Annotated in this window: 48 protein-coding genes, 1 other RNA gene and 1 pseudogene (2 of these 50 only partly in view); 29 read left to right on the top strand and 21 right to left on the bottom strand. The window is 26.9% G+C overall.

The window, feature by feature from the left end:
* From nrdE to smpB, 6 genes are all read right to left on the bottom strand, one after another.
* A protein-coding gene (gene nrdE / locus CRV09_RS01590; RefSeq protein ID WP_136132378.1) for a class 1b ribonucleoside-diphosphate reductase subunit alpha crosses the window boundary here: on the bottom strand, nucleotides 1-2,137 show its 5' portion. The gene continues 2 nt to the left of window position 1, outside the view; 2,137 of the gene's 2,139 nt are visible here — the first part of the coding sequence; the start codon lies at nucleotides 2,135-2,137; only part of the stop codon is in view: it crosses the left edge, with 1 base visible at nucleotide 1.
* Complete coding sequence (gene nrdI / locus CRV09_RS01585) at nucleotides 2,131-2,520, bottom strand: class Ib ribonucleoside-diphosphate reductase assembly flavoprotein NrdI (RefSeq protein WP_136132377.1); 390 nt, start codon at nucleotides 2,518-2,520, stop codon at nucleotides 2,131-2,133. The genes nrdE and nrdI overlap by 7 nt, the downstream gene beginning before the upstream one ends.
* A gap of 25 nt (nucleotides 2,521-2,545) precedes the next feature.
* Nucleotides 2,546-2,767 carry a glutaredoxin-like protein NrdH gene (gene nrdH / locus CRV09_RS01580; protein ID WP_136132376.1) on the bottom strand — a complete coding sequence of 74 codons (222 nt, stop codon included), beginning with the start codon at nucleotides 2,765-2,767 and terminating at the stop codon, nucleotides 2,546-2,548.
* Nucleotides 2,768-3,062: 295 nt separating this feature from the next.
* On the bottom strand, nucleotides 3,063-3,377 hold the full coding sequence (locus CRV09_RS01575) for a DUF883 domain-containing protein (RefSeq protein ID WP_136132375.1): 315 nt from the start codon (nucleotides 3,375-3,377) through the stop codon (nucleotides 3,063-3,065).
* A gap of 309 nt (nucleotides 3,378-3,686) precedes the next feature.
* Nucleotides 3,687-4,054, bottom strand: a transfer-messenger RNA (tmRNA) gene (gene ssrA / locus CRV09_RS01570).
* Nucleotides 4,055-4,105: 51 nt separating this feature from the next.
* On the bottom strand, nucleotides 4,106-4,600 hold the full coding sequence (gene smpB, locus CRV09_RS01565; protein ID WP_422386574.1) for an SsrA-binding protein SmpB: 495 nt from the start codon (nucleotides 4,598-4,600) through the stop codon (nucleotides 4,106-4,108).
* 182 nt (nucleotides 4,601-4,782) lie between these two features.
* Between smpB and CRV09_RS01560 the strand changes: the two genes are divergently transcribed.
* Complete coding sequence (locus CRV09_RS01560) at nucleotides 4,783-5,082, top strand: RnfH family protein (protein WP_136132373.1); 300 nt, start codon at nucleotides 4,783-4,785, stop codon at nucleotides 5,080-5,082.
* A 10-nt stretch (nucleotides 5,083-5,092) separates the two neighbouring features.
* On the opposite strand, the gene bamE is transcribed toward CRV09_RS01560, so the two are convergent.
* Both bamE and nadK read right to left on the bottom strand, forming a co-directional pair.
* A complete protein-coding gene (bamE, locus tag CRV09_RS01555) occupies nucleotides 5,093-5,476 on the bottom strand; it encodes an outer membrane protein assembly factor BamE (RefSeq protein ID WP_136132372.1) in 384 nt (127 codons plus the stop codon).
* Nucleotides 5,477-5,794: 318 nt separating this feature from the next.
* Nucleotides 5,795-6,676: an NAD(+) kinase gene (gene nadK, locus CRV09_RS01550; protein WP_136132371.1), complete on the bottom strand. Its 882-nt coding sequence runs from the start codon at nucleotides 6,674-6,676 to the stop codon at nucleotides 5,795-5,797.
* 123 nt (nucleotides 6,677-6,799) lie between these two features.
* Here nadK and grpE point away from each other — a divergent pair, with 123 nt between their 5' ends.
* Nucleotides 6,800-7,426 carry a nucleotide exchange factor GrpE gene (gene grpE / locus CRV09_RS01545; RefSeq protein ID WP_136132370.1) on the top strand — a complete coding sequence of 209 codons (627 nt, stop codon included), beginning with the start codon at nucleotides 6,800-6,802 and terminating at the stop codon, nucleotides 7,424-7,426.
* Nucleotides 7,427-7,488: 62 nt separating this feature from the next.
* On the opposite strand, the gene ung is transcribed toward grpE, so the two are convergent.
* Nucleotides 7,489-8,163, bottom strand: a complete 675-nt coding sequence (ung, locus tag CRV09_RS01540; RefSeq protein ID WP_136132369.1) for a uracil-DNA glycosylase — start codon at nucleotides 8,161-8,163, stop codon at nucleotides 7,489-7,491.
* Between the two features lie 143 nt (nucleotides 8,164-8,306).
* On the bottom strand, nucleotides 8,307-9,947 hold the full coding sequence (gene nadB, locus CRV09_RS01535) for an L-aspartate oxidase (RefSeq protein WP_136132368.1): 1,641 nt from the start codon (nucleotides 9,945-9,947) through the stop codon (nucleotides 8,307-8,309).
* Between the two features lie 474 nt (nucleotides 9,948-10,421).
* Here nadB and lepA point away from each other — a divergent pair, with 474 nt between their 5' ends.
* The 11 genes from lepA (at nucleotide 10,422) to CRV09_RS01480 (ending at nucleotide 24,340) form a co-directional block, all read left to right on the top strand.
* On the top strand, nucleotides 10,422-12,233 hold the full coding sequence (lepA, locus tag CRV09_RS01530; protein ID WP_136132367.1) for a translation elongation factor 4: 1,812 nt from the start codon (nucleotides 10,422-10,424) through the stop codon (nucleotides 12,231-12,233).
* Between the two features lies 1 nt (nucleotide 12,234).
* On the top strand, nucleotides 12,235-13,152 hold the full coding sequence (gene lepB, locus CRV09_RS01525) for a signal peptidase I (protein WP_136132366.1): 918 nt from the start codon (nucleotides 12,235-12,237) through the stop codon (nucleotides 13,150-13,152).
* A 123-nt stretch (nucleotides 13,153-13,275) separates the two neighbouring features.
* On the top strand, nucleotides 13,276-13,956 hold the full coding sequence (rnc, locus tag CRV09_RS01520) for a ribonuclease III (protein WP_136132365.1): 681 nt from the start codon (nucleotides 13,276-13,278) through the stop codon (nucleotides 13,954-13,956).
* Nucleotides 13,953-14,798 carry a GTPase Era gene (gene era, locus CRV09_RS01515; protein WP_136132364.1) on the top strand — a complete coding sequence of 282 codons (846 nt, stop codon included), beginning with the start codon at nucleotides 13,953-13,955 and terminating at the stop codon, nucleotides 14,796-14,798. Before rnc ends, era begins: the two co-directional genes overlap by 4 nt.
* 122 nt (nucleotides 14,799-14,920) lie before the next feature.
* On the top strand, nucleotides 14,921-15,652 hold the full coding sequence (gene pdxJ / locus CRV09_RS01510) for a pyridoxine 5'-phosphate synthase (protein ID WP_136132363.1): 732 nt from the start codon (nucleotides 14,921-14,923) through the stop codon (nucleotides 15,650-15,652).
* A complete protein-coding gene (gene acpS / locus CRV09_RS01505; protein WP_136132362.1) occupies nucleotides 15,652-16,032 on the top strand; it encodes a holo-ACP synthase in 381 nt (126 codons plus the stop codon). Before pdxJ ends, acpS begins: the two co-directional genes overlap by 1 nt.
* Before the next feature lie 105 nt (nucleotides 16,033-16,137).
* Complete coding sequence (yfhb, locus tag CRV09_RS01500; protein WP_136132361.1) at nucleotides 16,138-16,791, top strand: phosphatidylglycerophosphatase C; 654 nt, start codon at nucleotides 16,138-16,140, stop codon at nucleotides 16,789-16,791.
* Between the two features lie 29 nt (nucleotides 16,792-16,820).
* Entirely contained in the window at nucleotides 16,821-17,285 is a 465-nt protein-coding gene (tadA, locus tag CRV09_RS01495; protein WP_136132360.1) for a tRNA adenosine(34) deaminase TadA, read from the top strand.
* A 193-nt stretch (nucleotides 17,286-17,478) separates the two neighbouring features.
* Nucleotides 17,479-21,360 (top strand): phosphoribosylformylglycinamidine synthase, encoded by a 3,882-nt coding sequence (gene purL / locus CRV09_RS01490; protein WP_136132359.1) that lies wholly within the window; start codon nucleotides 17,479-17,481, stop codon nucleotides 21,358-21,360.
* 182 nt (nucleotides 21,361-21,542) lie between these two features.
* Nucleotides 21,543-22,793: a serine hydroxymethyltransferase gene (gene glyA / locus CRV09_RS01485; protein WP_422386570.1), complete on the top strand. Its 1,251-nt coding sequence runs from the start codon at nucleotides 21,543-21,545 to the stop codon at nucleotides 22,791-22,793.
* Nucleotides 22,794-23,371: 578 nt separating this feature from the next.
* Nucleotides 23,372-24,340, top strand: a complete 969-nt coding sequence (locus CRV09_RS01480) for a YrzE family protein (protein ID WP_136132357.1) — start codon at nucleotides 23,372-23,374, stop codon at nucleotides 24,338-24,340.
* Nucleotides 24,341-24,392: 52 nt separating this feature from the next.
* On the opposite strand, the gene suhB is transcribed toward CRV09_RS01480, so the two are convergent.
* Nucleotides 24,393-25,178 carry an inositol-1-monophosphatase gene (gene suhB, locus CRV09_RS01475; RefSeq protein WP_136132356.1) on the bottom strand — a complete coding sequence of 262 codons (786 nt, stop codon included), beginning with the start codon at nucleotides 25,176-25,178 and terminating at the stop codon, nucleotides 24,393-24,395.
* Between the two features lie 446 nt (nucleotides 25,179-25,624).
* Here suhB and CRV09_RS01470 point away from each other — a divergent pair, with 446 nt between their 5' ends.
* The 10 genes from CRV09_RS01470 (at nucleotide 25,625) to guaA (ending at nucleotide 38,176) form a co-directional block, all read left to right on the top strand.
* Nucleotides 25,625-26,788, top strand: coding sequence for an IscS subfamily cysteine desulfurase (locus CRV09_RS01470; RefSeq protein ID WP_136132355.1), 1,164 nt, complete (start codon nucleotides 25,625-25,627; stop codon nucleotides 26,786-26,788).
* A gap of 210 nt (nucleotides 26,789-26,998) precedes the next feature.
* Complete coding sequence (gene ndk / locus CRV09_RS01465) at nucleotides 26,999-27,430, top strand: nucleoside-diphosphate kinase (RefSeq protein ID WP_136132354.1); 432 nt, start codon at nucleotides 26,999-27,001, stop codon at nucleotides 27,428-27,430.
* A 169-nt stretch (nucleotides 27,431-27,599) separates the two neighbouring features.
* Nucleotides 27,600-28,700, top strand: coding sequence for a dual-specificity RNA methyltransferase RlmN (gene rlmN, locus CRV09_RS01460; protein ID WP_136132353.1), 1,101 nt, complete (start codon nucleotides 27,600-27,602; stop codon nucleotides 28,698-28,700).
* 172 nt (nucleotides 28,701-28,872) lie between these two features.
* A complete protein-coding gene (gene ispG / locus CRV09_RS01455; protein WP_136132352.1) occupies nucleotides 28,873-29,973 on the top strand; it encodes a flavodoxin-dependent (E)-4-hydroxy-3-methylbut-2-enyl-diphosphate synthase in 1,101 nt (366 codons plus the stop codon).
* Nucleotides 29,974-30,024: 51 nt separating this feature from the next.
* Entirely contained in the window at nucleotides 30,025-31,305 is a 1,281-nt protein-coding gene (gene hisS, locus CRV09_RS01450) for a histidine--tRNA ligase (RefSeq protein WP_136132351.1), read from the top strand.
* A 55-nt stretch (nucleotides 31,306-31,360) separates the two neighbouring features.
* Nucleotides 31,361-32,008 (top strand): YfgM family protein, encoded by a 648-nt coding sequence (locus tag CRV09_RS01445; protein ID WP_136132350.1) that lies wholly within the window; start codon nucleotides 31,361-31,363, stop codon nucleotides 32,006-32,008.
* A gap of 31 nt (nucleotides 32,009-32,039) precedes the next feature.
* Nucleotides 32,040-33,251: an outer membrane protein assembly factor BamB gene (gene bamB / locus CRV09_RS01440; RefSeq protein WP_136132349.1), complete on the top strand. Its 1,212-nt coding sequence runs from the start codon at nucleotides 32,040-32,042 to the stop codon at nucleotides 33,249-33,251.
* Nucleotides 33,252-33,400: 149 nt separating this feature from the next.
* Nucleotides 33,401-34,864 (top strand): ribosome biogenesis GTPase Der, encoded by a 1,464-nt coding sequence (gene der, locus CRV09_RS01435; protein ID WP_136132348.1) that lies wholly within the window; start codon nucleotides 33,401-33,403, stop codon nucleotides 34,862-34,864.
* Between the two features lie 178 nt (nucleotides 34,865-35,042).
* On the top strand, nucleotides 35,043-36,509 hold the full coding sequence (guaB, locus tag CRV09_RS01430; protein WP_136132347.1) for an IMP dehydrogenase: 1,467 nt from the start codon (nucleotides 35,043-35,045) through the stop codon (nucleotides 36,507-36,509).
* A gap of 83 nt (nucleotides 36,510-36,592) precedes the next feature.
* Nucleotides 36,593-38,176 carry a glutamine-hydrolyzing GMP synthase gene (gene guaA / locus CRV09_RS01425; protein WP_136132346.1) on the top strand — a complete coding sequence of 528 codons (1,584 nt, stop codon included), beginning with the start codon at nucleotides 36,593-36,595 and terminating at the stop codon, nucleotides 38,174-38,176.
* A 61-nt stretch (nucleotides 38,177-38,237) separates the two neighbouring features.
* Here guaA and ppk1 read toward each other — a convergent pair.
* The 3 genes and pseudogenes from ppk1 to purM all read right to left on the bottom strand — a co-directional run bounded on the left by ppk1 (nucleotide 38,238) and on the right by purM (nucleotide 42,084).
* Nucleotides 38,238-40,279: pseudogene (ppk1, locus tag CRV09_RS01420) on the bottom strand (polyphosphate kinase 1).
* Nucleotides 40,280-40,396: 117 nt separating this feature from the next.
* A complete protein-coding gene (gene purN / locus CRV09_RS01415) occupies nucleotides 40,397-41,047 on the bottom strand; it encodes a phosphoribosylglycinamide formyltransferase (RefSeq protein WP_136132345.1) in 651 nt (216 codons plus the stop codon).
* Nucleotides 41,044-42,084, bottom strand: coding sequence for a phosphoribosylformylglycinamidine cyclo-ligase (purM, locus tag CRV09_RS01410; RefSeq protein WP_136132344.1), 1,041 nt, complete (start codon nucleotides 42,082-42,084; stop codon nucleotides 41,044-41,046). Before purM ends, purN begins: the two co-directional genes overlap by 4 nt.
* 201 nt (nucleotides 42,085-42,285) lie before the next feature.
* Between purM and upp the strand changes: the two genes are divergently transcribed.
* The 4 genes from upp (at nucleotide 42,286) to CRV09_RS01390 (ending at nucleotide 45,749) form a co-directional block, all read left to right on the top strand.
* A complete protein-coding gene (gene upp / locus CRV09_RS01405) occupies nucleotides 42,286-42,912 on the top strand; it encodes a uracil phosphoribosyltransferase (RefSeq protein ID WP_136132343.1) in 627 nt (208 codons plus the stop codon).
* Nucleotides 42,913-43,545: 633 nt separating this feature from the next.
* Nucleotides 43,546-44,424: a 4-hydroxy-tetrahydrodipicolinate synthase gene (gene dapA, locus CRV09_RS01400; RefSeq protein ID WP_136132342.1), complete on the top strand. Its 879-nt coding sequence runs from the start codon at nucleotides 43,546-43,548 to the stop codon at nucleotides 44,422-44,424.
* Nucleotides 44,425-44,444: 20 nt separating this feature from the next.
* Nucleotides 44,445-45,467, top strand: coding sequence for an outer membrane protein assembly factor BamC (bamC, locus tag CRV09_RS01395; protein WP_136132341.1), 1,023 nt, complete (start codon nucleotides 44,445-44,447; stop codon nucleotides 45,465-45,467).
* Nucleotides 45,468-45,554: 87 nt separating this feature from the next.
* Nucleotides 45,555-45,749: a hypothetical protein gene (locus CRV09_RS01390; protein WP_136132340.1), complete on the top strand. Its 195-nt coding sequence runs from the start codon at nucleotides 45,555-45,557 to the stop codon at nucleotides 45,747-45,749.
* A gap of 136 nt (nucleotides 45,750-45,885) precedes the next feature.
* On the opposite strand, the gene dapE is transcribed toward CRV09_RS01390, so the two are convergent.
* Nucleotides 45,886-47,019 (bottom strand): succinyl-diaminopimelate desuccinylase, encoded by a 1,134-nt coding sequence (gene dapE, locus CRV09_RS01385; RefSeq protein WP_136132339.1) that lies wholly within the window; start codon nucleotides 47,017-47,019, stop codon nucleotides 45,886-45,888.
* Between the two features lie 827 nt (nucleotides 47,020-47,846).
* Here dapE and ansP point away from each other — a divergent pair.
* A complete protein-coding gene (gene ansP, locus CRV09_RS01380) occupies nucleotides 47,847-49,301 on the top strand; it encodes an L-asparagine permease (RefSeq protein ID WP_136132338.1) in 1,455 nt (484 codons plus the stop codon).
* A 126-nt stretch (nucleotides 49,302-49,427) separates the two neighbouring features.
* Here ansP and tal read toward each other — a convergent pair whose 3' ends face one another.
* The gene (tal, locus tag CRV09_RS01375; protein ID WP_136132337.1) at nucleotides 49,428-50,387 is read right to left on the bottom strand and encodes a transaldolase; all 960 of its coding nucleotides are present in this window, start codon (nucleotides 50,385-50,387) and stop codon (nucleotides 49,428-49,430) included.
* A 213-nt stretch (nucleotides 50,388-50,600) separates the two neighbouring features.
* Here tal and CRV09_RS01370 point away from each other — a divergent pair, with 213 nt between their 5' ends.
* Nucleotides 50,601-52,880, top strand: coding sequence for an NADP-dependent malic enzyme (locus CRV09_RS01370; RefSeq protein WP_136132336.1), 2,280 nt, complete (start codon nucleotides 50,601-50,603; stop codon nucleotides 52,878-52,880).
* Nucleotides 52,881-52,927: 47 nt separating this feature from the next.
* Here CRV09_RS01370 and hemF read toward each other — a convergent pair whose 3' ends face one another.
* From hemF to cysK, 5 genes are all read right to left on the bottom strand, one after another.
* On the bottom strand, nucleotides 52,928-53,830 hold the full coding sequence (hemF, locus tag CRV09_RS01365; protein WP_422386573.1) for an oxygen-dependent coproporphyrinogen oxidase: 903 nt from the start codon (nucleotides 53,828-53,830) through the stop codon (nucleotides 52,928-52,930).
* A 239-nt stretch (nucleotides 53,831-54,069) separates the two neighbouring features.
* Nucleotides 54,070-54,576 (bottom strand): PTS glucose transporter subunit IIA, encoded by a 507-nt coding sequence (gene crr / locus CRV09_RS01360; protein ID WP_136132334.1) that lies wholly within the window; start codon nucleotides 54,574-54,576, stop codon nucleotides 54,070-54,072.
* 43 nt (nucleotides 54,577-54,619) lie between these two features.
* Nucleotides 54,620-56,347 carry a phosphoenolpyruvate-protein phosphotransferase PtsI gene (ptsI, locus tag CRV09_RS01355; RefSeq protein WP_136132333.1) on the bottom strand — a complete coding sequence of 576 codons (1,728 nt, stop codon included), beginning with the start codon at nucleotides 56,345-56,347 and terminating at the stop codon, nucleotides 54,620-54,622.
* A gap of 145 nt (nucleotides 56,348-56,492) precedes the next feature.
* Nucleotides 56,493-56,750, bottom strand: coding sequence for an HPr family phosphocarrier protein (locus CRV09_RS01350; protein WP_136132332.1), 258 nt, complete (start codon nucleotides 56,748-56,750; stop codon nucleotides 56,493-56,495).
* A gap of 164 nt (nucleotides 56,751-56,914) precedes the next feature.
* Nucleotides 56,915-57,671: the 3' portion of a cysteine synthase A gene (gene cysK, locus CRV09_RS01345; protein WP_136132331.1), read on the bottom strand. The gene runs 197 nt beyond the window's last position; the window shows 757 of its 954 coding nt (coding positions 198-954); the start codon falls outside the window, past its right edge; the stop codon is at nucleotides 56,915-56,917.

Genomic DNA, 57,671 nt, shown 5'->3' with positions numbered 1-57,671 from the left:
ATAATGTACATGAGATACAGCCTTTAACTTCTGTACCTTGAATAGTTGTTTGTCTGATTCTAATGTAATAAAGTGTTTTTATACCTTTTTTCCAAGCATAAATTTGTGCTTTATTTATATCACGAGTTGTTATATCATCACGAAAAAATAATGTTAACGACAAACCTTGATCAACATGCTGCGTAGCCTCAGCATACGTATCAATAATGGCTTTATAACCTATTTGATATGCGTCCTTGTATAATTCTAGGTTATTATTATTCATAAATGGTGCGGGATAATAAACTCTTCCAGTTTTACCTTCTTTTCTAATTTCAATACGTGATACAATGGGATGAATGCTTGAAGTTGCATTATTAATGTATGATATTGATCCAGTAGGTGGTATTGCCTGAAAATTTTGATTGTATAAACCATACTTCATAATTTCTTCACGTAATGACAACCAATCCTCATATTTAGGTAATTTAATATTTGCTGCTGAAAAAATTTCTATTACACGTTTAGTACAAGGATACCATTTACGTTTTAGATATTTATCGAAATAAACACCATTAGCATACATAGATTTTGAAAAACCATCAAATGATGTTTTAAATTCCTTAGCCAAACGGTTTGATGTAAGTAATACATAATAATTAATACAATAAAAATATATATTAGTGAAATCTAGAGCTTCAGGAGAACCATATTGAATCCCTTCCCGTGCTAGATAACCGTGTAAATTCATTTGTCCTAATCCAATTGCATGGGATTTTTTATTGCCTTTTGCTATTGAAGGAACTGCACTGATTTCACTCATCATTGAAACTGAAGTTAAAGCTCTTATCGCTACATCAACAGTGTGTTCTAAATTTTTTGAATCCATTGTATATGCAATATTTAATGAACCTAAATTACAAGATATATCCTTACCAACATGACTATAACTTATATCACTATTAAATTTACTAGCACTATTTACTTGTAATATTTCTGAACATAAATTACTCATATTTATTCTTCCAGAAATTGGGTTGCTACGATTGACACTGTCTTCATACATAATATAAGGATAACCTGATTCAAACTGAATTTCCGCTAATGTTTGAAAAAAATCTCTAGGCTGTACATATTTTTTACGGATACGGTCATCAGTAATCATTTCATTATATCTTTCGCTAATACTGATATCACTAAAAGCAAGTCCATAAATTTTTTTGATATCGTAAGGTGAAAATAGAGCCATTTGTTTATTATCTTTTGCTAATTTAAATGTAATATCAGGTATTACTACTCCTAAAGACAAAGTCTTGATACGTATTTTTTCATCAGCATTTTCACGTTTAGTATCTAAAAAACGGAAAATATCAGGATGATGTGCATTTAACCAAACTGCTCCTGCACCTTGTCTTGCTCCTAATTGATTAGCATAAGAAAAAGCATCTTCTAGTATTTTCATTACAGGAATAACTCCAGAAGATTGATTTTTTATTCGCTTTATTGGAGCACCAAATTCACGTAAATTTGATAGCAAAAAAGATACACCACCACCTCTTTTAGATAGTTGTAGTGCTGAATTCACTGATCGACCGATAGATTCCATATTATCTTCAATACGTAATAAAAAACAAGAAACTAACTCACCTCTTTGTTTTTTACCACAATTAAGAAATGTTGGAGTAGCTGGTTGAAATCTACCACTCAGTATTTCCTTCAATATATTATGAGCTAATAATTCATCACCTTTTGCTAAAGTTAATGCTACCATACAAGTTCTTTGTTCAAAATTTTCTAGGTAGTTTTTACCATCAAAAGTTTTTAATGTATAGCTAGTATAATATTTCCATGCACCAAGAAATGTTTTAAATTTGAATCCCCAATTTTCTGCTTCAGCATGAAAATTACATATAAATTTGAAATGATATTGATTTAATATACTAGTTTCATAATAACCTTCTTTGATTAAATATTCTAACCTTTCCGCTATTGAATCGAAAAATATAGTATTAGGATTTACATGCTGAATAAAAAATTGACGAATTGCTTCATGGTCCTTCTCGAACTGAATGCGACCATAAGTATCGTATAGATTTAACATAGCATTCAAAGCATGATAATCTAATGTTATATCACTGAAAGTATCAGTTATTACCAAAATTGTGTTACTCCTGCTTTTACATTAGCAATATCGTTAGGGGTACCCATTAACTCAAATCTATAGAGATAAGGAACATGACATTTTTTAGCAATTATATCTCCAGCTAAACAATAACCTTTACCAAAATTACGGTTGCCAGCAGCTATTACTCCACGAATACCATTTCGATTTGATGAATCATTAAGAAACTGTATCACTTGTTTAGGAACAGCACCTTGACTGCTACCACCTCCATAACTTGGTACTAACAAAATATAGGGTGTTTGTATTTTTAACTTTTGTTTTATATCTAATGGTATTCTATCAGCCGGTAAGTTTAAGCAAGTAACAAATCGATATGTATTTTCCGACTGGCTGGAAAAATAAACCAGTGGTAACATTTTATTATCCTATGACATTATTTAGTTAATATAAATTGGCAATTTTATCTGGACGAAATCCACTCCAATGATCGTTATCTGTTATAACAATAGGAATTTGATGATATCCAAGATATTTTAAATTTTCAATAACTTCTGGTTTGATGTCAAGATCAATTAATCTATAATTTATCCCTTTAAGATTTAAAGCATTTTTTGTTGCGTTGCATTGAATGCAGTTATTTTTAATATATACAGTAATACTCATAATTAATTTTTCTCTTTATTTTATCCTTGATAATTTTTAATAACTAAAATTTACTATTTTATTCTTAATTAAAATAGTATGATCATGTTTCATCACTAGATACTAGATGTGGTAGTTTTATAGGTCAAGAAGATTATATCTTTGGTCTATAATTTATCTCTTAATTAAACTAGAAAAAAGCTAAGTATTATATGATTTTCTTAGATAAAAAATCTTTATTTTATTATTTAGAATATTTTTTTATAAAAAGCCTCGCAAATGCGAGGCTTTAATGAACTTTTTTAGAATATTATAATTAACGTTTTGAGAATAATAACATACTTAATATAATTCCAGCTGTAGCACCCATACTTACACCGTGCCATGGTTTTTCATGAAGATAGTTATCTATTTGATTAACTAAATTGTTTTTTGTATAAAAATCATTATCATTATTTATTATTTTATTTCTAGTTTTTTTTATAATCACTTCTGCATGATTACGGGCATTAACAACATTATCCTTTGACTCGCTTCCGTAAGATTTTAACAAATTTTTTAGTGAATTTGTTAGTTCTTTCATATTTTTATTTATATTAATATTATTATATTTTTCGATTTGATTGGACATTTTAGTTCCCTCTCCCGATTTGATAATTAATATAATAAATTAAGTTTAGACAATATAATATTATTTGAATGAAGTAAATTACAAAAAATCAATTAAATAAATTTATTTAATAATTGCTTAAATAACAAGTATGTTATATTACATATTAAGTATGGTTCAATTAAAACAATTCAAAATATCTTTTATGATTAGTATTATCATGTTAATGCTAAATGACGGTTTATTAAAATGGAATATTTATGTTTTTTTGAATAAATAATAACTGCTCTTATTTATAATAGAAACTATAAATAAAAATTCATAATAAATTGGTGGAGCTGGCGGGATTCGAACCCGCGTCCGAAATTTCTACATCTTAAGTACTACATGCTTAGTCTATCTTTTTAATTTATTTGACAAATAGAATTAGACACTATTTTATCAAACTAACCTAATTTTAATTTTAACACTTATCAGTTTTAGGTGTTCTTGATTAGTGCGATCTCTTTAAGATTGACCTTTCTTATTTATCTAATGCAAGAGAAAACTAGAAAGAAAGGGCTTTGAACAGATTATTAGGCTGCTAAAGCGTAGTTTTTATCGTTTGCTACTATTTTTTTACGGTTTTTTGCGAGGCCAACCGTACCTCGACATGCACTTCAGATTTCGAAAATTTCGTCAAATCCAAAATCAGCCCCCACTTCACTATTTCTTTAATTTTCAATACTAGCAAAAATATATGTACTAATCTAGTGTTTCATCGCAACTGTCTTGTTTTTTAAAATTCTTGCCTTATTGATTTTCCATTCACGCTCTTTAATTTCATTAAGTTTATTATATTTTTTTTTGCCTTTACAAAGACCTATTTTTATTTTGCACCAAGCATTTTTCCAGTACATCATTAATGCAATTATAGTATAACCTTTTTGTTTTTTATTATAATTCAAAAAATTAATTTCAGATTTATTTAATAATAACTTTCTGTTTCTTTTTGGATTACATGAATAATTATTAGAAACAAATATTAAAGGATTAAATATAGAACCTGATAAATATGCTTCTTCATTAGATATTGAAATATAACTATCACTAATATTAATTTTTCCAGCTCTTAATGATTTTACTTCCCATCCATATAATACTAAACCAGCTTCAAATTCTCTTTCAATAAAATATTCGAAGTAAGCACTTTTGTTTTTTGTAATAATGTTAGAATTAATTATCTGCGACTTTTTTTTCATTATTTATTAAACAAACTTTAAATTAATTCATTTTTTTTGGTAAAAACCTGTAATAACAAAACAATTATATGTTAAAATTAGTAATTAATATTTAAAATACCTTATTTTTTTACTTATTACTCGGATCTATAATTTATATATTTTATCATAATTAAATATTAGTAATTTATTTTAAAAGGTTGATAATGTACGATTCAAATATTTCTGTAGAATTAGTTTATGCTTTTCCTCGAAAATGCTATCATTTTTATATTGCATTAAACAATAATTACACTACGGTAAAACAACTAATTGAAAAATCAGGAATATTGCAATTACATAAAGAAATAAACCTCTGCTCTAATAAGGTTGGTATTCATGGAAAATTAGTTGAATTGGAAACTTTAGTAAAAGAAGGTGATAGGATAGAAATCTATCGTTCATTATTTTTAAGTCCCATGGAGCTACGTCGTCAACGAATAAAAAATTTTGCAAAAAGGAAATAAAACAAAAAATTTAATTAAATAGTAAAAAACTATCTCTAAAAAGGACATGTAATTTTTTGTCTTTATATAAATTTAATATATATATTAAAATACCCTTGTTATTAAAACTAAGCGTTAGTGTTTGTTGTTGTAATTTATTACCTTTTATTTCTTTGCTAAATACATAATACCATTCTTTATCACTAAAAGAATATTCTATTAATGGTGTACCAATTGTTTTAATTACTTGTTTTTTTGTCATACCTAGGTGAATTTTATTAATATCACTGGTTGCTAGATAGTTGCCTTGATTTACATCTGGATGACGAATTATTTCAGCCATACTATCAGAGCAACCTGTAAGTATTAAAACCAATGTCGACAATAAAGTAATAAATAGTTTTTTACTAATCATAAAAAATTACCCTTTTATAAATTAAAATCAAACTCTCATTCTTATTATATATTTAATTATTAAAATATAAAAACAAATTAATTAAAATATTCAATATTAATTAGAAAAATATAATCTATCTAAATAAACTAAATTCAGATTATATCTATTTTTTTGAAGATTTTAACAAATAAATATAATTCAAAAATTATAATAATTTATCATATAAACTAATTATCATAATAAATAATATTTATCAAGTAAAATGAATATTGATTTTTTATTAAAATAATCTACTAAGTTTTAATTAATTTAATTATTAAATGATTTATTAATTTTCTAAAAAAGTTTTTTAGCCCAACCCAGTTTAGAGTTTAATGTGTTAAAATAGCAATAATCATTTGGATGAATAAGATTAAGATTATTTTTACTACGAAATACTATTATATCCTCTCCTTCTTTTATCGAAGATATGATTTGGCTATCGAAACTAATTTGAATGTTACTGTGGAAATGACGAAAACGTACTCTGATTGTACTGTTACTATTAATAACTAAAGGACGTATAGATAAAGTATGCGGAAACATCGGTACCAAAGAAATTGCTTCTAAAGAAGGTGTTAAAATTGGACCACCAGCTGATAAAGAATAAGCAGTTGATCCAGTAGGTGTCGAAATAATTAATCCATCTGATCTTTGTGCAAAAGCGAAAACTTCATCAATATAAACTTCAAATTCAATCATATGAGCTATTAATCCAGAATGTAAAACTACTTCATTCATAGCCAATCCAATATGTTTACAACAGCTTTTTTTTTCTATTTGAGCCTCTAATAAAAAACGATTTTCTATAAAATAATTTCCTTTTAGTACTTCACTCAATTGAAATAAAGCATTGCTAGGATCAAGATCAGTTAAAAATCCAAGATTACCTCTGTTAATTCCTATAACTTTAATATCGTATTGTGCTAATACACGTGCTGCTCCTAGCATATTACCATCTCCACCTACAACAATAGCTAAATCCGCTTTCTTACCAATTGTAGTGAGAGTTATTTTTCTTTTAATATTATTGATTGCAATTTTTTGCGCAATCTTATTTTCAACTAATACGAGATATCCTTTTTTAGTTAACCATTGCCAAAGTGTTTTATGTGTAGAAATCATACTATGAGGATGTAGATAGCCTACAATACCAATACAATTGAAGTATTTTTTCATATATCAAATAATCCTCAATCAACTTAAAATAGAAACTATGATGAATTATCTTGAAACAGTTAAATTGATCTTTATAATAAGCTAACTAATAAATAAAATGAATTTATGAAATACGGAATAAAAATGGAAAACAAAGAACAAGATATAAATAGTAATAGCTCATCAATTAACCAAAACAAACTGTCAGTTGAATCTGAATCATCAATTAAATCTGAACCTTCAACTCACCATGAAATACCAATTGAATCTGAGCCATCAATTGAAAGTAATCTACAAGATCATATTGTAAAACTTCAAGAAAAATTAACGCAATATCAAGCTAATATATTTGATTTGAAAATGCGTAACCAAGCTGAAATTGAAAATATTCGTCGCCGTACAAAGATGGATATAGAAAAAAACCATAAGTTCGCATTAGAAAAATTCACCACTGAACTTTTACCAGTTATTGACAACCTTGAACGTGCTTTAGAAACAACTAGTAACAAAGAAAATGATCTAGTAACACCTATGATTCAAGGAATTGAGTTAACATTAAAATCATTGCTAAACGTAATGTATAAATTTGGAGTTAAAGTAATAAATGAAACTAATATCCCTTTTAATCCAGTTATACATCAAGCAATGTTAATTACGGAATCAGAAACTATTTCTCCAAATTATGTTGAATCAATTATTCAACGAGGATATATGCTAAATGGTCGTCTTTTAAGACCAGCAATGGTTTCTGTAACTAAAATAAAAGACTAATTTATTTTATTTCATTTATCACAACCGATAATTCGGTTGTGATAAAATAAACGTTATTACCTTTACAATACTGGTGTCCATTCAATAGGATCCTTACCACATTCGATTAATAACTTATTGGTTTGTGAAAAATGTCCACAACCAAAAAATCCCAAATAAGCAGATTTGGGAGAGGGATGTGGTGCTTTTAATATATAATGACGTTGAATATTTATAAGATTAATTTTATTTTGGGCATGAACACCCCACAACAAAAAAACTACCTTATCGCAATTTTGATTAATAATATTAATTACTTTATCAGTAAAAATTTCCCATCCAATATTTGCATGAGAATATGCTTTTCCCGATTCTACTGTCAATATAGTGTTAAGTAACATTATACCTTGTTTAGCCCAACTTTCAAGGAAACCGTGATTTGGTTTTTTAAAATCACAACTATCTCTTAATAGTTCTTTATAAATATTTTGTAATGAAGGAGGTATCTTAGATTTAGGAAATACAGAAAATGCTAATCCATGAGCTTGATTTGGCCGACAATAAGGATCTTGACCTAAAATTACAACCTTAATGTCTTTTAATTCAGTTAAACGAAAAGCATTAAATACATCTCTCTGTGATGGATAAATTATTATACCAGCAGAACGTTTACTATAAATGAAATTTAATATCCTAATGAAATAAGATTCTTTTTTTTCTTTCGCTAATAAATTACGCCAAGTTAATATTTTACTCATTAAAAATACCAAATTTAATCTAATGAATTAGATAAAAATGTTATACTAAATAAATATTTTATATTATAAGTAAAATACTATTAGATAGTATAACTAAATTAGTTAAACATGTTTTTTGTTATTTAGTTTTATGTATTTAATTTTCATTTTTTATAATTATTTGGTATTAAAATTGTTGGTATTGCTCGAGATAATAAATCAGGATATTCCTGAACATAATGTAAACCCCTACTTTCTTTTCTTTTTATGGCTGAGTGAATTATTAATTTAGCAACTTGTGACATATTTCTAATTTTTAATAATTTTTCAGAAAAGTAATTATTATTATAATATTTATCTATTTCTTTTTTTAATAAATTTATTTCATTTTTTGCATGCTTGAGAGATTTTATATTACGCACTATACCAACATGATTCCACATAGATTTTCTAATCTTACTTATATAACTATTCAATTCTAATTCATTTACATTTAAATGATATTTTTTATTATTTATTTTATTGTCATATACAGGCAAAGAACCGAAGTAATTAATACTGGGTAATGTCTTCATTAAGCTTTTTGATGCTGACCATGCATAAACTAAACATTCCAATAAAGAATTTGAAGCTAAACGATTTGCACCATGCAAACCAGTATAACTTATTTCACCAATTGCATATAGGCCATTTATATCAGTACGACCTAATTTATCAACTATTACTCCTCCACAAGTATAATGTGCTGCTGGTACTACAGGTATGATATCTTTCGTTAAATCAAATCCAAAATTTAATAATTTATTATAAATAATTGGAAAATGAGTGCGAATGAATTGTTCAGATTTATGAGTTATGTCTAAATATACACAATCAATATTATTATTTTTAATTTCGTAATCAATAGCTCTTGATACAATATCTCTCGTAGCTAGTTCAGCACGTTTATCAATACTTAACATAAAACGAGATCGATCAGGACGTACTAACCAAGCACCCTCACCCCGTAATGCTTCAGTTAATAAAAAATTAGGTCCTTCTTCATGAGTATATAATAAACAAGTAGGATGAAATTGATTAAATTCTAAATTAGCTACACGACATCCTGCTCTCCACGCTATAGCAATGCCATCTCCTGAAGCAATTTCAGGATTAGTAGTATATTGATATACTCTTGATGCTCCTCCTGTTGCTAAAACAATTGCTTTAGCATGATAACTTTCAATTTGTTTTTTATTGCAATTCCATACCCAAGCACCTACTGCTCGACGTGGAATAAGTGAGTTAAACTTTTTGAAAGTTATTAAATCTATTGCGATGGAATATTCAAAAATACTAATATTATTATGCTGTAGTACTTTTTTTATTAAAGTATTTTCTATTTCACGTCCTGTACAATCAGCATTATGAAAAATACGCCTGTGACTATGACCTCCTTCTTTAGCAAGGTGATAACTTTTATTTTTTATCTTTGTTGAATTAGTATCAAAAGATACCCCATTATTAATTAACCAATGTATACATGATTCCGCATTTTTAATAATAAATGAAACTACTTCTTTATCACATAAACCATTTCCAGAAATTAAAGTATCTTTAATATGGTAATTGATGCTATCTTTTTTATCAAATACTGCAGCTATACCTCCTTGAGCATATAAAGTTGAACTTTCGTTTAATTTTGATTTAGTTAATACTATAATTTTATAATTATCTGCTAAACGTAATGCTAGTGATAAACCAGCAACACCGCTTCCTATAATTAAGACATCGCATTTATAATCAGGAAATGAAATCTTATTCATTTTATTTTAAAATAAATTAATAAAAGCATTTGAGAATAATAAATTTTAATTATAACAAAGTTATTTATAATACATATCTTATATGTAAGCAATTAATAACGTATTTAATTAAATTAATTAATGTGTTAATACACAAATAATTCAACTATTAAATCAATTTACTCTAAGCTATTTTAATAATATAAAATATTAAGCCCTATTTATTTAATTCTAAAGTCATTTATTATCATTTAACACTAAATTTGTTTAATTAACAACATTTTGTTAAAATAAATAACGTATACCCTTAATTTATTTTTTTACTATAGTTAGTTAAATATTTATTTTATTAAAATTAAATTTATTATATAAAATAATATTTCCAATATGTACAATATTAAAATATATTATTTACTACATCTAACTAATAAAAAATATAATTATCAATTTGAAATAACTATTAATTTTCTATAATATTATTAATAAATTAATATAATGAAAACAATAAGAAATTTTTCTATTATTGCACATATTGATCATGGAAAATCTACATTATCTGATCGTTTCATTCAGATTTGTGGTGGCTTAAGTGATCGAGAAATGTCTGATCAAGTACTTGATTCAATGGATTTGGAACGTGAACGTGGAATTACGATTAAAGCTCAAAATGTAAAACTTACTTATAAAGCAAGTGATGATAAAATTTATCAATTGAACCTTATTGATACTCCTGGACATGTTGATTTTTCTTATGAAGTTTCTCGTTCTCTTGCAGCTTGTGAAGGTGCAATATTGATAGTAGATGCTGTTCAAGGAGTACAGGTTCAAACCTTAGCAAATTGCTATAATGCAATTGATATGAATTTAGAAATTTTACTGGTTTTAAATAAAATTGATTTATTATCAGCTGATCCTGATCGGGTTGGTAAAGAAATTGAAGACATAATAGGAATTGATTCAACCAAAGCAATAAGATGTTCAGCTAAAACAGGATTAGGTGTTAAAGACATTTTAGAGCGTTTGATAACTGATATTCCACCACCATCAGGTAATCCTAATGCTCCATTACAAGCATTAATAATTGACTCATGGTTTGATAAATATCTCGGTGCAATATTTTTAATAAGAATAAAAAATGGCACTTTATTTAAAGGAGATAAAATTAAAATACTTAGCAATAATCGTACATATTACGCCGATAGAATAGGAATATTTACTCCAAAAAGAGTTGATTGTGATAAATTAAGGTGTGGTGAAGTAGGATGGATAATATGTGCTATCAAAGAAGTTCTTAATGGTTTAGTAGGAGATACTTTAACAAATGCACATAATCCTACTGATATTGCATTATCTGGTTTTAAAAAGATTAAACCACAAGTTTATGCCGGTTTATTTCCAACTAAACCAAACAACTATGAATCTTTTCGTGATGCCCTTAGTAAATTGAGTCTAAATGACTCCTCATTATTTTATGAACCGGAGAGATCCAATATATTAGGATTTGGTTTTAGATGCGGATTTTTAGGCATGTTACATATGGAAATTGTTAAAGAACGTTTAGAACGAGAATACAACCTTGATTTAATTACTACATCTCCTACTGTTGCATATGAAGTAAAAATTGTTAATGGTAATATTATATACATTGATAATCCATCAAAATTACCACCAGCAAATAATATTAAAGAATTACGTGAACCTATTGTTACTTGTAATATGTTGTTTCCAAAGAAATATCTAGGTAAGATTATTACATTATGTGTTCAAAAACGTGGAGTGCAAACCGATTTAGTATATCATGGAAATCATGTTTCACTAACTTATGATATACCTATGGCAGAAGTAGTATTAGATTTTTTTGATCGTCTTAAATCTATATCAAGTGGTTATGCTTCTTTAGATTATAATTTCAAATGTTTCCAAATTTCTAATATGGTTCGAATTGATATTTTAATTAATTCTGAACGGGTTGATGCTTTAACATTAATTATCCATCGTAGTAATGCACTACCTATAGGAAAAAAATTAATTGAAAAATTAAAAGATATAATTCCTCGTCATCAATTTGATATTGCACTTCAAGCAGCTATTGGAAATCATATTATAGCACGTACCAATATTAAACAATTACGTAAAAATGTTCTTTCTAAATGTTATGGTGGAGATATTAGTCGTAAGAAAAAACTTATACAAAAACAAAAAGAAGGAAAAAAAAGAATGAAATTAATTGGCAATGTTGCTGTACCACAGGAAGCATTTTTAGCTATTTTAGATATTGAAAAAAAGACAGAAAATAAAGGATTATAAAATGGTTAATTTTTCTCTAGTTTTATTATTTATAACATTATTTACTGGCATTATTTGGATTATTAATTATTTTAATTGGCCATCACAAAATAGTATTGAAATACTAGATAAAAAAATCATAAATTTAAATATATTTAAAAAAACAATTCAATTTCTAGCATCAATATTTCCGACAGTAATGATTGTATTTGTTTTTCGTTCTTTTTTTTACGAACCATTTCAAATACCTTCTGGTTCAATGATGCCTACTTTATTGATTGGAGATTTTATTCTAGTAAAAAAATTTGCATATGGAATAAAAAATCCAATCAATCAAAACATGTTAATATCAACCTATAAACCAAAACGTGGCGATATTGCTGTATTTCAATATCCTAAAGAACCAACATTAAATTATATTAAACGTGTTATTAGCATTCCAGGGGACAAAATAACTTATAATGCTTTCAGCAAAACACTCAAAATAATACCGGCATGTAAAAATCAAAAAAACTGCAATAATTTATTACAAATTACCTACACTAATATTAAACCAAGTAATTTCTTTCAAACATTTAGTAAAGATAATAATTTTTATCAAAATTTTGAAAGTGAAATAGTTGATAGTTCTATTTTTAATACACGCAAGGAAACTATTGGTAAAATTACCCATGACATTTTAATTTCAAAAACAATAGGCGATCAAGTTGATTTATATTATCATCAACCTGGTCAACCACAGGCAACTTGGATTGTACCAGAAGGTCAGTATTTTGTAATGGGTGATAACCGTGATAATAGTTCAGATAGTCGCTATTGGGGATTTGTTCCTGAACGTAATTTTATAGGTAAAGCTGTTTTTATTTGGATGAGTTTTGAAAAACAAGAAAATATGTGGCCAACTGGAATAAGATTAAATCGCATTGGCAGCATTGAATAAATAATTATTCAATTAATTAAACTATTTGATTTTATGAGGTGATATTTTTAACAAACAAAGACATATTAAGTAATTAGTTTCATTTTATGTTAAGATTTATGAATGTAAAAATTTTGGAATCACATGAACCACTTTTTGATAAATAAACTTCAAAATAAAATTGGATATACTTTTATACATTTGGAACTTTTAAAACAAGCTTTAACACATCGCAGTGCAAACAGTAAACATAATGAACGTCTTGAATTTCTTGGTGATTCTATTCTTAATTACGTAATTGCAAATGTACTTTATCATAAGTTCCCATCTATCAATGAAGGAGATATGAGTCGTATGCGTGCTACTTTAGTAAGAGGAAATACTTTAGCAGAAATGGCTCGTAAATTTGATCTTGGTGAATGCTTGCGTTTAGGCACTGGTGAATTAAAAAGTGGAGGATTTCGCCGCGAATCTATTTTAGCGGATACAGTAGAGGCAATTATTGGGGGTATTTTTCTTGATAGTAATATATATACAATAGAGAAACTAATTTTGAGTTGGTATCAGACTCAATTAGATGAAATAAGTCCAGGAGATAAACAAAAAGACTATAAGACTCGTTTACAAGAGTTTTTACAAAGTCGTCACTTACCCTTGCCAACTTATCTAATGGTAATGGTACGTGGCGAAGCTCATGATCAAGAATTTACAATTCATTGTCAAGTAAGTGGGATAAATGAGCCAATTGTCGGTGTAGGTTTTAGTAGACGTAAAGCAGAACAAGCAGCTGCTAAACAAGCTTTAATTACCTTAGGACTTAAATGAACAATTTTATTACTCATTGTGGTTTTGTGGCTATAGTTGGTCGTTCTAATGTTGGAAAATCTACATTAATTAACAAACTGTTAGGAAAAAAAATATCAATTACTTCGTATAAATCACAAACTACTCGTAACCTGATTACAGGTATCTATACAGAAGATAAGCATCAAATTATTTATTTAGATACTCCAGGTTTAGATTATAATAAAAACAAATCAAACAAAGCAAATTTCATTATAAATAATATAATAGAAGACATTAATTTTATTATATTAGTAGTTGAAGCTATAAATTGGACTAAGAATGATGAAATATTATTAAATAAGTTATCTAACGTAAAATCTTCAGTAATATTAGCAATAAATAAAATAGATAAAATTAAAAATAAAAACAATCTATTATCCTATATTGACTTCTTAAGTAAGAAAAGAAATTTTTTAGAAATTATCCCTATTTCTGCTCAAAATGGCGAAAATACAGATACTATCTTAAAAATCATAAAAAAACAATTACCACAAAATGAACACTATTATCCTAGAGAACATATTACCACTTGTTCTGAACGTTTTATAGCTTCAGAAATTATTAGAGAAAAATTATTACATTTTCTTAGGGCAGAACTACCTTATAAATCTTCTATTGAGATAAAAAAATTTGTTATAAATAAGAAAAAAAGTTTTGATGTTAGTGGTAATATTTTAGTTAAATATAATAGTCAAAAAAAAATCATAGTTGGCAATAGAGGTAGCATAATTAAAATTATAAGTACTACAGCTCGTTTAGATATGGAAAAAATATTTAAAACTAAAGTAAATCTTTATCTATGGGTAAAAGTATATTCTTGACAATAGTCTATTTTTTAATGCCTAATGATTTAAAGTTAATTGAAACAAATTTCAAAATATTTGTTCTTGCATAAAGTTAAGCGTTATTTTCATAAAATTTTTTATAAAAAAGGTCGGTCATTATGTCGAATTTAATGTTAGGTGTAAATATTGATCATATTGGTACTGTACGTAATATACGTGGTAATAATTATCCTGATCCTTTATTAGCTGCTTTAATTGCTGAACAGTCAGGCGCTGACAGTATTACAGTCCATTTACGTAAAGATAGACGTCATATCACAGATCGAGATGTTACAATAATCAATAGAACGATTCAAACTAAGATGAATCTTGAGATAGCGATTGATGAAGATATGATTAATTTTGCTAGAGAAGTAAAACCTTATTCTTGTTGTTTAGTACCTGAAAAAAATCAAGAAATTACTACTGAAGGTGGATTAGATGTGCTAAATAAAAAAACCGAAATTAACCAAGCAGTGAAATTATTAAGCAAAGATGGGATAATAGTTTCACTGTTTATTGATGCTGATCCAATTCAAATCGAATCTGCATTATCTACTGGAGTAAAATGTATTGAAATTCATACAGGTACATATGCAGGAATGACAGAAGGTTTACTACGTGATAAAGAATTAGAACGTATTAATAAAGCTGTTATTTTTGCAGCAAACTTTGGATTAAAAATAAATGCTGGGCATGGTTTAAATTATCATAACGTTATACCAATTGCCTCTATACCCAAAATATGTGAACTAAATATAGGGCATTCTATTATTAGTTACGCTTTAATTAATGGATTAGCTAATGCAGTAAAAGATATGAAGCAATTATTAAGAGAAGCTTGTAGGTAATGGCTATTTTAGGAATAGGTACTGATATTGTTGAAATAGAACGTGTTATTAGAATAATTAATCGTTTTGGTAATTGCTTAGCAAATCGTATTTTAACTAAATTTGAATGCCATCAATATTATTCAAATAAACAACCAGCTAGATTTTTAGCTAAGCGTTTAGCTGTTAAAGAAGCAGCATCTAAAGCATTAGGTACTGGTATAAGAGGTGATTTGTCATTTAATCAATTTGAAGTTTTGAATGATTCATTAGGTAAACCTAAACTGATATTTAGTAACAATGTATTTAAGCTAGCTAAAAGACTGGGAGTCAAAAATATACATGTATCTTTAACAGATGAACGTTATTACGCATGTGCTATTGTAATTATAGAAAATTAATTCAAATTTAATGATATTTAAACATGATATGATTTGTAAATTAAGTTTACAAAAATAATTAAAATTGTCATTTATCAATTTATTATAAATAATAAGTTATACGATATGAAAAAAAAATCAATTAAAGATACAAGTCAACGTAAAATAATATTTTTTGATTTAGATGGCACATTGCATAAACAAGATATATTCGGCAGTTTTATATTTTATCTAATTTTTCATCTTCCACTTAATGTATTGTTATTATTGTTGTTGTTACCAATAATAGGAATTGGACTGGTTATTAAAGGATCCACATCTCGTTGGCCAATTAGTTTATTATTATGGTCTATTACTTTTGGTAGAACTGAGCTTTCATTATTAAATTTAGAAAAAAAATTTGTAGGATGGTTTAGATTACGCATGAAAATTTTTCCAATAGTACAACAAAAATTAATTAATTATATTAGTAGTAATGATGTTGATGTTTGGGTAATTACTGGTTCACCACAATCATTAGTTGAACAAATTTATTATGATTATTCTTTTTTTAAACAAATAAATTTAATAGCTAGTCAAATGGAACGTGGTTGGGGTGGAAGGATATTAAAAGTACGTTGTATTGGATATGAAAAGGTAAATCAATTAGAAATGAAAATCGGAACACCATTAAAACTTTATGGTGGTTATAGTGATAATAAAAAAGATTATCCATTGTTGTCTTTTTGTCAAAAGCGTTGGCTTGTTGATGTCCATGGCAAAATTAAAAAATTAAAATAAGATATTTATTAAGGAATATATGTTTTTAAATGAAAAAAGATGAATATTGGATGAGATACGCGATAAATATGGCAAATATAGCTTTTAAAGAAGGTGAAGTACCGGTTGGAGCACTTTTAGTAAAAAATAATAAAATCATAGGAAAAGGTTGGAATCGTTCAATTAGCCAAAATGATCCAAGTGCTCATGCAGAAATAATAGCAATACGTGAAGCTGGTAAAACTTTAAAAAATTATCGTTTACTGAACACTACGTTATATGTTACTTTGGAACCATGCACGATGTGCGCAGGTGCATTAGTACATAGTAGAATAGAAAGATTAGTATATGGAATCGATGATATGAAAACTGGTGCAGTCCAATCCGTATTGAATGTTTTAAATTATTCAGGTATAAACCATAAAATAAAATTAACTAAAGGTGTGTTATCTAAAGAATGTTTATCATTATTAAATGATTTTTTTTATTTAGTGCGAAAAAGTAAAATTATTTAATAATTGATTAATAACAAAATGATTTCTAAATTATTATATTTAAAATATTTTAAATATATTATTAAAAAATAATATAATTTATGTTTATTAAATAATCATTTTCATAATTGTTCTGCTCTAATGATATGATGTTTATCATAATTAAATGATAATAATAAAAATTTAGCTTAAGATAAGAGATTTTATTTTTATAATGATTGAATTTTTTAGTAGTGTTTTTAAGATTTCAGATATTAGTAAAAAAAAACTTATCAATAAATTTAAAGATGCTAATTTAATAGTAAATGATATTTATATTGAATACATTTATTTTTTGTATACTAAAGAATTATTAGATAAAAACACAAAAGATCGTTTTAAGTCTTTAATTCAATGTAAAAATCATTCAAATAAAGATATGCATAAAGGTCGTTTATTATTAGTAATACCTCGTCTTGGCACTATTTCATCATGGTCATCTAAAGCTACAGATATTATTCATAATTGCAATTTTCATCAAATAATTAGATTAGAGCGAGGTATAGCTTTTTATATTAAATCATCATATTTAAATAAATCACAATGGCAAAAAATATCCATTATGTTACATGATCGTATGAAAGAATCAACATATGATGATTTTTCAAAAGTTAAATATTTATTTAGTGAATATTTACCAAAGCCATTTAAAATTATTGATGTAATGAACAAAGGACGAAATGCTTTAGTTAAAGCAAATATGGCATTTAATTTAATGCAAACAGAAGAAGAAATAGATCATTTACTAAATTTTTTTGTCAAATTAGGACGTAATCCAACTGATATTGAAATTTATATGTTTGCTCAAATTAATTCTGAACACTGTCGACATAAAATATTTAATGCTAATTGGGTAATAGACAAAAAAAAACAAAAAAAATCCTTGTTTAAAATGATAAAAAATACTTTAAAACAAACTCCAGATTATATTCTTTCAGCATATAACGATAATGCATCAGTTATGGAAGGTCCCAAAATTAGTTATTTATTCCCTGAAGATAAAAATAAAAAATATACTTATCATGCAGAAAATTTACATATCTTAATGAAAGTAGAAACTCATAATCATCCAACCGCTATATCTCCATGGGAAGGAGCAGCTACTGGAGCCGGTGGAGAAATTAGAGATGGAGGATCAACTGGACGTGGTTCAGAGCCTAAAGCTGGATTAGTAGGTTTTTCTGTTTCTAATTTGTTTATTCCTGGCTTTGAACAACCTTGGGAAGTACATTTTGGCAAACCAAATAATATAGCTAGCGCTAAAGATATAATGATTGATGGTCCATTAGGTAGTGCTATGTTTAATAATGAATTTGGACGTCCAATATTAAGCGGTTATTTTCGTACTTATGAAAATAAAATTCACACCCATAACGGAATAGAAATTCGTGGTTATCATAAACCAATCATGTTAACAGGTGGCATTGGTAATATTAGAAACAAGAATATAAGAAAAGGAAAAATATCAATTGGTATGAAAATAGTTGTTTTAGGAGGTCCAGCAATAAAAGTTGGTTTAGGTGGTAGTACTGCATCTTCTGCAATATTATCAAGTTCTAATAAAAAATTAGATTTTGCTTCAGTACAGCGCGCAAATCCAGAAATGGAACGTCGTTGTCAGGAAGTTATTAATCGTTGTTGGCAATTAGGAAACGAAAATCCGATAATATTTATTCATGACGTTGGTGCCGGAGGTTTATCTAATGCTGTAACAGAATTAATTAATTCTGGAAATTATGGTGGTTGTTTCAATATTCGTAATATTTTAAGTGATGAAAAAGATATGACTCCTATGGAGTTATGGTGTAATGAATCTCAAGAACGTTACGTAATTGCAATTGAATCTAAAAATATAATTAAATTTGATCTAATTTGTAAAAGAGAAAAAGCACCTTATTCGATTATTGGTGAAGTTACTAAAAAAAGAAATATTACATTAATTGACACTTATTTTAATAATAAACCTGTTGATATACCTATTGATATATTGATGGGGAAAATGCCGAAAATGACTATTAATACATCAAGTAAACAAGCTCAGAAGATAAATTTAAAATTTGATAATATTACATTAAATGATGCAGTTAAACGAGTACTTCATTTACCGGCAGTATCAGAGAAAACATTTCTTATATCTATTTGCGATCGTAGTATCAGTGGTCTAGTATCAAGAGATCAAATGATTGGACCATGGCAGGTTCCAGTTTCAGATTGTGCAGTCGTTGCAGCTAGTTTTGATAGTTATTATGGTACAACCTATTCTTTAGGTGAACGTCCAATAGTTTCTTTATTAAACTTTACTTCTTCTAGCCGTCTAGCAGTAGGTGAAGCACTAACTAATATAGCTGCTTCGAACATTGGCTCTTTAAAAAGAGTAAAAATGTCTGCCAACTGGATGGTTGCACATGGTCACCCAGGAGAAGATGATGGTTTATATCAAGCAATAAAAAATATAACCGAAGAATTATGTCCTATTTTAGGTATAACTATTGCAGCTGGTAAAGATTCTATGTTTATGAAGACAAGTTGGTATAATAAAAATATAAAATATGAAATGGCTTCTCCTATGTCCTTAATAATTACAGCTTTTGCTCAAGTAGAAGATATTCGTCTTACTGTTACTCCTCAGATAAAATCTGATCTCGATAATATGTTGATATTAATTGATTTAGGTGAAAAAAATAATTTTTTGGGAGCAACATCATTATCTCAAGTGTATCGTCAATTAGGTAAAGAAACTGCTGACGTAAGAGATATAAAACAATTAAAAAATTTTTTTAATGCAATACAAAGATTAATTGTAATGAAAAAATTACTAGCCTATCATGATAGATCAGATGGAGGATTATTAGTTACACTAGCAGAAATGGCATTTGCTGGTCATTGTGGTATTGATATTGACATATTTGCATTAGGTAATGATGTTTTAGCTACATTATTTAATGAGGAATTAGGAGCAGTTATTCAAATTAATAAATATGATTATGAAATAGTGAATACAGTTCTTTATGAAAACAATCTTTTAAATTGTAGTTATTTTCTTGGTTGTGCACAACAAAATGATTTTTTCGTAATTCGTTCAGGTAAAAAAGGAGTAGTTTATAGTGAAAAAAGGTCTGTTCTTCGTGAATGGTGGGCAGAAACAACTTGGCAAATGCAACGTTTACGTGATAATCCAATATGTGCTGATCAAGAACATGAAACAAAAAAAAATAATAATCCTGGATTAAATGTTAAATTAACATTTCAGCTAAAAACATTTTCGATACCTTTAAAAAACAAACATCCTCGAGTTGCAATATTACGTGAACAAGGTATTAATTCACATGTTGAAATGGCAGCTGCTTTTAATCGTGCTGGTTTTATTACAATTGATGTACATATGAATGATTTAATTTATGGATGTTTTAGTTTAAAAAAAATTCAAATTTTAGTTGTTTGCGGTGGTTTTTCTTACGGTGATACATTAGGTGCAGGTAAAGGATGGGCAAAATCTATCTTATTTAATTCACGTCTTTATGATGAATTTGCAAGCTTCTTTCATTTAGATCAAACTTTGACGTTAGGTGTATGTAATGGATGTCAAATGTTATCTCATTTGAGAGAGATTATTCCTGGAAGTGATTTATGGCCTCATTTTACTCAAAATAAATCAGAAAGATTTGAATCACGTTTTGTTCTTATAAAAGTAATTGATAGCCCTTCTTTATTTTTTAAAGATATGACAGGTTCTATCATTCCCGTAAGTGTATCACATGGTGAAGGTTGTATAGATAATCATATAACTAAAAATATATTAGCTCTAGAAAATAAAAATCTAGTTGTATTAAAATTTGTTGATAATTTCGGGAAGGCTACAGAAATATATCCTGCTAATCCCAATGGGTCTATAAGAGGGATTACATCAGTTACTAATGAGAATGGACGTGTTACTATAATGATGCCACATCCTGAAAGAGTATTCAGGACTGTAAGTAATTCCTGGCATCCAATGGATTGGGAAGAAGATAGTCCATGGATGCAGATATTTTATAATGCTCGAAATCAATTTTTATAATTGAAATTTAATAAAATATTATTAATAGCATTTATTGCTGAATATTTTATGTTTAATATTAATATCTTAATTTATTTATTACTATTTTTATACAATTATTTTAAATAAAATAAACACATCTTTAATATTTTTAAAATTTGATTTTTTTATTTTTTTAAATTAAGAGATAAATGGAGCATATGATGTTAAAAAAATTAAAATTTTCAGATTATGATATTGAGTTATGGAAAGCTATTGAACAAGAAAAATTACGTCAAGAAAATCATATCGAATTAATTGCTTCTGAAAATTATGCAAGCAAATATGTTATGCAAGTGCAAGGTTCACAGCTTACTAATAAATATGCTGAAGGTTATCCAGGAAAACGTTATTATGGTGGTTGTCAATATATTGATATAATAGAAAAATTAGCTATTACAAGGGCAAAAAAATTATTTAATGCTGATTATGCTAATGTTCAGCCTCATTCTGGTTCTCAAGCTAATTTTGCAGTCTATACAGCCCTACTAAAACCACAGGATACTATACTTAGCATGAATCTTAATCAAGGTGGTCATTTAACTCATGGTTCATCTGTTAATTTGTCTGGAAAACTTTATAAAGTAATTCATTATGGAATAGATAAAAATGGAGAAATAAATTACAATCAAATTGATTGCTTGGCAAAAGAACATAAACCAAAAATGATTATTGGTGGTTTTTCTTGCTATTCTGGCTTATGTGATTGGGCTAAAATGCGAAAAATTGCAGACAATATTAATGCTTATTTATTTGTAGATATGGCACATGTTGCCGGATTAGTGGTTGCTGGTATTTATCCAAATCCTGTTCCATACGCACATGTTGTTTCTTCTACTACTCACAAGACCCTTGCTGGTCCACGTGGTGGTATTATTATTGCAAAAAACGGGGATAACTCTATGTATAATAAATTAGATGCTTCTGTTTTTCCATGCAATCAAGGTGGTCCATTAATGCATATTATAGCAGCTAAAGCTATTGCATTTAAAGAAGCAATGGAACCTAAATTCAAAGATTATCAAAATCAAGTAGTAAAAAATTCCCAAGTTATGGTAAATACTTTAATGAATCGAGGTTATAAAATTGTTTCCAATAGCACCTTTAACCATATGTTTTTAATAGATTTAACAAATAAAAATATAACCGGGAAAGAAGCTGAAATTGCATTAGATAATGTTAATATCACTGTAAATAAAAATTCCATACCTAACGATCCTAAAAATCCATTTATTACATCAGGAATTCGTATTGGTACTCCAGCTGTGACACGTCGTGGTTTCAAAGAAGCAGATGTATTTAATGTAGCTAACTGGATTGCTTATATTTTAGACAATATACACGATGAAAAAATTATGCTAAATATAAAACAAAAAGTTTTGAATATTTGTAGTTGCTATCCTGTTTACTTATAATAATTAACAATAAAGGTTTATTAAATAAAAAAATTAGCAATTTTATTTGATTATTATTAAATTAAGTAAAAAATTATTTTCAATGTGCTATTGAAATTTATATATATAAATATTATTTACCATTATTAAATTTTATTAGATTTACATTCATATTATATAAAAATATTTTACATTTATTAATAAATATTTAGAATAGTAATTCTAATTAAAAAATTATATCTATGATATAGATTTGTTTGGTATTTGTTTTAATAGAGATAATATTTGATATAAATCAAAATATTAATTTAATTAATTATATTAATTACAAATATATTTATAAAAGATTATTTATTAATTTGCTTTTAGAAAAAAACATAATATGTTATTCTATCATTTTTAATGATATATGTTCAGATTATATTTGGAATTTATTATATATATTTTTGTTTGATTTTTATTTAGACTATTGTTATTTCTTTAATACCTTTTTATTTAAAAAGGTATTTCTCTGACTAATCTAAATTATACGTATTAAATATTCACTATACTGAACAAGAAATCTTTATCTTTACTTCTTGTTACAAGGAGAGTTTATTATGTTTGATACTAAAATTAATAATAATGGCAATATAGAAAAAATTGAGACAGAACAAAGAACAAGCAATGCATTATATGGTTCTATCTCATGGAGTGCTATTTTTACAGGTGTAATCTGTACTTTGATTTTACATATTATTTTAACTTTATTAGGAACTGCAATTGGTACTTCTAAAATTAATTTATTAAAAAATCAAAATCCTTTTCAACATTTAGATAATAGTCTATTAATTTGGATTGCCTTAACTATGATACTTTCTATATCGATAGGTAGTTACATGGCTGGACGTTTAGCAAAACGAGAAGGAGCATTACATGGACTATTAGTATTTAGTTTAACTACACTAATTACTTTATGGTTGGGATTTTCATTTGCTAGTAATATTTTTAGTACTATGTTAAGTATTGCTAACTATGGTCTCAAAGAGACGGAAAGTAATATTGGTAATCAAATTGTACATATTGCTAAATATTATGAAAATCAAACAAAAAAACCTGATGATAATCTTAATATCAATCTAAAATATAGATTACATCAAACTTCGTATTTAAAAAAACAAAATTTACAAAAAGAATTTACAAAAGTAGATAATAAAATATCTTTCTATAGAACCGATTTACACAATCCAAATGTAAATTTTATTAATTGGTTGAAAAAAGATAGTAAGGAGGATAGTGCTAAGGAATCAAATGCTAAGGAATCAAATGCTAAGGAATCAAAGAAAACTATCAAAGTTCATGTTAAAAAAGTTGATCAAAATGAAGAACTAAGTGATAAAAACAAAAAAGATAATAATCAAGAAACTAAAAAACATGAAAAAACAGTTGAAAATAATAATGCTAATGACTACATAAATGAATCAGCTTTTAAAGCCACTTGGTTTACTTTTGGTCTATTAGTTATTGAAGCAGTGTTATCTAGTGTAATGGGAATGTTAGGGTATCGAAATCAACTTAAAAAACTATAAGAATATTTTATAGTTAAGAAAGGCTACATGGATGTGATGCCTTTCTTTTTTGTTAAAAAATTTTTCTTATATTCAGTAATAATGCTTTTAATATATTGATATTAGCTGCAATAATATTTCCTGTTTTTTTATAATCGTTATTACCAGTAAAGTCAGTAATTAAACCACCTGATTCACGTATTAATAGTTCACCAGCAGCAAAATCCCATGGTTTTAATCCAAATTCAAAATAACCGTCTATACGTCCTGCCGCTACATATGCCATATCTAGTCCTACTGAACCAGTACGACGAAAATCTATATTATTATCATTAAATATTGTATTAATTTTATTAATATACTCTTTATTATATTGTTTAGTATTATCAAAGCGGCCAATAGCTAATATAGTTCCGCTTAATTCAAGTGCATTGCCGCAACGCAACCTATAACCATTAAGTTGAGCTCCTTGACCACGTACGGCAGTAAATAACTCATTTAATATAGGAGCATATACTACAGCTATCTCATTACGATCCTTAATCATTAAGGTTATTGAAATCGAAAAAACAGGTAAACATTTGATAAAATTATGAATACAATCTAAGGGTTCAATAACCCATTTTATATCTTTATTTTTACTATAAACATTACCATTTATTGCAGTAAATATAGTATGTTGCGGATATGCTTTATGAATTATTTCAACTATTGAATTTTCAATTTCTTTTTTTATACTATTAATAACAATATTATTAATTTGATTTATTTCAATAGAACCTACGATTTCATAATTCTTAGCAATTAAATTTCCAGCTTTTCGGGCTGCACGTATAGCAATATTCAGCATTGGATGCATCAGTATGTCTCATTAGATATTAAAATTAGAGAGGTAGGAAAACTATTTAAAAATAAAATATTATATTAAATAACTTTAATATTATTAATATCTTAATTAAATTTTTACGTTTAATCAACTGTAGTCTTAAATATAGTTAAGATTAATTTTTTTATTATTATTGTTTAAATTAAAATTAATTAACATTAAAATATTCTACCATAGTTAATATGGAATTAAAAAATACATCATTATAATACTAGATTTTGATTATTAACATTTGATATATCATAGAATTTTTATTCTAGACATTATGTTGTTAATTAACAGAAATATATTAAATTTTAATGATTTATAAATCAAATCTTATTTGAGATAATAAATCTTATTATAAATTCGATTGTTAAAACTTTTATTAAAGAAATAAAATTATTTATTTGGTAGCCAATTAGTGGAGTCATTATAAAATGAAATTACCAATTTATTTAGATTATGCTTCAACTACACCAGTAGACTTACGTGTTGCTAATAAAATGATGCATTTCTTAACTATAGATGGGATATTTGGCAACCCTTCTTCTAGATCTCATAGGTTTGGTTGGAAAGCAGAAGAAGCAATAAATATTGCTCGTAGTCAAATAGCAGAAGTAGTTAATACGGATCCAAAAGAAATAATTTTCACTTCTGGTGCTACTGAATCAAATAATTTAGCTATTAAAGGAACCGCTCAATTTTTCAAAAAAAAAGGTAAACATATTATAACCAGCAGTATAGAACATAAATCAGTTTTAGATACCTGTAATTACCTGGAAAATAAAGGATTTAAAATAACTTATCTAAAGTGTTCAAATAAAGGTATTATATCTATTGATGAATTACAATCTGCTTTAAATAAGGAAACTATTTTAGTTTCAATTATGCACGTTAATAATGAAATTGGTATTATTCAAGATATTGCTGCTATAGGAGAATTATGTTATAAATATAACATTATATTTCATGTAGATGCAGCACAAAGTGTATGTAAATTACCAATTGATCTTAATAAGTTAAAAATAGATTTAATGTCTCTTTCAGCACATAAAATATATGGACCAAAAGGTGTTGGTGCTCTTTATGTTCGTAACAATCCATATAATAAGATTGAAGCTCAAATGCATGGTGGCGGTCATGAACGTGGTATTAGATCTGGAACTTTACCGGTACATCAAATTGTAGGAATGGGTGAAGCCTATAGCATTGCAAATAAAATACTTAAAACAGAAAATATACATACAAAATTTTTACGAGATAGATTATGGAATGGAATAAATAAATTAGATAATGTGTCTATTAATGGTGATTTAAAATTTAGTATATCAAATATTTTGAACGTAAGTTTTAACAATATAGATGGTGAATCTTTAATTTTAGCTTTAAAAGATCTTGCTATTTCTTCTGGTTCGGCCTGTATTTCAACTGATTTTAAAACTTCTTATATACTACTTTCTTTAGGTTTGAGCGAAGAACTAGCATCTAGTTCATTTAGATTTTCTATTGGGAGATTTACTACTAAAGAAGAAATTGATTATGCTATTTCGTTAATAAACAAATCTGTAACTTGCTTAAATGAATATGATCATTATAAATGAAAAACTTGTTAGCTAAAAATAAAAAGTATATCATCTAAAATTAATGGAATATAATAAATTCTTATCCTTTATATAAGGAACTACTTTTATAATAGTTAATAAAATTTTTTCAAAAAATTATAAAAATTGAATAATTTGTTATGTTATATGAAATTAATTTAAAATTAATACTTATTTTACATAAATCAAAAGAGGGTTACAAAACTTTATATGGCAATCGAACAAACTCTTTCTATTATTAAACCAAATGTAGTTGCTAAAAATATAATAGGTAAAATTTTTAACCGATTTGAAAAGAAAGGTTTTAAAATTATTAGCATAAAAATGCTTAAATTAAGTCATCAACAAGCTGAATGTTTTTATAAACAACATATATCCAAACCTTTTTTTAAAGATTTGATTAATTTTATGATTTCTGGTCCAATAATTATATCTGTTTTAGAACGCGAGAATGCAGTTAATTTTCATAGAACTCTAATTGGTGATACTAATCCAATGAAAGCATTAAAAGGTACTTTAAGAGCTGACTATGCCGATAACTATACTGAAAATGGATTCCATGGTTCTGATTCTATAGAATCAGCATTATTTGAAATTAATTATTTTTTTAAAAACAACGAAATATATTCTAATAAATCTTAATTAAGAATAGTTAATATAAATTATTAACAGGAAATATTTTTACTTATTTATTTAAATGTTTTATAATGTTTTTACAAACAATATAGAAATCTTTGATTATTAAATATAATGTGTTGCAATAATAATTCCCTAGTTGGAACAATATAAAATAGTGAATTTATCGGAGTTTATGTTTTCTAGTGATTATCAATCAAAAATTCAAAAAGTTAATCTTTTAGATTTCAATAGGAATAAATTAAGAGAATTTTTTATTTCATTGGGAGAAAAATCATTCCATGCAGATCAAGTAATGAAATGGATTTATCATCATTACTGTCAAGATTTTGCAATAATGAGTAATCTTAATAAAGAGCTACGTTTAAAATTAGTAAAATTTGCAGAAATAAGTATACCTACAGTAATTAAAGAAATTAAATCTTGTGATGGAACTATCAAATGGTCTCTAAAAGTTAGAAATGAAATAATAGAAACAGTCTATATCCCAAATGTTGATCGTGCTACACTATGTATTTCATCACAAGTTGGTTGTGCGTTAGGGTGTACATTTTGTTATACTGGAAAACAAGGTTTTATTCGTAATCTACGTACATCTGAAATTATTGGTCAGATTTTATGTATATCTAATATTTTGAAATCTAGAGAAGAATTCATTGATATGCATCCAATTACTAATATAGTCATAATGGGTATGGGTGAGCCATTGTTGAATTTAAAAAATGTGGTAAGGTCAATCTCTATTATGATAGATAGTCTTGGATTTGGTTTTTCTAAACATCGAATAACTTTATCAACCTCTGGTATAGTACCAGCACTTAATAAATTGGGAGATATGGTTGATGTTTCTCTTGCTATATCATTACATGCACCGAATGATGCCCTAAGAAATAAAATAATACCTATAAATAAAAAATATAATATTAAGATGTTTTTAGAATCGACAAAACGATACTTAACTAAATCCAATGCCAATCAAGGAGTAGTTACAATTGAATATATTTTATTAAATTATGTAAATGACTACAGTTATCATGCATATGAGTTAGTAAAGCTACTTAAAAATTTGCCATGTAAAATAAATCTTATTCCTTGTAATTCCTTTCCAGGTTCATCTTATTGTCGTAGTTCTAATAATCGTATAGCTCTCTTTGCAAAGATATTAATGGAACATAAATTTAATACTATCATTCGTAAAACTCGTGGAAGTGATATCCAAGCTGCTTGTGGACAATTAAGTGCTAATTCAAAAAATTGTGTTGATAAAAATGATTAATAATCATGTATTAAATACTTAATGATTTTAATAAAATTAATAAATAATTTAATGAACTGTAAAACTTTAATAGTTTATATTATCTATTTTAATTAAAATAGATAATTATCTTAATATTGTTTTTCTTTATCGTATGTATGTTGCTATTTATAAAGCAATTATGGAGAAATATATGAATAACGAAAAACCCATTGTTAGACGTAAATCAAAACGTATTTATGTAGGAAAAGTACCTATTGGAGATGGAGCACAAATAACTGTGCAATCAATGACCAATACTATTACTACTGATATTTCTTCAACAATAAATCAAATTAAATCTCTCAAGCGTGCAGGAGTAGATATAATTAGAATTTCAGTACCAAATATGGATGCTGTTGAAGCATTTAAATTAATAAAAAAAAAAGTGGACTTACCATTAATAGCAGATATTCATTTTGATTACCGTATTGCATTAAAAGTTGCTGAATATGGAGCTGATTGTTTACGTATTAATCCAGGTAATATTGGTAATGAGAAAAGAATTCGTATGGTTGTTGACTGTGCAAAATATAATAACATTCCTATTCGTATTGGTATAAATGCTGGTTCTTTGGAAAAGGATTTAAGAAAAAAATATGTAGTACCAACACCGGAAGCAATGTTGGAATCAGCTATGCGTAATATAGATTATTTAGACCTTCTAAATTTTGATAAGTTTAAAGTTAGTGTAAAAGCATCAAATGTGTCTCTTGCTGTCAGCTCTTATCGTTTACTTGCAAAACAAATAGATCAACCGTTGCATTTAGGTATTACCGAAGCAGGAAACATAAGAAATGGTACAGTTAAATCTGCTATTGGAATCGGAATACTTCTTTCTGAAGGTATTGGCGATACAATACGTGTTTCATTAGCAGCAGATCCAGTAGAAGAAGTTAAAATTGGTTTTGATATTCTTAATTCTCTAAATATTCGTTCACGTGGAATTAATTTCATTGCTTGTCCTACTTGTTCACGTCAAGAGTTTGACGTTATAGAAACTGTTAATGAATTAGAAAAACGTCTTAATGATATATCTACACCGCTAGATGTTTCTATTATCGGTTGTGTAGTAAATGGACCTGGTGAAGCTATTACATCAACTATAGGCATAGCTGGAGCAAAGAAAAAAAGTAGTTTTTATGAAGATGGATTACGCAAAAAAGAAAAAATTGATAATAAAGATATAATTAATGAATTAGAAATTAGAATCCGTAATAAAGCATTAAAAATGGATAAAAAATATTTATTTTAATACAAAAAATTATTTTAATTTACAACTGTTTTACAGTAAGGATTTTTTAATGTGATTAAAAATATTCAATCAGTTAGAGGTATGAAAGATTACTTGCCTATTAATACCGCTATATGGCAATCCATTGAAAATATATTAAAAAAAATTTTAAGTAATTATGGTTATAAAGAAATTCGTTTACCAATTATAGAGCAAATGTCTTTATATAAAAGAGCTATTGGTAAAGTTACTGATTTAGTTGAAAAAGAGATGTATACTTTGATTGATCGCAATGGTGATGTACTTACTTTGCGTCCAGAAGGTACAGCTGGATGTATTAGAGCTGGAATAGAGCATGGTTTTTTGTATAACCAAGAGCAAAGACTTTGGTACATGGGTCCGATGTTTCGTCATGAACGTCCACAGAAAGGACGTTATCGTCAATTTCATCAACTAGGTGTAGAAGTATTTGGTATAAAAGGTCCTGATGTAGATGCAGAACTAATCCTTTTAAATACTCGTTGGTGGAAAAAATTAGGGATAGATAAACATATTCGTCTTGAAATTAACTGTCTTGGATCATTTGAATCTCGTGAAAATTATCGTAATATACTAATTAGATTTTTAGAACAAAACAAAAACTTATTAGATGAAAATTGCAAACGTAGTATGTATATTAACCCTATGAGGATACTAGACAGTAAGAACCCTGTAGTTAAAAATTTAATAAAAAATGCTCCAATAATTATTGATTATATTGATAATGATTCCCGTATTCATTTTGAAGGACTTTGTAAATTACTTGATAATCTAGGTGTTTCATATGAAATTAATCATTATTTAGTTCGTGGACTTGATTATTATAATCGTACAGTAATTGAATGGATTACAGATTATCTAGGTGCTCAAGGTACAATTTGCGGAGGTGGTCGTTATGATAATCTAGTTAAGCAGTTAGGCGGTCATTCCACACCAGCTGTAGGTTTTGCCATAGGTATAGAGCGTTTGGTTTTTTTAGTTCAAGAATTAAATCCTTGTTTTAAACAATTAAGCAATTATGATATTGATGTTTATATCATATCTTACGGTTCAAATACGAAAATAATAGCTATGTGTTTAGCTGAAAAGTTGCGTGATGTAATGCCTGAAGTAAAATTAGTTACAAATTTTGGAGAAGGAACTATAAAAAAACAAATTACACGTGCTATTAAATGGGGAGCAAAATTAACAATAATATTAAGTGAAGATGCAATAAAATCAAATAATGTTATTCTTAAAGATTTAAGAAATGGTACACAAAAAAATATACTACAGTCAGAAATTATAAATGTATTAAAAACTTTATTAAAATAAAATTTTCTATGAAAATTATAAATATATAAAAACTAAGATAACGGATCAGTTAGTCATGTATACAAATGAAATTTCTAAATTAAATACAATAAAAGAACTTATTTCCAGAAGAAAAAAAATATTGATTATAAGTACGATATTTTTTATTTCTATTCTTATGCTAATTGTAAGTGGTTGGTTATATTTATATCAAAATTATAACGAAAGTAACATTAAAAACAAACATTTATTTGAACAATATCAAAAAATAATAAATTTAATACAGTTTAATAAACCTAAAACTTTTTTGTCTAAAGAATCTTTGAAAAATATCAATACTTTTATAAATACAAATAAAAATATCTATGGTGTTATGGTGGGGATTTTATTAGCTAAATATTATATAAATAATAATAACTTAGATAAAGCTTTTTTATTATTAAAAACAAGTCTAAAATATACTAAAGATCCAAATTTAATATCATTAATTAATTTGCGTTTAGCACGTATTCAAATTGAACAACATAAATTTGATGAGGCACTTAAAACTCTTGATTACATTAAAATAGATGACAGTTGGATAAATATGGCTTATGATCTTCGTGGAGATGCTCTATTTGGTAAAGATAAAAAAAAGCTAGCTAAAGACGAATGGACTAAAGCAGCAGAAGCCCAAATGTCTATCATATATAATCAAATAGTGAAAATGAAATTAAATAAATAATATAATTGAGTATTGAGTTAAGAGAAAAAATATGAAATTAAAGAACTATTTACTACCCATATTACTTTTATCTTTATTAAGTAGTTGTTCTTTATTTAATCCTCAACAAGAAGATAATATTCAGATTAAATCATTACCAAAGATTAAAAATCAATTTCATCCTAAACAGATTTGGAGCAAAAAGATTGGGAATGATCATAATTTTATTTATGATAATTTATTTTATGATAACTTGATTTATGATAACTTAAAACCTGCTTATCAAAATAATGTATTATACGTTGCAGATAGAGTAGGTATTATACAAGCATTTGATTCAACTAGTGGAATAGAAAAATGGAAAGTTAATCTTTCTGAAAATCATAATTCTATATTCAATAAAAATTCATTATTATTATCAGGTGGTATAGTGGTAGATGGTAATAGTATATATATTGGCAGTGAACGTGGTATATTATATTCATTCAAAACACAAGATGGATCATTGGCGTGGAAAACAAAGGTAATAGGTGAAATCTTATCATCTCCTGTAATTAGTGATGATTTAATATTTGTATATACAAGTAATGGTTTTATACAAGGTTTAAATAAAAATACTGGAGAAATTAAGTGGAGTTTTGAAGTAGGTATATCAAATTCTTTATCTATTAGAGGATTATCTAATCCTGTAATTTTTTTTGATAATTTAATTATAAAAGATAATAATGGTTCAATTAATGTTATATCAATAAAGAAAAATAAATTAATATGGAAAACAGACATTTCGAGTATAAGTAATAAATCAATATTTAAAGATATAAAAGATATTAATATTAGTCCAGTTGTTCTTAAAGGAATTATTTATGCAGCCTTTGATGGTTATATAACTGCCTTAGATTGTAATTCAGGAGAAATATTATGGCGACGTAATATAGGAACGATAAAAAAATTGATTGCAAATAAACATACCATTTACATAGTAGATACCAATGACGTCTTATTTGCTTTAAATAGTGATAATGGTAGTGTTATATGGAATCAAAAGAACTTATTACATCGTCAATTAACATCTCCTGTAATATATAATAATTATTTGGTTATTGCTGATATGAAAGGTTATTTGCATTGGATAAATGCTGATAATGGAAAATTGGTTACAAAACAAAAATTAAATAAATCCGGATTTCAGATTTCACCTATTATTGATGGCAAAATTATCATAATAAAATCTAATAATAGTTATATTTATTCACTTCATATTTAATAATATTAAATTAAGGAATAATTTAATTATTAGTTGATTTTAAATTATTTAGATCTTATATGCTATTTGTATAAGATCTTAAATAATTAATAAAAAATTTATTGTAATTTAATAATATTAAATTAGTTATAATGTTAAAAGGTGTTTGCATGAAACCAGTTATTGCTTTAGTTGGCCATTTTAATGTAGGTAAATCTACATTATTTAATAGGTTAACTCACACATTTGATGCATTAGTATCAGATATTCCAGGATCAACACGTGATAGAAAATATGGTTTTATGCAATTATCAGGAATAGAATTTATTATAGTTGATACTGGTGGTATTAATGATATTAAATCTGGTGTTGAAAGTTGTATAACTTCACAATCTTTAATAGCTGCTAAAGAAGCTGATATTATATTGTTTATTGTTGATGCTATTACTGGTTTAATCAATGATGATCAAAAAATAGCAAAATATTTACATTCATATAAAAAGTTAACTTTTGTTGTGGTAAACAAAATAAATGGATTAGATATTAATTCTACCATTTTTGATTTTTATTCTTTAGGTTTTAATAACATATGCGTTATTGATGCCTATAATGGATACGGTATCAGTAATCTACTTAAAAAAATATTTTCATCTTGGAACAATTATAGTAATTACATCACAAATAAAATTTATGTATCATCTACTGATGATAAAAAAATAAATTATTTAGTAAAAACAAAAAAATCGCAATTAATTGATTTACCTATTAAATTGGCAATTGTAGGTCGTCCTAATGTTGGTAAATCTACTCTTATTAATAGTATTTTAGGTGAAAATCGTGTCATAGTACATAACACACCTGGTACTACACTTGACAGTATATATATGTCAATAAAATATTTAGATTATAATTATATTTTGATTGATACAGCTGGAGTACGTAAACGTAGTAATATTAACCAAACAATCGAAAAAAATTCCATCCTTAGGACATTAAAAGCTATTGATTATTCTAATGTAGTTATTTTAATGATTGATGCACATGAAGATATTACTCAACAAGATTATTATTTGCTTAATTTTATTATTTATAAAGGTCGATCTTTGGTTATTGTAATAAATAAATGGGACAGCTTGTCAATAAAAATTCGTCATGAAATAAAAGAAAAAATTAAATTGCGTTTAAGGTTTGTTAATTTTGCTCGAGTACATTTCATTTCTGCATTATATAATATAGGATTAGAAGATCTATTTAAATCAATTAACGAAACTTATAATTATTCAACAAAATATATTAATACTTCTTTGTTAACTAACATTATGCATGCAGCTGCTAAAAATTGCAAGCCTCCTTTAGCACAAGGTCGATACTCCATTAAAATGAAATATGCACATATCGGTAGCTATAATCCTATTACCGTGGTAATTCATGGGAATCGGATAAAATATTTACCAGATAACTACAAACGATATTTAGCAACATTTTTTCGTAAGTCCATGAATATAATAGGTTCTCTAATTTATATTCAATTAAAAGAAGGTGAAAATCCTTATATAAAAAATCATAACATATTAACTAAACAACAGCAACGTAAACGTAAAAGAACAATCAAATATGTAAAGAACATGCATTAATTTCATTATATTTAGTTATTACAGATTAATATTAAAATGATTGATTATTTAATTAAATAATTAAGTAAATGATTAATATTTTTTTCTTGCAAAAAATACTGGAAGAAATTAATTATATTCTGTAAAATATCATTGCAATATTTTATCTATTTAAATCAATTAAAGATGGAGTATTGCTATGTTTAAAATTATCAAAAAAGCATTAACTTTTGATGACGTATTGCTCATTCCTGCATATTCTACAGTTTTGCCAAATTGTGTAGAACTTAAAACTAAATTGACTAAAAATATCGATTTAAATATCCCCATGATTTCTGCTGCTATGGATACTATTACTGAATCTGCTTTAGCGATTGCTTTAGCACAAGAAGGAGGTTTGGGTTTTATTCATAAAAACATGTCTATTAGACATCAAGTAAATGAAGTATATAAAGTAAAAAAATATGAAAGTGGGATTGTTATTAACCCTCGCACAGTATTGCCAACCACTATGTTATCTGAAATTAAATATTTAACTAAACGTAATGGTTTTGCTGGGTATCCAGTAGTAGACCATAAAAATAAATTAGTAGGTATTATTACTAGCAGAGATGTAAGATTTATAACTGATTTAACTCAGCCTGTTTCTTCAGTAATGACATTAAAAGATAAATTAGTAACAGTAAAGGAGGGTGAATCTAGAGAATTGGTTTTACAAAAAATGCATGAAAAACGTGTAGAAAAAGTATTGATTGTAGATGATAAGTTTCAATTGTCTGGTATGATTACTGCAAAAGATTTTCAAAAAGCTGAACAAAAACCTAACGCTTGTAAGGATGAGCAGGGTCGTTTACGTGTTGGAGCTGCAGTTGGTGTTGGTGAAGATAACAAAGAAAGAATAGAAGCATTAGTTACGATAGGAGTTGATGCTTTATTAATAGATTCTTCACATGGACATTCTAAAATAGTATTACAGTGTATAAATAAAATAAGAACTAAATATCCTAATTTGGAAATAATCGCAGGTAATGTAGTTACAGGAGCAGGTGCATTAGCATTAGTTGAATCAGGAGCTGATGCAGTTAAGGTTGGAATTGGACCTGGTTCAATTTGTACTACACGTGTTGTAACAGGTGTAGGAGTGCCACAAATTACAGCTATCTTTGATGTAGTTGCTGCTTTGAAAAATATGGAGATTCCAGTTATTGCTGATGGAGGTATACGATTTTCTGGGGATATTGCAAAAGCAATTGCTGCAGGAGCATTTTGCGTAATGGTTGGTTCAATTCTAGCTGGTGTGGAGGAATCACCAGGTGAAATAGAACTTTATCACGGTCGAGCATTTAAGTCATATAGAGGAATGGGGTCCTTAGGAGCAATGGTAAAAGGATCAGCTGATCGTTATTTTCAGTCTAACTACAACAATACAAAATTAGTACCAGAAGGAATTGAGGGTCGTGTTCCTTATAAAGGTAATTTAAAAGAAATTGTTCATCAACAAATGGGCGGTTTACGATCTTGTATGGGATTAACTGGTTGTTTGAATATTAATGATCTACGCACTAAAGCTAAATTTGTACAGATTAGCGATGCAGGAATGAAGGAAAGTCATGTACATGATATAATGATAACTAAAGAATCTCCTAATTACAGTTCTAGATCATAATGATATCAATTCTATAAATTAAAATTGAATAATAATTCTTTTTTTAATTAAAAGATTTTTAAGGTTTTACGGAATGAAATCCAATGACGATAAAAAATATATATGAATATCGTATTTTAGTTATTGATTTTGGTTCTCAATATACTAAATTAATTGCAAGGCGCATACGTGAAATAGGAGTTTATTGTAAAATTTTGCCATGGAATATTAATGAAAAAAAAATTTACCAATTTAGTCCTAATGGAATTATCCTCTCTGGAGGGCCTCAAAGTTCTATAGAAATAAATAGCCCACGTGCACCTAATTGTGTGTTTAGTATAGGTGTTCCAGTAATGGGTATATGTTATGGCATGCAAACTATGGTTATACAATTGGGAGGACAGGTAATTAGTTCTGAAAAACGTGAATTTGGTAATACTAAAATTAAAATCACAAAAGTAATACCTTTAATTGATAACATAAATTATAATATTGATTCGTATGGTAATATGTTGTTAGATGTTTGGATGAGCCATGGAGATCAAGTACATTCCCTACCAGAACATTTTCGTGCAGTCGCCAGTACTAATAACTGTCCTTTCGCTCTAATAGTTAATGAAAAAAAACATTTTTATGGTTTACAATTTCATCCAGAAGTTACTCATACTAAGCAAGGTGTTGATATTTTAAAAAATTTTATTACTAACATATGCTTATGTAAAACATTATGGATGCCAAAACAAATTATTAAACATTTAATTAAAAAATTAAGAAATAAAATTGGTAATTACAAAGTAATATTAGGTTTATCAGGTGGTCTTGATTCATCTGTTACTGCCATGCTTCTACATCTAGCTATTGGAAGTCAATTAATTTGTATATTCATTGATAATGGATTATTGCGTTTGCAAGAAACAGAAGAAATAATGAATATTGTAAAAACAAATTATAATTTAAATATTGTATACATTACGGCTGAAAGGAAGTTTTTAAATGCATTAGCAGGAATTAAAGACCCAGAAGAAAAACGTAAAGTCATAGGTTCTACTTTTATTGAAATTTTTAATGAAGAAGCTAAAAAATTAAAAAATGTAAAATGGTTAGCCCAAGGTACTATATGTTCTGATGTAGTTGAATCAGAAATTTCTTTAACAAAAGGAAAATTTAATTTTATTAAATCACATCATAATGTAGGAGGTTTACCTAAAAAAATGCATTTATCTTTAGTTGAACCTATTAAGAATTTATTTAAAGATGAGGTCAGACAAATTGGTATAGAGTTAGGTCTTCCCAATGAAACTTTGTTTCGGCATCCTTTTCCAGGACCAGGTTTAGGCATACGAATATTAGGTGAAATAAAAAAAGAATATTGTGATTTATTGCGTAAAACTGATGCTATCTTCATTGAAGAGCTACAAAAACATAACTTATACAATAAGTTAAGTCAGGTTTTTACTGTATTTTTACCTATTAGATCAGTCAGTGTAATGGGTGATAATAGAAAATATGATTGGGTTATTTCACTAAGGGCAGTTAAGACTGTTGATTTTATGACTGCAGATTGGGCACATTTGCCACATGAAGTGCTTGCTTGTGTATCTAATCGTATAATTAATGAAGTTAATGGTGTATCTCGGGTTGTATATGATATTAGTAGTAAACCACCTTCTACTATTGAATGGGAATAATTATTATAAATAATAAAGTAAAATAAAGTAATATTAATTTATTTAATTATAGATAATTGCTTTATTTATGATATTTCTCTATGTTTTTTACATAATTATATATTGTTAATTGTGATCTTAATTGATTTTTACATTTGACATAAGAATTGCTTAGCTCTTTATCAATGATACGTGCTTTTACTGTATCATTTAGCTGAATAGAAAGTATATTTATGATTCTTTTTTTCACATCTGGATCAAGAATAGTTACTGCAACCTCAATACGGTAATCTATATTACGCGTCATCCAGTCAGCAGAAGATAAATAAATTTTTTTATCACCTCTATTTTCGAACATATACACACGATCATGTTCTAAATATCGATCTACAATACTGATAATTCTAATATTGTCACTGATTCCTGGAATATTTGGAATTAATGAACACATACTTCGTACTAGTAAATCAATCTTAACTCCACAACTAGATGCTTTATAAAGTTTATTAATCAGACCTTTATCTACTAAATTATTTAATTTTAAAGTAATTCCTGAAGGTAATTTTTGCTTCGCATTGGCTATTTCATCGTCTATTAATTTGTAAAGAACACGTCTAGAATTTTGTGGTGATACAATCAAATACTGAAAGGTTACAGGAAGATATGGATTTTCAATAAAATTAAAAACACGACGTACTTCATTAGTTATTCTTGAATCAGCAGTTAACAATGAATAGTCTGTATATATACGTGCAGTTTTTTCATTAAAATTTCCAGTTCCTATATGTCCATATCTCATAATTAAATTACCTTCCTGACGTGAGATAAGAAATAATTTGGCATGAATTTTAAAACCTGGGGTAGAAAAAATTACATTTACTCCTGCTTCAGTTAAACGTTTAGACCAGTAAATATTTATTTCCTCATTAAAACGTGCTTGTAATTCAACTACTACTGTGACTTTTTTGCCATTATAAGCTGCATGAATCATTGAATCCATTATTCTAGAGTATTTGGCAATTCGATATATGTTTATTTTTATTGCTAAAACATTAGGATCAAAAGATGCTTGTTGTAATAATTCTAATATATGTTCAAAAGTATAATAAGGATAGTAAAGTAATACATCACAATTACGAATTACATCAAAATAATTGTGACAACCTTCAAAACCAATGTGACGTACTGGTTGTAAATGATAATTAATTAGATTATTATTTCCAACATTTGGGAATTTAATGAAGTCTTTAAAATTATGATAACGACCACTTGGCATTACTGAATCAAAATTTGTAATAGAAAGTTTTTGGCATAATAATTCCACAAGTTTTATTGGCATGTCATGTTGATATAATAGACGTACTGGATCTGAGGTTAAGCGTTGTTTTAAACTAGATGACATTAACTCCAAAATACTAGATTCCATCGCTGAAGATAAATCATATTTAGCATCTCGGGTTATCTTTATTGAATAAGCGTTTAATAATTCGTAATTGTAAAATCCTTTGAAGATTTCATCTAAATAATATCTTAAAATATTATCTAATAAAATAATAGGTTTGTATTTATATTGTGGTTCAGCGGGGATTTTAATAAAACGAGGCAATTTATTTGAGGGAATTTCTACTAATGCATAACAATCTTTATTTCTACAAATAATTTCAATTACTAAATAAGTATAATCATCTTTAAGAAACTTAATCAAATCAGTTTCAGCAGTAATAATAATAGGAGTTACATGTTGACGTATTTTATTTTTAAAATATTTACACAACCAAATTTTTTGGTTAAAAGATAATTGCATTTCATTAATTAAAAATATTTGATTACGTTCCATTTCAACTATAAGGTCATTATATATAGCATTAAAATGTTGTTCAGATTTTACAACTTGTTTTTGGATTTTTTTAAAAAGATGGTGTGTAGTAGGTAATTTTTTTTTTCACCTATTAAGATATGTCTTTTTAAATCTGCAAAACGTACTTTATAAAATTCATCTAAGTTACTAGAATAAATTCCTAAAAAACGCATTCTCTCTAATAGTGGATTGTTTTTATCTTTCGCTTCTTGCAAGACACGTTCATTAAAAGATAGCCAACTCAATTCTTTATCAATATAAATCATTTATAAGACCTATACTTAATTTTTCATATTACTCATAGATTAGTCACAGATTTTAAATCTTATTGTTTTATTATGTTACCATAATTATAATTTATTAAATTTAATAAAATGTATTATTTATAATTTATTTAAATATTTTTCATAACCATTTAATGGTAACTTTTCACCATTTAACCATGCTTTTCCTCCTTCCATTTTTAATCTTTTCTCAATAAACCATTTAATAACAATGGGATATATGATATGTTCTTGTTGTTTAATACGTTTGATAATAGAATTTTCAGTATCCTCGGGAAGGATAGGAATTCTACTTTGTAAAATAATAGGTCCACCATCTAATTTATTAGTAACAAAATGTACTGAAGAACCATGTTCTAAATCATGATTTTCTAAAACTAAACGATGAGTATGTAAACCAGGATATTTAGGCAATAAAGAAGGATGAATATTAAGTATAATACCTTTATAGTGCTGTATAAAAACATCGCTTAGAATGCGCATATAACCAGCTAAAACAATTAAATCAGGATTATATATGTCAATTTCTTTTATGAGTTTAATATCGTATGCTATACGATCTATAATTTTACTTTCACTTATTATTTTATTTGGTATATATGCTTTTTTAGCATAAATCAAACCGTAAGCCAAAGGATTGTTACTTAAAACAGCTACTACTTTTCCTGTTTTGATTTTATTTTTACAAGCATGAAGGATGAATTTAAGATTACTTCCTTTGCCTGAAATTAATACAATAATTTTTTTCATTTTATGAATAATACACGTTCTTTAGAATCAGTAATTTTAATTACGCCTATAGGCCATGCTTTTTCATTAACATCATTTAAAAATGAAATTGTTTTTTTTAATTCTAATTTATTAACCATTATTATCATACCTACACCACAATTGAAGGTTCGATACATTTCTTGACGACTAATATTACTTTTTTTTTGAATCCAATTAAATATAGGAGGCCATACCCAACTTGTTTCATTTATTACAGCTTGGGTGTTGTTAGGTATCATTCTAGGAATATTTTCTAAAAAACTACCACCTGTTAAATGTATCATTGCTTTTATATTAACTTGATCTGTTAATTTTAATATATTATTTACATATATACGAGTTGGTTCAATTAAATAATGTAATAAAGGTTTTCCATTTAATTTTTCAATTAAAGGATTAATATTATGTATTTTAAGAATTTTACGTATCAATGAATAACCATTAGCATGAGGACCACTTGATCCTATAGCAATTAATACATCACCATCATTAATTTCATTTCCATTGATGATTTTTGATTTTTCAACTATACCTATACAAAAACCAACAAGATCATAATATTTATCTACGTATATTCCTGGAACTTCAGCAGTTTCACCACCTATTAATGCGCATCCGGATACATAACAAGCATCAACAATACCTTGCATTATTGAAGAGGCAATTTTCACATCTAACTTACCAGTTGAATAATAATCTAAAAAAAATAATGGCTCTGCTCCACATACTATCAAGTCATTTACACACATAGCAACTAAATCTAAACCAATATTATAAAAACACTTTGTATCTGTAGCTAGAAGTAATTTTGTTCCAACCCCATCAGTAGTAGTAACTATTACTGGTTCAGTATATTTTTTTGGAAATTCGCATAGTGCATTAAAACTTCCTATTGTACTTATTACTTCAGACCTATTGGTTTTTTTTGTTATATTTGTTATAAAGTTAATTAAAGAATTGCTATTATCAATGTCAACACCAGCATCTTTATAGTTGATAGATAATTTATCAATCATTTTTTTTCCTAAAATTATTATTAAGTAATAAAATATTATTATTTATTAATTAGTAAAAAAATATTTTATACTGCAATATAATTTTCTATTAATATTTACTTTGATTATGTCATTAAAAGTTCTATTATTTAAACAGATAATGAATACAAAAAAAGGGATATTAATAATATTTTAATATAAATTTTTCATCAGGCAAAATTAATGAAAATTATTGAAGTAAAACATCCTCTAATTAAACATAAATTAGGTTTAATGCGTGTACATGATATCAGTACTAAACGTTTTAGAGAATTAGCAGCTGAAATAGGTAGTTTACTTACTTATGAAGCTACTTCAGATTTAAAAACTGAAAGTACTGTTATTAAAGGTTGGAACGGTTTAGTAACAGTAGATAAAATTGAGTATAAAAAAATTACAGTTGTACCTATTTTAAGAGCAGGTCTTGGTATGATAGAAGGAGTCTTACGTTATTTACCAAGTGCATGTATTAGTATAGTTGGTATTTATCGTGATAAAGAAACTTTAACTCCTATACCTTACTTCCAAAAATTGGCTTCTAATATTAAAGAAAGTATTGCAATAATCGTTGATCCATTGCTAGCTACAGGAGGATCGATGATTGCTACTATCAATTTGTTAAAAAAAGCTGGATGTAAAAATATTAAAGTTTTGGTTCTTATAGTTGCACCAGAAGGTATTTATGAATTAGAAAAAGTACATAAAGACATAGAGTTATACACTGCATCAGTAGATAACAAATTAAATGAAGACGGATATATTATTCCAGGCCTTGGAGATGCAGGAGATAAAATATTTGGTACGAAATAATTAAATAAGTTGTTTTGTAGAAATAATTTTATTATTTAATAAACCACATGAATTAATGTGAATTTTATTGATAATTTAAATATTAGACTTTAAAATTTAAAAAAATTGTTATTATTTTATTTTATTAAATAAAATTAGATAGTTAAAACATAAGATGTATTTTGTTGTTTATTAATTGAATAAAAGCTCACAATTGTAAATTGATATTAATTATAATTATTATTAATATAAATTTATATTAAGATAGATTTATTTAGTATAATAAAACTTATATTGATTATGTTAGCCTATTAATATTAAATTTTTTAAAAATTAGTTATATATGATCACATATAATATTTTTTATTTATCATTTAATCAAATTTTAATAATTAGCTTTACTAAATTGATTTAATATTAATAATAATTTATTTTGGTATAAATATCATATATATTGTTAATATCATTGTTAATATCTAAAATGGATAGTAATATAAATTAGATAGAGAATAAAATTAACAATATGCATTTATTATTAAATAATGTGATTAATAAAAATTAATGATATGATATTTAATATATGTATTTTGATTGATTTTAATTAAATTTAAAACAAATTATTAAAATATTTATTGAATTTAAGGAAAATCTATAATGTTTGCGGGAAGCATCGTTGCTCTTATTACTCCAATGGATATTAAAGGCAGTATCTGCTGTTCTAGCTTAAGAAAATTAATTAATTACCACATTAGTAGTGGAACCTCAGCAATTGTTTCTGTTGGTACAACAGGTGAATCTGCAACACTTAGCCACGAAGAACACGGAAATGTAGTGATGAAAACTTTAGAGCTCGCAAATGGAAAAATTTCAGTAATTGCTGGTACAGGATCAAATGATACTGCTGAAGCTATTTCTCTTACTAAACGCTTTGAAGATTCTGGTGTTATAGGATGTTTATCTGTAACTCCTTACTATAACCGACCAACGCAAGAAGGTTTATATCGACATTTCAAGGCCATAGCTAATAGTACAGATTTACCACAAATATTATACAATGTACCATCTCGTACTGGTTGTGATATGCTTCCTGAAACTATAGCACGTTTAGCAAAAATTAAAAACATTATCGGAATTAAAGAAGCAAGTGGTAATTTATCGCGTATTAGCCAAATTAACAATTTAATAAGTAGTGATTTTATTTTAATGAGTGGAGATGATATTACTGCTTTAGATTTTATGAGATTAGGAGGGACAGGTGTTATTTCAGTAACAGCAAATATTGCTGCAAAAGAAATGGTTCAACTTTGTCAATTGGCAAGTCAAAAAAAATTTACTCAAGCTTACAAATTAAACCAACGTTTAATGTATTTACATAAGGCATTGTTTTGTGAATCGAATCCTATTGCAGTAAAATGGGCTGCAAAAAAAATTGGGTTAATTAAAAACGATAATTTACGTTTACCTATGACTGAATTAGCCCTTAGTAAACAATCAATTGTAGAACAAGCTCTGATAAAAGCAGGTTTGCAATAATAAATGAAGGAGTGTTATGAATGAACTATTCATTAAATCGTTCAAATTTCATTTTGATAATAAAACTTTTTATTACCACATTTTTACTATCATCATGTTCTTATACTTCAGATTATTTAAATACTGAAAAGTTACAAGATATCAAAGTACCGAAAAATATTATTTTGCCGATTAGAAATGGTGATTTTGATATACCAGTTATAAATAAAACAAATAATAATTTATTTAAAGAAAAACCTTCTATATATCCACCTATTCAGATTTTGGAAATGAATGATGGTAAATCATATTTTAATGGAAATAAAGGATTATTGTTTATTAATCAAAAAAATAAAGATATTATTTGGTCACAACTTATTGATATTATAAATTTAAATAAGATTCCAATCTTATCAAATAATAAAAATATATACAAAATAACAACAAATTGGGTTAAATTACCTAAATCATATGAAAAAACTCAATATCATGGTAAATATGTATTAAAATTAAAAGAATTTAATTCTAAGTTAGCACTTACTGTATCTTTAATAGGACTAAAGAGTGGAGAAAACATTATAAAATCATTATATTATAAAAAATATTATACAATAAAAATGTTAAATGATATTATTATGGGCCTTTCTAAAGAAAACCATAATAAACAAGTAAAGCACTCTAATAATTTTGATGATATTAAAATTAATATAAAAAGTATCGTTAATGAAAAAAACATACCAATTTTAAAAATGGATACATCTTTTGATGTAGCATGGCAAAGGTTAGAAATTGCAATGAACACCATAGGTATGAAAATAAATTCTAGTGATAAAGCAAAAGGTAGTTTTAATGTAAGTTATTCAACTCCAATATGGCAAAAACTTATTAATAAAGTAAATCATAAAAAAGATAGTTCTATTATTCCAGACGGTGATTATATTGTACAACTTGGTGATTTACATGATCATGTAACTATGCAAATTATAAATCCCAAAGGCAATATTTTAACTAAGTCATTAAATGATTCCTTAATGATATTGCTCCAAAATGCATTGAATAAATAACTTATTTTGTTATTACAAAATTATTTTGTATAGATGTTTATAAAATGTAAAAAAATCTGAAATGTATTAAGGAATATTTAAAATATTATGTTATGCCAAAAAATTAACTTATTTAAAAGATTAATATCCAATAAATATATTTCAATAAACCATGGTTCAGTTTTTCTAATTAAACGTTTTGGTATAAAAGAAGGTATTATATTAAGTCCACCATTAACAATTCATTATTTTTTAAATAATATTAAAATAATTGTTATACGTTTGTGGATTTATGGGATATAAAAATTATGAATAAAAACTATCAACAAATAGATGAAATTATTATCTAAGATGGTATTACATAATTAATCATAATTATTAATTATAATTTTAATATTTTTGATATCAAACATAACTGTTAGGAATATTAAATGAATTTTTAAACAATTATTTGTTCCATTATATACTGATACATTTTACTTAATTTTTGTAAATCAGATATTTTAACACATTCATTAATTTTATGGATTGTAGTATTTACTAGCCCTAACTCAATTATCTGTGCACCGGTAAGGGCAATGAAACGACCATCAGATGTTCCGCCTGTTGTTAGTAATTTAGGTGTAATTTTATTATGATGCAATACTGTATCTATTACTATATCAATTAATTTTCCTGTTTGAGTTAAAAAAGGTTTTGCTGCAATTTTCCATTCAATAGAATAATTTAGTTGAAGATTTGAAATTATCATTTCGATACGTTTACGAATAATTGAATCATTTAATTCTGTACCAAAACGAACATTAAATTTAATGATAAGTTTTTCAGGAATAATATTGTCGTTGCCATCACCTGCTTTTATATTGGTGATTTGCATAATTGTTGGAGGAAAAAAATCGTTTCCTTGATCCCAAACAATATTTGTTAATTTATTTAATAATGTTATTCCACTGTGTATAGGATTGTCAGCTAGATGAGGATAAGCAACATGGCCTTGTATTCCATATAATGTTAAATTAGCATTCATCGAACCTCGACGTCCATTTTTTATTACATCTCCTATAATTACATTACTAGTTGGCTCTCCTATTAAGCAATAATCTAAACGTTCATTATTTGCGATTAATTTCTCAACCACCTTTACTGTGCCATTATTAGCATTAGATTCTTCATCTGAAGTTATAAGAAAAGCTAAACATCCTTTATGATGTGGATACATTTCTACGAAACGTTCAGCAGCTATTATCATTGCAGCTAATGCTCCTTTCATATCAGCAGCACCACGACCAAATAGCATATCTTTATAAGTAATAGGATCAAAAGGGAAATTATGCCAACTATTAATATCACCAGGTGGTACTACATCAGTATGACCAGCAAATACTAATGTTTCTTGTTGATGATTATGACGAGTTGCCCAAAAATTTTTAGTATCCTTAATATTAATCTTTTCTACATAAAAACCAATATTTTCAAGACGATCAATTAATAAATCTTGACATCCCGCATCATTAGGACTAATAGAAGGACATCGAATCAGCTGTTTTGTAAGTTCAATTATTGGACATAACATTATTAATTTCTCTTCAATAGTTTATAAAAATTGTTTTAAATTTTATTTTAATAAAAATACATTTAAAGAAAAAATATTATTTTATGTAAGTAATAATATATTTATGGGTATATATAATACCAGTTGATATAAAACAATAACTTATTGAATAAATGCAAATAATTTAGAAAAATTATATATTATATAATATGTGTAAAATATAATTAGTAGATATATCTTATTACAATATATTAGTAATCAAATTATGTTTAATTTAGTAAACTACGGTAGTTGGTATTTTAATATGTTATCATATTTAAATGAATTTAGAAGTAAAGTTTATTTTATGATAGGTCAATTAATAAAAATTTTTATAAAAATCTTTAAAATATATATTTTTTATTAATAGTGACTAAAATTTTCATTAAATTAGATAATGATTAAATAAATCATTTCTTCATTGCGTTTTATCTATCTAATAACAAAGATAATATCTCGTCTATAATGTCATTTTAATTTTTATATTTCCTGCTAATAATTACATTGATTCAGTAATGTTAAGTTAAAGATATAAACACATATTCTATATTAATTTATATATTAAATATAGTTAAAAGCTTAATAATAAGAAATAGTCTTCTGATTTTGCATTTATTAATTATCTCATTAATAAGCATTAATATTAAATATCAATTAATTTACATATTAAATAAATAATATAAGATTCGTTAATATAATTTTTATATTTTTTATAAATTATAAGATAAATCAATAAAGATACCATCTTCCTAATAACTTAATAAAATTTTTAGTTATAACAATTGATAATTAGGATAAATAAGAAAATTATGATACATAGAAAAAAGAATTTAGAAGTTCATGATGCAAAAAGACGTTGGTTGAATTCTCACGATATTGGTTATCAAAAATCTATGGATAATCGCCATATTCAAATGATTGCAATTGGAGGTGCTATAGGTACTGGTTTGTTTATGGGAACTGGTGGTCGCTTACAAATAGCAGGACCAGCATTAGTGTTAATTTATATTATTTGTAGTATTTTTTCTTTTTTTATTTTGCGCGCATTAGGTGAATTAATTTTAAATCGTCCTTCTAGTGGTAGTTTTGTTTCTTATGCTAGGGAATTTCTTGGTGAAAAAGCTTCTTACGTCGCAGGTTGGATGTATTTTACTAACTGGGCTATGACTGGTATTGTTGATATTACCGCTGTTGCATTATATATGAAATATTGGAAAATATTTGATGGTATACCTCAATGGATATTTGCCCTTGCTGCTTTAGTACTTGTTAGTGTTATGAATATAGTTGGAGTAAGGTGGTTTGCCGAAATGGAATTTTGGTGTTCTTTAATTAAGGTGCTAGCTATTATTGTTTTTTTAATTATCGGATTAGTGGTATTAATTAGTGGTCAACCAGTAGATGGTAATATTACTGGTTTACATTTAATTAAAAATCAAGGTGGATTTTTTCCTCACGGATTATTACCTCCTTTAGTTTTAATACAAGGAGTGATTTTTGCCTTTGCATCAATTGAATTAGTTGGTACAACGGCATGTGAATGTAAAGATCCTAAAACAATATTACCAAAAGCAATTAATAGTATAATTTGGCGTATAGGTATATTTTATATAGGTTCAATATTACTATTAATACTTTTATTGCCGTGGAACGCCTATCATGAAGACCAAAGTCCATTTGTTACTTTTTTATCTAAATTAGGTATACCTTACGTTTGTAGTATTATGAATTTTGTAGTCCTAAGTGCTGCTATTTCTAGCATAAATTCAGGTTTGTATTCTACAGGACGTATTCTCAGGTCTATGTCAATGGGGGGATCAGCACCAAAATTTATGTCAAAAATGAGCGCTCAGAAAGTGCCTTACGCTGGAATTATAAGTACTATTGGGATCTATGCAATTGGTGTATTGCTTAACTATACCTTACCCTCAAAAGCTTTTGAAATTGTCTTAAATTATGCTTCACTTGGAATTATTTCTTCTTGGAGTTTCATAATGATATGTCAATTACGTTTGCGTAAAGCTATAAAAGAAGGTAAAGTAGAGGATGTAAATTTTAAATTACCAGGAGCCCCTTTTACTTCTTGGTTAACTCTGTTTTTTTTATTTTTTGTCTTAATCCTTATGGCATTTGATTATCCTAATGGCACCTATACTATTGCTTCTATTCCATTAATTGCATTAATATTAGTACTAGGATGGTTTAAAGTAAGAAAAAGAGTTCATGAAATTTCTAAACAATATTTAGAAAAAACAGATAATTAATTTTAAAATTTTTATTCATATTATAGATTTTAAACATTTAATTATTTATTAAATATGATAATTCTAATATCAAGGTAAAATATTCACCTTGATATTAGAAACTATATTATAATGCTTTATTAAAAATTAAAATCTTGATGTAAGAACAACTTCTAATTTATGTTGATCAATATAGAATTGACGAATACCTTCAGATAACTTTTCCACAGCCATAGGATTCTGATTATGCCTCCAACGGAATTCTGATTCTGAAATTGGAGTTTGTTTTTTATATAAAAATTGATTATAAAATGGTTTTAACTTTCTTATTAAAGGGCTACAGGTATTTTTTAGTTCTTTTAATAAATCAGGAGATATCGTTAAATAATCACAACCGGCTAATTCAGTTATTTGTTCTATTCTTCTAAAACTAGCTCCCATAATAATAGTTTTATATTGATAATTTTTGTAGTAATTATAAATATCAATAATAAAATTTACACCAGGATCTTGAGTTGCTAAATACGGATTAACGAGTAAATCACGGGTTTTATACCAATCATAAATTCTGCCAACAAATGGTGAAATTAAAAATACATTTGCTTCAGCACAGGCAATTGCTTGTTCTAAAGAAAATATTAATGTAAGATTACATTTGATATTTTGTTTTTCTAGTTCCGCAGCAGCACGAATTCCTTCCCAAGTTGATGCTATTTTAATTAAAACACGTGAAGGATCAATTCCGTTATCTTTATATAAATTAATTAATTTTTTTGCTCTATTAACACATCTAAATTTATCAAAAGAAAATCTAACGTCTATCTCCGTAGAAACACGACCAGTGATATTATTTAGTATTTCTGTCCCAATATTAACAGCAACTTTATCACTTGCATTAATTATTTTTATTTCTTTACTACCGCCTTGTTTTTTAGCATAATCAACTGCGTCATCTATTAAATGTTTATATCTATCTGAATTAATAGATTTAAGTATAATTGAAGGATTAGTAGTTGCATCTCCAAGACAATAATTTTGGATAGCTGTCATATCACTACTGTCTATAACTACTGTAGTAAATTGTTTTAGAGCTTCTAATTGATTCATATAAAATCCTTAATATAAAATTTACTTTCTGAAGTTAAAATATTTAATTAAAAACAATCATAAAAATAATACTTTCATAACAATAAAAATAATTGCTATTTTTTTTAAAATAGTAAAAACTTCTATATTAAATTAATTATATTTTTAATATACGTTAATTTTTATATGTAAATAAAAAATAATTTATTATCAATAATAAAATAAGGATATCAAATGGATGATAAACTAAGACAAAGCGCACTTGATTTCCATCAATATCCAATATCAGGAAAGATTCAAGTATCCTCTACTAAACCTCTAGCAACTCAACGTGATTTAGCTTTAGCATATTCTCCTGGTGTTGCAGCACCTTGTCTTGAGATAGCTTCAGATGCACTAAAAGCATATAAGTATACTTCACGTGGTAATTTAGTAGCTGTAATATCTAATGGTACAGCAGTTTTAGGTTTGGGAAATATTGGTGCCATAGCAGCTAAACCAGTAATGGAAGGCAAAGGTGTTTTGTTTAAAAAATTTGCAGGGATTGATGTATTTGATCTTGAAATAAATGAAACCAATCCAGATAAAATAATAGAAATAATTGCCTCTTTAGAACCCACCTTTGGAGGTATAAATTTAGAAGATATAAAAGCACCAGAATGTTTTTACATAGAACAACAACTACGTCGTCGTATGAATATTCCTGTTTTTCATGATGATCAACATGGTACTGCAATTATTTGTACTGCAGCAGTTATAAATGGATTATATATAGTTAATAAATCTATTGATAATGTTAGATTAGTTGTATCTGGAGCAGGTGCGTCAGCTATTGCTTGCATGAATTTATTAGTGGCAATAGGTTTACCCAAATATAACATACAAGTTTGTGATTCTAAAGGATTAATTTATAAAGGTCGAGAAGATAATATGGCTTTAACTAAAGCCGAATATGCTGTAAAAGATGATGGTAAAAGAACATTAGATGAAATTATTGATGGAGCAGATATATTTCTTGGTTGTTCTGGTCCAAAAGTATTAACACCAAAAATGGTTCAAAAAATGGCAAAAAACCCGTTAATTTTGGCTTTAGCAAATCCAGAACCAGAAATTTTACCTACAATAGCTAAATCAGTGAGACCTGATGCAATTATTTGTACAGGAAGATCTGATTTTCCTAATCAGGTTAATAATGTACTTTGTTTCCCTTTTATTTTTCGCGGAGCTTTGGATGTAGGTGCAACAACTATTAATGAAGAAATGAAAATTGCTGCAGTCAATGCTATTGCAGCTATTGCTCAAGCTGAACAAAATGATATAGTTGCATCGGCTTACGAAGATCAAAATCTTAGCTTTGGCCCTGAATATTTAATTCCTAAACCATTTGATCCGAGATTGATTGTTAAGATAGCACCTGCTGTTGCTAAAGCAGCAATTAAATCTGGTGTGGCTACCCGTCCTATTCAAGATTTTGAAGTCTATCGTGAAAAGCTTACTCAATTTGTTTATAAAACCAATTTATTCATGAAACCAATATTTTTTCAAGCACGTAAATCGCAAAAACATGTTATATTAGCTGAGGGAGAGGATGTAAGAGTCCTACATGCTACACAAGAATTAGTAACTCTTGGTCTAGCTAAAATAATTTTAATTGGTCGTCCCAATGTTATTAGAATGCGTTTACAGAAACAGAGTTTAAAAATTGAAATAGGAAAAGATTTTGAGTTGGTAAATAATGAATCTGATCCTCGTTTTAATGAATACTGGAATGAATATTATCAAATTATGAAACGACGAGGCGTAACTGCAGAACAAGCAAAACGTACTATAATGAGCAATCCAACTTTAATTGGAAGTATCATGCTACATCGTGGCGAAGCGGATGCATTGATTTGTGGTACTGTTGGCAATTATAATGAGCATTATGATATAGTAAAAAATATATTAGGCTTACGTAATGATGTTAAGGTATCAGGAACTATAAATGCTTTATTATTACCTAGTGGTAATACTTTTATTGCAGATACATATGTCAATGAAAATCCTACATCAGAACAATTGGCAGAAATTACTTTGATGGCAGCGGAAACAGTAAGACGTTTTGGAATAGAACCGCGTGTAGCCTTATTATCTCATTCCAGTTTCGGAACTTCTAATGCACCCAGTGCTCAAAAAATGAGAAATGCTTTAAAAATTATAAAAAAAATTGCTCCACAATTAGAAATTGATGGAGAAATGCATGGAGATGCTGCACTGGTGGAAAGTATACGCCGCAAATTAATGCCAGATAGCTTCCTTAAAGGTAGCGCTAATTTACTCATTATGCCTAATGTAGAAGCAGCTAGAATTAGCTATAATTTACTACGTGTATCATGTTCTGAAGGTGTAACAATCGGTCCTGTTCTAATGGGTATGAAAAAACCAGTTCATATACTAACTAGTATATCTTCTGTAAGAAGAATTGTAAATATGGTTGCTTTCTCTGTAGTTGAAGCTCAAAGTAAACCTTCTTAATTATTTATTATTCAGTAATAATTAAGTTATCTATTATTTTAATGAAATCATGCTAACCAATTTTTAATAGGTAGAAAGTCTCTGTACAGAGAGGCTTCTGCCGAATTTTTATCAGGTTTGTAATTATATTCCCAACGTACTAAGGGAGGAATAGAAAGTAAAATTGACTCTATTCTACCATTAGTTTGCAAACCAAATATAGTGCCACGATCGTAGATTAAATTAAATTCAACATATCTACCACGTCTATAAAGTTGAAACTGACGCTCTCTTTCACCCCAAGGATGATTTTTACGACGTGCAACAATTGGCTGATAAGCAGCCAAGAAACCATTTCCTACCGCTTTTGAAAATTTAAAACAATATTCAAAACTTGGTTTATTGAGATCATCAAAAAATAAACCTCCTATGCCACGTTGTTCCTTTCGATGTTTAATATAAAAATATTCATCACACCATTTTTTATACTTATGATAAACAAATTTACCAAATGGTAAGCAAATATCAAAGGCTGTTTTATGCCAATGAACTACATCTTCTTTAAAACCATAAAAAGGTGTCATATCGAACCCTCCACCAAACCACCAAACTGGTTTATCATCTGGTTTTTCTGCAAGAAAAAACCTTATATTGGCATGACTAGTTGGTACGTATGGATTAAATGGATGTACTATTACAGACAGTCCTAATGCTTTAAAGCTATAACCTAATAACTTTATATGATATGAAGTTGCCGATTGAGGTAGTATATAATTATGAATATAAGAATAGTTAACAGCAGCTTGCTCAAATACTTTTCCATTATTCAATACACAACTTTGACCGTTAGAATTTATAGAACTCCATTTATCTATTTTGAATTCTTTGTTATTATCTTCTTTAGTTAGGACATTGCATATTTTATTTTGCAGTTTTAGTAAAAATTTTTCTATTATATATATATTTGATATATGATCCATTTTATTTATAGTATTAAACATATCTAAAATTAAGGCTATTATAATATATAAATATCATTAATAATATCCACAATATATTAAATATTTATAGAAAAGAACCTTATAACTTTCATAAAAGAAAATTTTAGAGAAGAAGTAAAAGTGATAATTTGCTCTTTTCTATAAAAAATTTTTATTTTATATAGTTGTATATTAATTTTTTATCAAATAAAATATGTTATGAATATATTTTATTGACTTATAGTCATACTAATTATTTTAGTTTCTCCTACAATAACTCGTCCAGATAATTTAATTAGTTCTTTTATATTATCCATATTAGATATAACTACGGGAGTAATTGTAGATTTTACTTTTCTTTCTAAGAATGGTAAATCAAATTCAATAATGGTTTGTCCGATTTTGATTTCTTGGCCTTCTTTAGCAATTCGTTTAAAACCATCTCCCTTTAATTCAACTGTATCGATACCAAAATGAACAAATAGTTCAATCCCATCATTAGATATAATTGAAAAAGCATGATTAGTTTCAAAGATCTTTCCTATTTTTCCATTGACTGGAGCAACCATTTTATTGCCACTAGGTTGTATTGCAATACCATCTCCAATGATTTTTTCAGAAAATACTACATCTGGAACATCTTCAATATCAGTGATTTTACCAGATAAAGGAGCAATAATATTAATTACTTTATCCTTACTTTTTGTTTCTCCAAAAAGTTTAGAAAATAAACTCATAATCTTCTCCTAAATGAAAATTTCAGGCTATTATCTTATATCATTAATACAATATTTTTTCTTTATTAAATTTATTAATTAAGTTTATTAAATCTTCAGTTGTAGGTTGAAGCAGAGCTGTTTCTGCTAGTGATTGTACATCTTTAAAATTAGCACTGCGAATAATTCTTTTAATTTTGGGAATAGAAATTGAACTCATGCTAAATTCATCTAATCCCATACCTAATAATAGTAAAGTAGCTCTTTCATCTGCTGCAAGTTCACCACACATTCCGGTCCATTTACCTTCAGCATGAGATGCATCAATAACTTGTTTTATTAAGCTCAATACAGATGGAGCCATTGGGTTATATAAATGTGAAATTAAACTATTACCACGATCAACAGCTAATGTATACTGTGTTAGATCGTTCGTACCTATACTAAAAAAATCAACTTCTTTTGCTAAATGATTTGCAATAACTGTAGAAGCAGGAGTTTCAATCATTATACCAATTTCGATTGATTCATCAAAAATTTTTCTCTCTTTTCGTAATTGTAATTTTAAATCTTCAATTTCTAATTTTAAAATTCTTATTTCTTCAACTGATATAATCATTGGAAACATAATACGTATTTTCCCAAAAGCAGAAGCACGTAAAATAGCACGTAATTGCGTATGCAAAATTTCTTTGCGATCCATTGTAATACGAATCGCACGCCATCCAAGAAAAGGATTTTCTTCTTTTGGTAATTTCATGTAAGGCAAATCCTTATCTCCTCCAATATCCATAGTACGTACTATAATTGATTGTGTTCCTAGAACTTCTGTAACAGCTTTATATGCCTGAAACTGTTCTTCTTCAGTTGGTAATGATTTGCGATCCATAAATAGAAATTCAGTTCTATACAATCCAATACCTGCTGCACCGTTCAATTTAACGTTAGTTAAATCACTAAATTTACTTATGTTAGCACATATTTTAACTTTATGACCATCTACTGTTATAGCAGGTAAATTTTTTAGTTTGTTTAATTCATTTTTTTTTCTAGTATATTCTGTTTTAATTTCTTTTATTTTTTTATTAATTTGTTCTGATGGATTAATATAGATATAGTTATTCAATCCATCTAAAATTAACAAATCTCCGTTTTTTATGCATGAAGTAGCAATTTTAGCACAAACGATAGCTGGAATTTCAAGAGAACGTGCCATTATTGAAGTGTGAGAAGTTAATCCCCCTAAATCAGTAATAAATCCTACTACCATATTTAGGTCTAATTGTGCGGTTTCTGAAGGAGTTAAATCTTCTGCTACTAATATTGACTTATCTTGTATTAAATCCATACCAATAATATTTATTCCTAGTATATTTTTTAACAAACGTTTGCTTATATCACGTATATCAAGTATACGTTCTCTAAGGTATTCATCATTTAATTTTTCTAAAATTTCTATTTGATTATCTAAAACCAATTTTGTGGCAGCATCTGCAGTTAAATAATCTTCCTTAATAAGATTGATTATTTCTTTTTCTAGTTCTTCATCTTTCAATAACATAATATGTCCCTCGAATATTGCTGCTTGTTCTTTACCGAAAGACTCATTAGTTTTGATCATAATTAATTCTAATTGTTTTTCTGTTTTGTTGCGGCTATCTAAAAATTTTTGAATTTCGTACTTGACTTGATTTTTGGAAATTTTTTTTTGGTTAATAACTGTTTTGTTTTCTTTTAAGAGTATAGCCTTACCAAAAGCGATACCTGGTGAAACTACAATACCTGAAATCATAATATTACCTTTCTTTTACGAAGTTGATTAACTGTGTTATATGTAGTGTCGCACCATCGCAAGAACATTTAAAAGCAAATATCAGTGATAATAACTTACTAGTTATTTAATTTTAAGAAAAAATAATATCTAAATTTTATATAATTTATTTCAGTTCATTCACTAATTTAGCTAAATGTTTAACTGCTTCTTCTTCATCTATACCTTCTGCATTTATAGTAATTACAGAACCATAAGTTAAACCCAGAGTTTGTAATTTAAATAAACTTTTTGCATTTGCTGATTTACCTTGAGATATGACCTTTATTTCAGATTGAAAAGATTTTGCTTGTTTTACAAATTGAGCAGCAGGTCTAGTGTGTAATCCATTTAATAAATTAATAGTAATTTCTTTCTGAAACATCGCAATTTCCTAGTTTATCACATTTAGTGTATTTCAATGTAATTTATGACATATGGATTAAATATTTAAAATATCATAAAATGGTTAATTATAAGTAAAATCTTGTTTTTAATGTTTATATATTTTGTTAATGTATTTAATTGAATAAATGCTTTTAATGCTTTTTAAGTAAAAACTCCAGAAAATAAATTAGTGCTTAAGTATCTTTCTCCAGAAGATGGTAATACCACAACAATATTTTTATTAGCAAATTTTTTTTCTTCTTGCAATTTAATTGCAGCAGATAAAGCAGCTCCTGAAGAAATTCCACATAAAATACCTTCTTCTTCCATTAATTTTCGTGCCATTATGATAGATTCTTCATTTGAAACAGCGATAACACGATCAATGATAGTTAAATCAAGATTTTCTGGAATAAATCCTGCACCAATACCTTGGATTTTATGTACACCAGGGTTCATAGATTTTCCAGATAAAAATTGGGTTATTACAGCTGAAGTAATTGGCTCAACTGCAATAGAAATTAAATCTTTTTTTCCTTTGGTATTTTTTATATATCTAGTGACACCAGTTATAGTCCCACCAGTACCCACACCTGCAATAAAAACATCCACTTCTCCATTAGTATCTTTCCAAATTTCAGGACCAGTAGTTTGTTCATGAATTTCTGGATTAGCTGGATTGCTAAATTGCTGTAATAACAAGTATTTATTTGGATTGCTAGCAACTATCTCTTCAGCTTTATTAATAGCACCTTTCATACCTGTTTTACCTTCTGTTAGTACAAGATTAGCGCCTAATGCTTTAAGTAATTTACGACGTTCAATTGACATAGTATCAGGCATAGTTAAGGTTAATTTGTAACCACGAGCAGCAGAAACATAAGCTAAAGCTATACCAGTATTACCACTTGTAGGTTCT

It is taken from the genome of Candidatus Pantoea edessiphila (assembly GCF_002933345.1).
Lineage (GTDB): Bacteria > Pseudomonadota > Gammaproteobacteria > Enterobacterales > Enterobacteriaceae > Pantoea_C.
The sequence above is the reverse complement of the archived record's forward strand: the minus strand, read 5'-3'. Positions and strand labels throughout refer to the sequence as shown.

Excerpts from the sequence above, each read along its gene's own strand:
- nrdI (WP_136132377.1), bottom strand. The coding sequence starts at position 2,520 with ATGTTACCACTGGTTTATTTTTCCAGCCAGTCGGAAAATACATATCGA.
- nrdH (WP_136132376.1), bottom strand. The coding sequence starts at position 2,767 with ATGAGTATTACTGTATATATTAAAAATAACTGCATTCAATGCAACGCA.
- CRV09_RS01575 (WP_136132375.1), bottom strand. The coding sequence starts at position 3,377 with ATGTCCAATCAAATCGAAAAATATAATAATATTAATATAAATAAAAAT.
- CRV09_RS01560 (WP_136132373.1), top strand. The coding sequence starts at position 4,783 with ATGTACGATTCAAATATTTCTGTAGAATTAGTTTATGCTTTTCCTCGA.
- bamE (WP_136132372.1), bottom strand. The coding sequence starts at position 5,476 with ATGATTAGTAAAAAACTATTTATTACTTTATTGTCGACATTGGTTTTA.
- nadK (WP_136132371.1), bottom strand. The coding sequence starts at position 6,676 with ATGAAAAAATACTTCAATTGTATTGGTATTGTAGGCTATCTACATCCT.
- grpE (WP_136132370.1), top strand. The coding sequence starts at position 6,800 with ATGGAAAACAAAGAACAAGATATAAATAGTAATAGCTCATCAATTAAC.
- ung (WP_136132369.1), bottom strand. The coding sequence starts at position 8,163 with ATGAGTAAAATATTAACTTGGCGTAATTTATTAGCGAAAGAAAAAAAA.
- nadB (WP_136132368.1), bottom strand. The coding sequence starts at position 9,947 with ATGAATAAGATTTCATTTCCTGATTATAAATGCGATGTCTTAATTATA.
- lepA (WP_136132367.1), top strand. The coding sequence starts at position 10,422 with ATGAAAACAATAAGAAATTTTTCTATTATTGCACATATTGATCATGGA.
- lepB (WP_136132366.1), top strand. The coding sequence starts at position 12,235 with ATGGTTAATTTTTCTCTAGTTTTATTATTTATAACATTATTTACTGGC.
- rnc (WP_136132365.1), top strand. The coding sequence starts at position 13,276 with ATGAACCACTTTTTGATAAATAAACTTCAAAATAAAATTGGATATACT.
- era (WP_136132364.1), top strand. The coding sequence starts at position 13,953 with ATGAACAATTTTATTACTCATTGTGGTTTTGTGGCTATAGTTGGTCGT.
- pdxJ (WP_136132363.1), top strand. The coding sequence starts at position 14,921 with ATGTCGAATTTAATGTTAGGTGTAAATATTGATCATATTGGTACTGTA.
- acpS (WP_136132362.1), top strand. The coding sequence starts at position 15,652 with ATGGCTATTTTAGGAATAGGTACTGATATTGTTGAAATAGAACGTGTT.
- yfhb (WP_136132361.1), top strand. The coding sequence starts at position 16,138 with ATGAAAAAAAAATCAATTAAAGATACAAGTCAACGTAAAATAATATTT.
- tadA (WP_136132360.1), top strand. The coding sequence starts at position 16,821 with ATGAAAAAAGATGAATATTGGATGAGATACGCGATAAATATGGCAAAT.
- purL (WP_136132359.1), top strand. The coding sequence starts at position 17,479 with ATGATTGAATTTTTTAGTAGTGTTTTTAAGATTTCAGATATTAGTAAA.
- glyA (WP_422386570.1), top strand. The coding sequence starts at position 21,543 with ATGTTAAAAAAATTAAAATTTTCAGATTATGATATTGAGTTATGGAAA.
- CRV09_RS01480 (WP_136132357.1), top strand. The coding sequence starts at position 23,372 with ATGTTTGATACTAAAATTAATAATAATGGCAATATAGAAAAAATTGAG.
- suhB (WP_136132356.1), bottom strand. The coding sequence starts at position 25,178 with ATGCATCCAATGCTGAATATTGCTATACGTGCAGCCCGAAAAGCTGGA.
- CRV09_RS01470 (WP_136132355.1), top strand. The coding sequence starts at position 25,625 with ATGAAATTACCAATTTATTTAGATTATGCTTCAACTACACCAGTAGAC.
- ndk (WP_136132354.1), top strand. The coding sequence starts at position 26,999 with ATGGCAATCGAACAAACTCTTTCTATTATTAAACCAAATGTAGTTGCT.
- rlmN (WP_136132353.1), top strand. The coding sequence starts at position 27,600 with ATGTTTTCTAGTGATTATCAATCAAAAATTCAAAAAGTTAATCTTTTA.
- ispG (WP_136132352.1), top strand. The coding sequence starts at position 28,873 with ATGAATAACGAAAAACCCATTGTTAGACGTAAATCAAAACGTATTTAT.
- CRV09_RS01445 (WP_136132350.1), top strand. The coding sequence starts at position 31,361 with ATGTATACAAATGAAATTTCTAAATTAAATACAATAAAAGAACTTATT.
- bamB (WP_136132349.1), top strand. The coding sequence starts at position 32,040 with ATGAAATTAAAGAACTATTTACTACCCATATTACTTTTATCTTTATTA.
- der (WP_136132348.1), top strand. The coding sequence starts at position 33,401 with ATGAAACCAGTTATTGCTTTAGTTGGCCATTTTAATGTAGGTAAATCT.
- guaB (WP_136132347.1), top strand. The coding sequence starts at position 35,043 with ATGTTTAAAATTATCAAAAAAGCATTAACTTTTGATGACGTATTGCTC.
- guaA (WP_136132346.1), top strand. The coding sequence starts at position 36,593 with ATGACGATAAAAAATATATATGAATATCGTATTTTAGTTATTGATTTT.
- purN (WP_136132345.1), bottom strand. The coding sequence starts at position 41,047 with ATGAAAAAAATTATTGTATTAATTTCAGGCAAAGGAAGTAATCTTAAA.
- purM (WP_136132344.1), bottom strand. The coding sequence starts at position 42,084 with ATGATTGATAAATTATCTATCAACTATAAAGATGCTGGTGTTGACATT.
- upp (WP_136132343.1), top strand. The coding sequence starts at position 42,286 with ATGAAAATTATTGAAGTAAAACATCCTCTAATTAAACATAAATTAGGT.
- dapA (WP_136132342.1), top strand. The coding sequence starts at position 43,546 with ATGTTTGCGGGAAGCATCGTTGCTCTTATTACTCCAATGGATATTAAA.
- bamC (WP_136132341.1), top strand. The coding sequence starts at position 44,445 with ATGAACTATTCATTAAATCGTTCAAATTTCATTTTGATAATAAAACTT.
- CRV09_RS01390 (WP_136132340.1), top strand. The coding sequence starts at position 45,555 with ATGTTATGCCAAAAAATTAACTTATTTAAAAGATTAATATCCAATAAA.
- dapE (WP_136132339.1), bottom strand. The coding sequence starts at position 47,019 with ATGTTATGTCCAATAATTGAACTTACAAAACAGCTGATTCGATGTCCT.
- ansP (WP_136132338.1), top strand. The coding sequence starts at position 47,847 with ATGATACATAGAAAAAAGAATTTAGAAGTTCATGATGCAAAAAGACGT.
- tal (WP_136132337.1), bottom strand. The coding sequence starts at position 50,387 with ATGAATCAATTAGAAGCTCTAAAACAATTTACTACAGTAGTTATAGAC.
- CRV09_RS01370 (WP_136132336.1), top strand. The coding sequence starts at position 50,601 with ATGGATGATAAACTAAGACAAAGCGCACTTGATTTCCATCAATATCCA.
- crr (WP_136132334.1), bottom strand. The coding sequence starts at position 54,576 with ATGAGTTTATTTTCTAAACTTTTTGGAGAAACAAAAAGTAAGGATAAA.
- ptsI (WP_136132333.1), bottom strand. The coding sequence starts at position 56,347 with ATGATTTCAGGTATTGTAGTTTCACCAGGTATCGCTTTTGGTAAGGCT.
- CRV09_RS01350 (WP_136132332.1), bottom strand. The coding sequence starts at position 56,750 with ATGTTTCAGAAAGAAATTACTATTAATTTATTAAATGGATTACACACT.